The organism is Stenotrophomonas sp. OVS01A, from assembly GCF_019969775.1.
GTDB classification, from domain to species: Bacteria; Pseudomonadota; Gammaproteobacteria; order Xanthomonadales; family Xanthomonadaceae; genus Stenotrophomonas; species Stenotrophomonas indicatrix.
The window spans coordinates 1-57214 of record NZ_JAHXYV010000010.1; the positions used below are offsets into that span (position 1 = coordinate 1).

A 57214-nucleotide genomic window follows, 5' to 3' on the forward strand; every position below is an offset into this window, starting at 1 on the left:
CAACCGCCTTGACCGATGTGGAGGTCTTGCAGGCCTCTTTGGCGACCTGCAATTTGAAACAAACCTCATATCTATTCATGTAACCCTCGGGGTTGGATCAGGTGTCCAACTCCAGGGGGTCACTTCAGGGATGGGTTCACGGCGTCCCCCGCGAATCCACCCCGCCCGGCCAACCACGGCTGTTGCTTTCAGCAACCACCCACGAGGGGCTGCGCCGATGGCTGGAAACTACCCGTAACCGCCATGCACCGGATTGTGACGACGCACCGCCATCACCAACCCGAACCCCGCCAGCAGCGACACCGCCGACGTACCGCCGTAACTGATCAACGGCATCGGCACCCCCACCACCGGCAGCAGGCCGGAAATCATTCCGCCGTTCACCAGTACATAGACGAAGAACGCCAGACCCGTGGCACCGGCCAGCAGGCGTGAGTACGAATCGCGCGACTGGCTGGCGATCCACAGGCAGCGCCCGATCACCACCAGATACAACGTCAGCACCAGCGCCACGCCGATCCAGCCGAACTCCTCGCTCAGCACCGAAAACGCGAAGTCGGTGGTCTGCTCGGGAATGAAATTCAGGTGCGACTGCGAGCCTTCGCCCCAGCCCTTGCCGTCGAAACCGCCGGAACCAATGGCGATCTTCGACTGGATGATGTTCCAGCCCGCGCCCAGCGCATCCATTTCCGGGTCGAGGAACATCATGATGCGGTCCTTCTGGTACGGCCGCAGCAACCAGAACCAGGCGACCGGCGCCACCGCTGCCACGCCGCCCACGCCCAGCCCCACCCACCACCACGGCAGGCCCGCCAGCAGCAGCACGAACACACCACTGGCGGCGATCAGCACGCCGGTGCCGAAGTCCGGCTGCAGCATCACCAGCCCAGTCGGCACACCGATGATCACCATCGCCACCAGCACCGTGTTGAAGCGCGGCGGCAGCGGCATCTTGTGCAGGTACCAGGCCACCATCATCGGCAGGCTGACCTTGAGCAGTTCGGCCGGCTGCAGGTAGAAGAACTTGAGGTCCAGCCACTGCCGGCCGTATTTTCCCGTTCCCAGCGCGAACACCGCCAGCAACGGGATCATCGAGATGGCGTAGATCAGTGGCGTGGCCGAGCGGATGCGCAGGATCGGCGCCCGCGAAATGCCCCACATCGCCGCCAGACCCACGGCAAAACGCACGCCCTGCGCCATCACCAGGCCATCGCCGCCAGCACTCTTCAACGTCGCCAGGCCGATCACCATCAGCGCGCCCAGGGCCAGGCACAGCAGCCAGTCGAGGCTGCTGAAGAACCGCTGCAGCATTTCCCCGGCCCAGCGCAGGAAGGCGCTCATCGGCTGGCCTCCGCCGCGACGGTCGGGCGAGGACCGACGGGCAACGCCGCAGCAGATGGCGAACCCGGAACCGGTGCCGGCGCCGGTGGCGGTGCGGGCATGCCGATCAGCACCGGGTGCTCGCCCAGCTCGGCGGCGGCGGCGTCGCCGGCCGGACGCGCGTTCACGTCCTCATTGTCGAAGGCGGTGATGCCGATGGCGGTGGTGCCGCGTTCGCTGTCCAGCGGCTGCATGCCTTCAGGCATCTTGCCCAGCAGCCAGGCATCGAAGATCTTGCGCGCGATCGGTGCGGCCGCCGCGCCGCCGTAACCGCCGCCTTCCACGGCGATGGCCAGCGCGATCACCGGCTGCTCGGCCGGCGCGAAGCCGACGAACAGCGCACGGTGGCGCAGGTGCATCGGCAGGCTTCTGGGATTGACCGCGGCCGTGCCCTTGCGGCTGACGACCTGTGCCGTGCCTGTCTTGCCCGCCATCGTGTACGGCGCGCCGGCCGCCATGCGTGCGGCGCTGCCACCGGGAAGCATGGTGGCCATCATGCCTTCGCGCACGGCCTGAAGATTGTTCGGGTTGGGGCTGACCGGCTTGCTCGGGCCGGGCTCCGCCGCCACCCAGTCGCTGTCGAAACCAGCACGCTGCTGCATCACCAGATGCGGCGTGCGCAGCTGGCCATTGGCCAGGCCGCTGACACCACGGGCCAGCTGCAGCGGGGTGACCTTCCAGTCGCCCTGGCCGATGCTGATGTTCACCGTGTCGCCGGGATACCAGGCTTCCTTGCGGCTTTTCCGCTTGTAGGCCGGCGACGGCAGGATGCCGGAGATCTCGCCGGTCAGATCGATGCCGGTCGGCTGGCCGAAGCCGTAGTACTCCATGTAATGGTCGAACCGCTCGATGCCCAGGTCCAATGCCAAGCGGTAGTAGTAGGTATTGACCGACTGCGCGATGGACTTGCGCAGATCGGTCCAGCCGTGACCGCCACGATGCGAATCACCCCAGCCACGCGAGGTGCCCGGCAGGTAGAACATGCCGGTCGACAGCACCTTGTCCTCCGGACGGCGAACGCCCGAATCGAGGCCGGCCAGGCCGATCAGCGGCTTCAGGGTCGAACCGGGGGCAACGCCGCCGAGTACCAGGCGATTGAACTGCGGGCGCGACGGGTTGTCGTTCAGCGCCTTGAAATCGGCATGCGAGATGCCGTTGACGAACAGGTTCGGGTCGTAGGACGGCAGGCTGACCATCGCCAGCACTTCACCGGTACGCGGGTCCATCGCCACGGCCGAGCCTTCCTGATCACCGAAGGCAGCCACCATCGCCCGCTGCAGGTCGGCGTCGATCGACAGCCGCAGGTCGGCGCCGGATTGCGCAGCGACACGACCGATGGTGCGGATCGCGCGGCCCTGCACGTTGGTCTCGACCTGCTCGTAGCCGACCTTGCCGCGCAGTTCCTGCTCGTAATAGCGCTCCAGGCCGGACTTGCCGATGTGGGTCAATGCAGCATTGCCCTCGCCGAGGATCTCCAGATCCTTGTCGTCGACCCGGCCAACGTAGCCGATGATGTGCGCGAACAGGTCGCCATAGGGATAGCGACGGGTCAGGTACGGTTCCAGCTCGACGCCGGGAAAGCGCCAGCGGTCCACCGCGAAGCGCGCCATTTCCTCATCGCTCATGCGCAGCTTCAGCGTGACCGGCAGGAACTTGCGGCGCGCCTTGCGCGACTTGTTGAACGCTTCCAGCTCTTCCGGACTGATCTGGATGATCTTCGCCAGCCCTTCCAGGGTGGCGTCCATGTCCTTGACCTTGTCCGGGGTCACATCCAGCCGGAACGCCGGCACGTTCTCGGCCAGCAACCGACCATTGCGGTCATAGATCATGCCGCGCCCGGGCACCACCGGCCGCGGCTTGATGCGGTTGGCTTCGGATCGGGTGGCGTAGATGTCGTGGTCCAGCACCTGCAGCTTGAAGTACCAGCCGCCCAGGCCCAGCAGGCAGACCAGCACGCCGAAGAAGCCCAACGCCGCACGGCGCCGGAACTGTTCGGCTTCGGCGTGCGGATTCTTGACCTGGCGGCGCGGCAGCATGGCTCAGCGCCCGCGCTTGCCGAAGCGCACCGCGTCCAGCAGTACGAACACCAGCGGCCACAGGCCCATGCCCAGCAACGGTGCCCACCAGTACGACCACGGCAGGGTCGGCTCGCCCACCAGGATATGGACCAGCGCGCTGACGATGCGATCGTTGAACAGCAGGCCGCCGATGGCCAGCATCTGCTGCGACATCGGGAAGAAGCGGATGCGCGCGCGGAAGCGCTGCAGGATGAAGGCCAGCATCACCAAGCGCAGCGCCTGCTCGCCCAGCACCCCGCCATACAGCAGGTCGGCGACGACGCCGCTGGCGAAGGCGATGCCGAGGCCGACGCGCTCGGGCGCTTCGATGACCCAGTAGGCCAGCACCAGTGCGAGCCAATACGGACGCAGCGGCTGCAGCAGCGCGGGCAACGGCAGCAGGCCCAGCAGCAGGGCCACCACCAGGCTGGCCGGCAGCACCCAGCGGTTGTCGCGAAGGCGGCTCATCGCTGCGCCTCCGGCTGCGGTTGGGTGGGCTGCGGTTGAGTTTGCTGCGGTTGCCGGCCAGCGGCCGGCACTACCGGGGAGCTGGCTGGGGGAGAGCCCCCCTCTTGTTGAGGGGGGCGCGCCGAAGGCGCGGGGGTAAGGGAGGATGCGCGGGCAGCCGGGTTCGTCGCAGACGAGGACGGCTGCCGGCCAGCGGCCGGCACTACCGGGGTAGCCTGCGTTGCTGCAGGCGCGGGGCCGGTCGGCAGCGCTGTGGCATCGGCCGGGCCACCGGGAGCGGCCTGTTCCATCTGCAGGCGCAGGTTCGGCGGAATGCGGATCGCAGCGCCGGGGCGCAGCAGCAGCACGTCGCGACCGCGATCAAGCTGCGCGGCCGGTTTCAGTTCGCCCACCAGGAAGGCATGGGTATCGTCCGGGCGCAGCGCGGTGATGGTGCCGACCGGGAATCCGGCCGGGAAGCGGCCACCGAGACCGGAGGTGACGATCTCATCGCCCACTTCCACGCCGGCGCTGAGCGGGATGTCGCGCAGTTCCAGCTTGTCGCCGCGGCCGTAGACGATCAGGCGCACGCCATTGCGGGCCACGGTCACCGGCACCGCGTGGTCGGGGTCGGTCAGCAACAGCACGGTAGAGCTGCCCGCGGTCACGCTGATCACCTGGCCCATCAGGCCGCCGGAATCGATCACCGCCTGGCCAACGTGCACGCCTTCGCGGCTGCCGGCGTCCAGCACCAGGCGCTGTTTGACCGGGTCCAGGTCGATGTCCAGGATCGGCGCCAGCTGCACGTCCAGGCCACTGCGCTCGGCCACGTTCAGCAGTTCGCGCAACTGGGCGTTGTCCAGTGCGGCGGTCTGCAGGCGGGTCAGGCGGGCGTTGGCCAGCAGCAGCTGGTTGCGCAGCTCGCGGTTCTCGGTCACCAGCTGGCCGTGGCTGGCGGCGGTGTCGCGCACCTGGCCGCCGAGCTTGCCGGGCAGGCCGGCCAGGGCCCACACCGGCTGCACCAGGCTGTTGGCCTGCTCGCGCAGACGCGCCAGCCAGCCAGCCTGGTCGTCGAGGACGATCAAGGTGATTGCCAGTGCGAGATAGGCCAGCAGCCGCAGCGGGCTGGCGGCATCACCGGATCGGGAAGCGACGGGAGGTCCGGCGTAGGGCGGCACGGCAGCGATTCAACTGGCAGAAGGCGGAAGGGAAACACGCGGGCGCCCCGCCGGTGCCGACCCGCCGATGTGGCGGGCCGCACCCCGGAGGGGCGCTGCGGGCGCAGGCAGCCGGGACGGCTTATTCCGGCGCAAAGAACTCGTTGCCGTGCATGTCGACCAGTTCCAGCGCACGACCGCCACCGCGGGCCACGCAGGTCAGCGGGTCATCAGCCACCTGCACGTGCAGACCGGTTTCCTCGGAAATCAGGCGGTCCATGTCGCGCAGCAGGGCGCCACCACCGGTCAGCACGATGCCGCGCTCGGCGACGTCGGCGCACAGTTCCGGCGGGGTCTGTTCCAGTGCCAGCTTGACCGCGCTGACAATGCCAGACAGCGGCTCGTGCAGCGCTTCAAGCACTTCGTTGGAGCTGATCTTGATCATCTTCGGCACGCCCTCGGCGAGGTTGCGGCCGGAGATTTCCATCTCGATCGCTTCCGCCTGCGGGTAGGCACAGCCCAGTTCGACCTTGATGCGCTCGGCGGTGGCTTCACCGATCAGCATGCCGTGGTTGCGGCGCACGTAGTTGGTGATCGATTCGTCGAAGCGGTCGCCGCCGATACGCACCGAGGCGGAATAGACGATGCCGTTGAGCGAGATCACCGCCACTTCAGTGGTGCCGCCGCCGATATCGATGACCATCGAGCCACGGGCCTCGGTGACCGGCATGCCGGCACCGATCGCAGCCGCCATCGGCTCTTCGATCAGGAACACGTCACGGGCACCGGCCTCCTCGGCCGATTCCTTGATGGCGCGGCGCTCGACCTGGGTCGAGCCGGCCGGCACGCAGACCAGCACGCGCGGGCTCGGGCGCAGGAAGCGCGACTTGTGCACCTTCTTGATGAAGTGCTTGAGCATCGCTTCGGTGTAGGTGAAGTCGGCGATGACACCGTCCTTCATCGGGCGGATGGTGGTGATGTGGCCCGGGGTACGGCCAAGCATCTGCTTGGCCTCGGCGCCAACGGCTGCCACCGACCGGGTACCACCAATGGCGCGATCCTGGCGCACAGCGACCACGGACGGCTCGTTCAGCACGATTCCCTGCCCACGCACATAGATGAGGGTGTTGGCCGTGCCCAGGTCGATGGACAGGTCATTGGAGAACATGCCGCGCAGTTTCTTGAACATCTGGGAGTTGATCCTGAGGGGTGTCGCGCCCAACGCGGGATGGCGAAAAAATGGGCAGAAATCGAGGTCGACAAGCCTAGCAACCTGCCTGCCGCCGAGCAAGGAGAAAACTAGCTGAACCCGCGCCTTCACAGGCTTTCGGCCTGATTGGGCATCACCCGGTTCTGGCCCTGAGCGGCACCAGCGGGTAACCTTTGCGCCGTCGGGCGCCCAAGGGCGCCGTTTGCTTGCCTGCCGAAGTGGGCAGGCCCACCCCAAAATTCACCGCATAGGCTTACATCGATGTCCGCTCTGATCTGTGGTTCTCTTGCCTTCGACACCATCATGGTGTTCCCGGACCAGTTCAAGAATCACATCCTGCCGGACAAGGTGCACATCCTGAACGTGTCCTTCCTGGTGCCGCGCATGCGCCGCGAGTTCGGCGGCTGCGCCGGCAACATCGCCTACAACCTGCACCTGCTCGGTGGCGATCCGATCCCGATGGGCACGGTGGGTTCGGACTTCGGCCCGTACCGCGAGCACTTCGATGCCCTGGGCATCGACCTCACCCGCGTGCGCGTGATCGATGAGCTGTTCACCCCGCAGGCGTTCATCACCACCGACCACGACAACAACCAGATCACCGCCTTCCACCCGGGCGCGATGATGCGTTCCTACGAAAACCACGTGCGCGACGTGCCGGGCGTCAGCCTGGGCCTGGTCGGCCCGGACGGCCGCGAAGGCATGATCCAGAACGCGCTGGAATTCCACGAAGACGGCGTGCCGTTCATCTTCGACCCGGGCCAGGCCATGCCGCTGTTCAACGGCCCGGAACTGCGCGAGTTCATCGAGCAGGCCGATTACGTGGTGGTCAACGACTATGAGTCGAACCTGCTGCAGGAACGCACCGGCTGGAACGAAAAGGAGATCGTCAGCCGGGTCAAGGCCTACATCACCACCCGCGGCCCGAAGGGCGCAGTGATCCACACCCCGGAAAAGAGCTACGACATCCCGCCGGCGCACGAGCGCCGCGTGGTCGATCCGACCGGCTGTGGCGACGCGTTCCGCGCCGGCCTGATCTACGGCATCCAGAAGGGCTTCGACTGGCTGACCATCGGCCGCATGGGCAACCTGATGGGCGCGCTGAAGGTCGAGCACCCGGGCACCCAGAACCAGCGTTTCACCTTCGATGAGTTCAACGAGCAGTTCAAGCAGCAGTTCGGTTACGCGTTGAACGCGTAAACGAACTGCCCGCGCATTCCACCCGACGCGCCAGGGGGGAATGCTTGGTCGACACTGCCGGCCAGCGGCCGGCACCGCTCTGGTAGCGCCGGGCCACGCCCGGCGGCTTTCCGATCAGATACCTTCGATTCCAGATGCAGCCCGCGCTGCGCGCTCGCCGGGCATGGCCCGGCGCTACCTCCAGCTCAGGGCCTGGCCTTCGGCAACCGGCCAGCACCGCTCTGGTAGCGCCGGGCCACGCCCGGCGGCTTTCCGATCAGACACCTTCGATTCCAGATGCAGCCCGCGCTGCGCGCTCGCCGGGCATGGCCCGGCGCTACCTCCAGCTCAGGGCCTGGCCTTCTCCGGCAACCGGCCGGCACCGCTCTGGTAGCGCCGGGCCACGCCCGGCGGCTTTCCGATCAGACACCTTCGATTCCAGATGCAGCCCGCGCTGCGCGCTCGCCGGGCATGGCCCGGCGCTACCTCCAGCTCAGGGCCTGGCCTTCTCCGGCAACCGGCCGGCACCGCTCTGGTAGCGCCGGGCCACGCCCGGCGGCTTTCCGATCAGACACCTTCGATTCCAGATGCAGCCCGCGCTGCGCGCTCGCCGGGCATGGCCCGGCGCTACCTCCAGCTCAGGGCCTGGCCTTCTCCGGCAAGCGGTACAGCTCTTTCTCGTAGGCCAGCGTGCCCCACATCGCGTAGGCATGTGCGCGCCGTGCCAGTTCCGGCCGCAGCGGCTGCGGCTGCAGCTGGTCGCTGGCCGGGTCGTAGCGGAAGCCCTGCGCTGGCTTGTCCGGCTGCAGGATGGCCACGTCGTTGCCCTCCATCCACGCCAGATTGCGGTCGTACTGCATCAGCGCGCGTCCGGGCTGCAGCCGCTGCAGGTCGGTCAGGTCCTGGCCAACGGTGGGGGTGGCATCGGCAATGCCCAGCAATGACAACAGCGTCGGCGGCAGATCGATCTGGCTGACGATGCGGGCATCGCGGCGCGCCCCGATGCCGCCGCCAAGGATCAACCCGGGAATATGGAAGTTGCCGATCGGCACCATGTTCTTGCCGAACACCCGCGAATCATGGTCGGCCACCACCAGGAACACGGTGTCCTGCCAGTACGGTGAGGCCATCGCCTTGCGGAAGAACCCGCCCAGCGCGTAGTCGGCGTACTTGGCGGCGTTGTCGCGGGTCTGCTTCGGTTGCTCGTACAGGTCGATTCGGCCGTCGGGGAACTCGAAGGGATCGTGGTTGCTGGAGGTGAACACCAGGCCGAAGAACGGCGTGCCCTGCGCTTTCAGCTGCCGGAACTGCTGGTCGGCGCGAGCGAACAGATCCTCGTCCGACGCGCCCCAGGAGCCGACGAAGGCCGGCTTGCGGTAATCCTTGCGGTCCACAATGCGGGTGAAGCCATTGGCGAGAAAGAACTCGCGCATGTTGTCGAAGTGGCTTTCACCGCCGTAGTAGAAGCCGGTGTCGTAGCCATGCCGCCCCAGCACATCGGCCAGGGTGAAAAAGCGCTGGCGGCTGGCGGGCAGCTTCACCACCGATTCGGCCGGGGTCGGCGGGAACCCGGTCAGGACCGCCTCGATGCCGCGCACCGAACGCGTGCCGGTGGCATACAGCCGCTCGAACGCCCAGCCCTGCCTGCTCAGGCGGTCGTAGTTGGGCGACAACGGTCGTCCGCCGAGACTGCCGATGAACTGCGCGCCCAGGCTTTCTTCCAGCACGATCACCAGATTGCGCGGCTTGCCCTGGTACTGCGGCGGACGCAGCGCCAGGCTCGGCAACGCGTCGGAGACGTACGCCGATGCCGGCAGGCCGCTGCTGGCGCGCAGTTCGCTGACCACCTCGGCAAGCGGCAGGTCACCGTAGACGCGAGAGGTTTCGCTGCGGGTCGCCAGTTGCCGCGCGGCATAGCCGACGGTGTACAGCGAATTCAGCGGCAAGGCGTTGATGGTGGGGTCGGTGGAGAATGCCACCAGCGCCGGATTCAAGGGCCGATGACCCAGGCTGGAACGCACGCCCAGCGCCGCCAGCAGCAGCACCAGCAACGCCAATGGCAGCCGCCATAGCCATCCGGCTTCGACTGCGAGCGCCGGGCTGTTGCCGACCCAGCGCCGCGACCCGCGAAGCAATGCCCAGAACAGCACGATCACAGCGGCAACTTCGATCACCACGGCCAGCAGATGGCCGCGCAGCAGCGTCATCCCGACTTCTTCGGGATAGATCAGATACTCCAGGAACAGCCGATTGGGGCGCAGGCCGTACTCGGCCATGAAGCTCGGCGTGGCCAGTTCCATGAACACCAGCAGCACGCTCGCCAGGATCAGCCACCACCGCAACAGATGGCGCCACGCGCGGCCCACGCGTCCCTCCAGCGGCAACAGCAGCGCCAGCACCGCAGGGATGCCGTACAGCAGGCACAGGGTCGACACATCCACCCGCAGCCCCTGCAGCAACACCGTGGACCAGCCGTCGGCAGCACTCACCCGCGCGGCATGCCACAGCGACAGCCCCAGCCGGGACAACGACAGGGCGACCAGGCCAAACAGGAAGAAGGCGGCAATCGGACACAGACGCCGGTACAGCGACACCCACGCAGCTCGGAGCATGAAAGGAATCCAGAAATGGAGCAAAGGACACCCATGCCCCATCCTTGGCAGCGGGCCACACCGGACAACGTGTTACCCGACACAACCGCCAGCGCAGCGGAACTTCCCGCCGGCACCTTCAGCATCCACCTCAGCTTCAATCGGGCTGCGGCAGTGAGCGGCGGCGGTTCCGCAACCGCTTCCGCTTCAGCCCCGGCGGGTCATTCGAAGAACGTCCCGCCGACCGCGCACAATACACTGTGATGACAGTCGGCAGTTGACTGCAGGTGCGGCCCCTGGCTACCTGCCAGCGCGCGCACAGAGCGCCGCGCTAGCCTCCCCAGCGCTCCAGCACCGCCCCGCAATCGGCCAGGTGCCAACAGGCCATGCCCGGCCACGGGTTGTCCGGGGCATTGACCAGAAGCGTACGGCTGCCCGCCGCGCGGCCGCATTCGAGATCGAAGCGGTAATCGCCCACCATCACCACCTGCGCGGGCTCAACCTGCCAGCGCTGCTGGAAGTACTGCAGGCCGGCCGGTGAGGGTTTCGGCTCGGCCTCGTCGCGGCCGATGATGTCGTCTTCGGCAAAGACGTCGCCCAGCCCGATCGCCTGCAGGGTGACCTGCGCCAGGCTGCGCACGTTGCGGGTCAGAATGCCCAGCCGGCAGCCGGCGCCCTGCAGCGCGCGTACCAGCGCCACCGCTCCCGTTGCCGGCTGGGAAGCAGCGGCCAGCGCACGCTCGTGCGCCAGCAGCCAAGCGTGCTTGGCGCTGGCCTCTGCGGCCGGCAACCCGGCCAGATGGGTGAGGATGTCATCCTCCTGCGGAATCGCCAGTTCGCGCTTGATCCGCGCGAAATCATGCACCGCCACGGTCAGCGTGCCATCCATGTCGAACACCCAGTGGCGGATCGCCGACAGCGACGACGCAGCCGCCGGTGCCTGCACGGTCAACGCCACCACGCCGGCATGCGGCTGGCATCCACGCCACCGGTCTCGAACACGGCCGTGCGCGTGCCACCGGCCTTGACCGGGAACTCGATGCTGATCGACTTGCCCTTGGCTGCCAGCTTCCACAACGCCTTCTGGTCGGTGATGAACATGGCGATCGCCTCGTCGGTCTTCGGCCGCCAGGCCGCCATGGAGACCGGCTTGCCGCCGTCCACCGTGACCTTCACCGTGCACTGCGGGCAACGGAAATCGCCGGCCTGCAGCACCAGGTAGGCATGACGCTTCCATTCGGGGTGGTCGCGGAACACCAGCTGCACCGGCTTGGCGCCGCTGCCATCCACATCCACCCGCTCCTTGCTGAAGATCTGCGCCGACACCTGGTTGCCCTTGCTGCCAACCGGAATCTGGTTGTACTGCCACAGCGCCTGCATGCGGCGCAGGTCGCGCGCGGCATCGCCCTTGGCCTTGACCTCGTCGAAGCCGGCGGCGATGCGCTCGGCGGCGGCGGTGTCCTTGTACTGGTCCAGCAGCGAGGCGCCATGCAGGCGCGCACGCTCCCAGTCCTGCGCGGCCACGGCCATGTCGTACTGCTTGGCCACGTCTTCGGCCTTGGCTTCCTTCTGCGCCTGCACGGCGGCCGCGGCGGCTTCCTGCGCCTTGCGCTCTTCCTCGGGGTTGCTGCAGGCGGCCAGTGCCAGGGTGCAGGCGGTGAGCAGGATCAGTCGTTTCATGGCGGAGTCCTTTACGGGTGCATCCCGATTCTATCGGCAGCGAAAAGCGGATACAGCAACGGCGGGTTTCCCCGCCGTTGCTGGTGAAGCAGCATCAGGTTGCCGGCCGGCGGCCGGCACTACCGTTTACTTGGCTTCAGCCTTGCCCAGCATGTCCTGCACCGAGGCGGTGGTGATCGGGTGGTAGCCCGGCTTGGCCTTCTCGAACGCCTGCTTGGCCAGCTCCAGCCCCTTCGGGGTCTTCACCAGTTCAGCGTAGATCGGCAGGATCAGCTTGCGACGGCCGACACGCTCGATGAACGCGGCAGCCGCTTCATTGGCCTGCTCGTAGCCGCTGCGGATGGTCAGCGGGTACCAGCGCATGGCGATCTCGCCATTCGGAGTGCCGGTGAAGTGGAACGCCTTGTCCAGCGTGGCCAGCTTGTCCAGCGGCTGGGTGGCACCCAGGCCGTCGATGAAACGGACCCACTCCTGGGTGCTCCACTCGGCAATCACCTGGCTGCTCGGCACGGTGCCGGCGCTGGCGAAGGCGATGCGCGCGGTATCGACGCTGCTGAAATTGCGCGACTGCGCCTTGGCTGCGAACGCCGGAATGCCCGGCTCGTCCAGCCACGCCTTCAGTTCGGCCTCGGTCACCGCCGACGGATTCTTCGGCAGCAGGTTCTTCTTCAGGTACTCGACGAACTGGTCGGTGTTGGCGCTCTGGAAGGCGTGGTCATCGAACCAGCCGCGCAGGAACGGATCGAAAGTTTCGCGGCCGAAACGCTGTTCCAGGAATTCCAGGAACCACGAACCCTTGACGTAGGCCACCTGGCTCAGGGCTTCGTCCGGGTCACGTTCATTCAGCGGCGGCAGCGCCAACGCCTGGTCGGCCGGGCTCATGTCCTTCACTTCGGCCAGCAGATCGGTCTGGTCGATCTGCTTTTCCATTTCGGCCATCTCCTTGCCATACAGGGCTTCGGTGATGCGGCCCTGGACGTAGGTGGTGAAGCCTTCGTTGAGCCAGATGTCCTTCCAGCTGGCGTTGGTCACCAGGTTGCCCGACCAGCTGTGTGCCAGTTCATGGGCGACCAGCGAGACCAGCGACTTGTCGCCGACGATCACGGTCGGCGTGGCGAAGGTCAGGCGCGGGTTTTCCATGCCGCCGAACGGGAACGACGGCGGCAGCACCAGCATGTCGTAGCGGCCCCAGCGGTATTCGCCGAACAGCTTCTCGGCGGCACCGATCATCTTCTCGGTGTCTTCGAATTCCTTGGCGGCCTTGTTGACCATGGTCGGCTCGGCCCAGACGCCGGAGCGGCCGGAGATCGGCTCGAACACCAGGTCGCCGGCGGCGATGGCCAGCAGGTAGGACGGAATCGGCTGCGGCATCTTGAAGGTGTAGTCACCGTCACGCGCGGCCTTGGGATCGTTGTCGGCGCTCATCAGCACCATCACGTCCGGGCGCGAGACCACGTGCGCGCTGTAGGTGAAGCGCACGCTGGGGGTGTCCTGCAGCGGTACCCAGGAACGGGCGTGGATCGCCTGCGACTGGCTGAACATGAAGGGCAGCTTCTTGCCCTCGGTCATCGACGGCGCCAGCCACTGCAGGCCCGAAGCGGTCGGTGCGGTGTGGTAGGTCACTTCGACCTTGGCCGGCTGTTCCGGGGTTTCGATGGTCAGCTTGCTGCCGAACACCTTGTCGGCCGGGGCCAGCACGAACTGCAGCGGGCTGCGCGCACCGTCAGCGGCGATCGCTTCGACCTTGGCGATGCTCAGCTCGCGGGTGTCCAGCACCAGCTGCTTGGCGTCCTTCTGCTTCCATTCCAGGGTGTAGGTGGCGGTGCCGCCGATCTGCTTCTGGTCGAAATCCAGCTTCAGGTCCAGCGCGATGTCCTTGACGACGACCTTGTCCGGCTCGGCGTACGAGCTTTCATCGTGGCTGCGGTTTTCGGCGTTCACGGGAGCGGCGGGAGTCTTCTGGGCAGTCGGGGCGGCGGCGGGTGCGGCCGCCTCCTGGGAGCAGCCGGCGGCCAGGGCCACGGCCAGCGGAAGGAGCATCAGCGGATTGCGCATGAATCGGGACCGTTACGGGGAACAAACCCCAATGGTACCTCTCCCCCGGCCGGGAAGCGTTGCGCGGTGCGGGGTAATGGCCGGCCCCGCGATGGCCCGGTAGGTGCCAACCTTGGTTGGCACGGATCCATCATCGCTCGCGGACGGGCGTGTGCCAACCAAGGTTGGCACCTACCAGGACCGTGCCGGGACGTTGCGTGGTAGCGCCGGGCGGGCCATGCCCGGCGACCGTCAAGGCTTACAGCTTGTAGCCGGAGTGGATCGAGACGATGCCGCCGGTCAGGTTCTTGTAGTGGCAGCGCTCGAAGCCGGCCTGCCCCATCATCGCCTTCAGTTCTTCCTGCGGCGGATGCTTGCGGATGCTCTCGGCCAGGTACTGGTAGCTGTCCGAATCGTTGGCGAACAGCTTGCCCAGCTTCGGCAGGATCTTGAACGAGTGGAAGTCGTAGATCGGCTTGAACCAGTCGGCGGTGACTTCGGAGAACTCCAGCACGCGGGCCTGGCCGCCCACCTTCAGCACGCGGAACATCTCGCGCAGGCCAGCGTCCTTGTCGGTCACGTTGCGCAGACCAAAGGCGATGGTCACCAGGTCGAAGCTGTTGTCCGGGAACGGCAGGGCCTCGGCGTTGCACTGCACGTAGTCCAGGCCCAGCACCAGGCCGCGGTTGGTCAGGCGGTCACGGCCGACCGACAGCATGCCGGCGTTGATGTCGCCCAGCACCACCGAGCCCTCGGCACCGACGCGCTCCTTCAGCAGCGCGGCGATATCGCCGGTGCCACCGGCCAGGTCGAGCACGCGGTCACCCGGCTTCACCTGCGCGGTGGCGACGTAGTAGCGCTTCCATGCCCGGTGCACGCCCATGCTCATCAGGTCGTTCATCAGGTCGTAGTTGCGCGCGACCGACGTGAACACCTGGCCGACCAGCTTCTGCTTGTCCTTGGCGTCAACGTCGCGGAACCCGAAATGGGTGGTACCGGATTTGTAGGGGGATTCGCTCATGCCCCCGATTATCGCACCGCCGGGCCCCCGCGGGGAACGCTGGCCGTATCATGGCGCCCCACGACCTACCGGAGCCCCGCATGATCACCACGCCCGACTACCAGGCCCTGCTGCAGACCGCCATTGCCGAAGCCCGCCAGGGGCTGGCCGAGGGCGGTGTGCCGATCGGCGCGGCGCTGTACCACAACGACGGCCGCCTGCTCGGCTGCGGCCACAACCGCCGCGTGCAGGAAGGTGACCCGTCCGTGCATGGCGAGACCGATGCCTTCCGCAAGGCCGGCCGCCAGCGCCGCTATCAGGACACCATCATGGTCACGACCCTGGCCCCGTGCTGGTACTGCTCGGGCCTGGTGCGGCAGTTCAACATCGGCACGGTGGTGGTCGGCGAATCGCGCACTTTCCAGGGCGGCATCGACTGGCTGCGGGAAAACGGCGTCAACGTGATCGACCTGGACAGCCAGGAATGCGTGGACCTGCTTGGCGGTTTCATTGCGCAACATCCGGAAATCTGGAACGAAGACATCGGCGAATGAGCATCCGCCACGGCTGATGAGCCCGCCTTGATGAACGCTTCAGTGCCGGCACAGCCTTGTGCCGGCAGCGTCTGCACGCTTCAACGTGAACTGCTGCGCAGTCAGCTGCGTGCGGTCAACACGCGCCACTAACATCCTGCTGCGCAGCGACGTCTAGGGTGGAATGCAACCGGGCCCCCGCCCCGGATTGGAGGCGAACATGCAAGCGCATGCCGTACGTCCTCGCAGTGACCCGGCCCTCGCCGCGATCTGGAGCCGACTGCAGCAGCAATACGCACTGCACCAGCGCAGTGCCCCGTTCTGGAGCGCCTACCAGGACATGCAGCAGGATCTGCTGCACGACCATCCCGCGACCTGGTGCGCCTGTGCAATGCGATGGCCGCCATGGCCGAACGCCTGGGTGCGGTTGAACACGCACAGCTGCTGCGCCATCGCCACGCTGGCTGCACATCACGCTGACGCGGCATGCACCGCCGCCCGGGCCACACTGTAATGGGCCCCCACTCCCTTCACCTCCAACCGATTGGATCGTCATGCACGCTGAAGTTCCCGCCATTCCCCCTGTCATCAATGTCGATGCGGAGCTGGATTACTGGCGCCGCCAGCACGCCGATGGCGCACTCGCGCACACCTCGTTCGGCACCTATGTCCCGTGGATCAAGTTCGCCTGTGATTCGCTGATCACCCAGCCACGCGCCAGCAACGCCCAGCGCGATGAGCTGTTCCAGACCCAGTACGCCCTGCAGATCATGCCGCGCCTGAGTGAAGCGCAGGCCCGCGAATTCGTCGAACGCTGCTGGCAGCACGTCTACCTGGCCAGCCCGGTGCGCAGCCAGGAAGCACCGCGCCTGCGCGCCTGAGTCCACGCCTGCTGCACGGCACCTGCACGGCCATGTGCCGATGATCGTCGCCATTCCCGTGGAACGATGACGATGAGCGCAAGGAACCTGTTCAATACGATCGCCAAGAAGGCCGCGGCCGCCACCGGCTCGCCGTGGACCTTCCTGGCCGCAGTATCGATCGTCGTGCTGTGGGGCATCAGTGGCCCCATATTCAAGTTCAACGACACCTGGCAGCTGGTGATCAACACCGGCACCACCATCATCACCTTCCTGATGGTGTTCCTGATCCAGCACACGCAGAACTCGGACACCGCGGCGATGCAGATCAAGCTGGACGAGCTGATCCGCGCCACCGCCGAGGCCAACAACGAGCTGCTGGACCTGGAAGAACTGGACGAAGAGCGCCTGGAAGAGATCCGCGCCGAGTACGAAAGGATGGCGCGCGAAGCCGGCGACGCATTGACGCGGGTACGCGCCTGCCGCACCGAGCGGCGCGACGACGAAGCGGTGTAGCCCTGCTCATTGACCGGTAGCGCCGGCCGCTGGCCGGCAACTGCACGATCCCTGTTGATCCCGCGCGCTGCCGGCCAGCGGCCGGCACTACCGGTCTGCGCGCTTACCCGCGCTCGTGCCAGCCGCCGCCCAGCACCTTGTACAGCGTGATGCGGTTGGCCTGCTGCGCCAGCTGTGTCTGCAGCTGGCTCTGCTGCGCGTTGTAGGCGGTACGACGTGCATCCAGCAGGGTGACGAAGCTGTCCAGGCCCGCGTCATAGCGCGCCTGCGACAGGCGGTTGGCCTGCTCGGCCGCTTCCACCAGGCGCTGCTGCGAGGCCGCCTGTTCATCCAGGCTGACATTCAATGCCAGCGCATCGGCGGTTTCGCGGAAACCACTCTGGATCGACTTTTCGTACTGCGCCAGCGCGATATCGCGGTCGGCGTTGGCCACGGCCAGATTCGCGCGCAGCTTGCCGCCCTGGAAGATCGGCAAGGTGATCTTCGGCAGGAAGCTCCACACCCGCGTACCGCTGTCGAACAGGCCGGACAATTCACCCGAGCCACTGCCGATGCTGCCGGTCAGCGAGATGCTGGGGAAGAAGGCTGCGCGTGCGGCACCGATGTTGGCATTGGCCGCCAGCAGCTGATGTTCCGCCGCCATGATGTCCGGGCGCTGCAGCAGCACGTCGCTGGGCAGGCCAGCCGGCGGTGGTGCCAACGCAAGCACCTGCGGTGAGATGCTGTCCGGCAGCAGCGCCGGATCCAGCTGACCACCGGCCAGCAGCGCCAGCGCGTTGCGGTCCTGGGCCAGCTGTCCACGCAGGCGTGCGGCATCGGTACGCGCGGTTTCCACCAGGGTGCGGGTCTGGGTCAGTTCCAACCCTGAACTGCCACCGCGCTCATGGCGCGCTTCGGCCAGGCGCAGCGAATCCTCATAGGTCTTCACCGTGGCTTCGGCGATTTTCAACTGTTGCGCGTCGGCACCGTAGGTCAACCACGCGGTGGCGGTCTCGGCCACCAGGCTCAGCTGCGCGTTGCGGCGGTTGGCGGCTACAGCGAAGTACTGCTGCAGCGCGGCTTCGCTCAGGTTGCGCACGTGGCCGAACAGGTCCAGTTCGAACTCGGCCACGCCGACGCCCGCGCTGAACTGCTCGGTGACCGGCACGTCGCCACCGCGGCGGTCCATCTGCCCGGTCACGGCCACGCCCGGCACCCGGTCTGCGCGCTGCACGCGGTACTGGCCACGCGCCTTTTCGACGTTGAGCACGGCCACGCGCAGGTCGCGGTTGTTGTCCAGCGCCTGGCCGATCACCTGCTGCAGGCGCTCGTCGGTGAAGAAGTCACGCCAGCCGACCGCGGCCGCATCGGCCACTTCGCCCTGCGCGGCTTCGGCCGGCCACTGCGACGGAATGGCCGGGGCCACTGCGGTGTTCTTCGGCGCCAGGGTGCCGCAGCCGGCAAGCGCCAGTGCCGCAGCGATGGAGAGGAACAGAGATGCACTTTTCATTGGAATGACTTCCATCGGTACTGCCGGATGGCAGGAGGTAGTGCCGGCCGCTGGCCGGCAACCTCATTGGATTCACATCAAGCGATCAGCAGCTGCCGGCCAGCGGCCGGCACTACCGTTTCAAATCAGCTGGTGGCGTTGCGCTTCTTGAACACGCGCTGCACCACGACGAAGAACAGCGGCACGAAGAACACGCCGAGCACGGTGCCGACCACCATGCCGCCGAGCACGCCGGTGCCGATCGCCTGCTTGGCGCCGGAGCCGGCACCGCTGGAGATTGCCAGCGGCAGCACGCCCATGCCGAAGGCCAGCGAGGTCATGATGATCGGGCGCAGACGGTCGCGGACCGCGTGCATCGTCGCTTCGATCAGCCCCGCGCCCTTCTCCAGATGCTCCTTGGCGAACTCGACGATCAGGATCGCGTTCTTGCTGGTCAGGCCCACCGTGGTCAGCATCGCCACCTGGAAATAGATGTCGCGCTCCATGCCACGGAAGGTATTGGCCAGCACCGCACCGAGGATGCCCAGCGGCGCCACCAGCAGCACCGAGGTCGGCACGCTCCAGCTTTCATACAACGCGGCAAGGCACAGGAACACGATCATCAGCGACAGGGTGTACAGCAGCGGCGTCTGCGAGCCCGCCTGGCGTTCCTGGTAGGACATCGCCGTCCACTCGACGCCGAAGCCCGCCGGCAACTGCTTGGCCAGCTGTTCGATCTCGGCCATGGCATCACCGGACGCCACGCCCGGGGCCGGTTCGCCCTGGATTTCGGTAGCCGACACGCCGTTGTAGCGTTCCAGGCGCGGCGAGCCGTAGTCCCAATGCTTGCTGGCGAAGGCGCTGAACGGAACCATCTCGCCCTTGTCGTTCTTCACCGACCAGAGATCGAAGTCCTCCGGCACCATGCGGAACGGCTGGTCAGCCTGCACGAACACGCGCTTGACGCGGCCGCGATCGATGAAGTCATCGATGTACGAGCTGCCCCACGCGGTGGCCAGGGTGGTGTTGACCTGGTCGATCGACAGGCCCAGCGAGCTGGCCTTGGCCACATCGATATCGATGCGGAACTGCGGGGTGTCTTCCTGGCCGTTCGGTCGCACGTTGGCCAGCTTCTTGCTGCCGGCCGCCAGGCCCAGCAGCTGGTTGCGGGCCGCCAACAATGCCTCGTGGCCCTGGCCGCTGTTGTCCTTCAGGAAGAACGTGTAGCCGGAGGCCGTACCCAGTTCCGGAATGGCCGGCGGCGGGAAGGCAAAGATGAAGGCATCCTTGATCTGCCCCAGCGCGGCCATCGCACGTCCGGTGATCGGCATCACGCCGTTGTCGGCGTCACGATCCTTCCAGTCCTTCAGCTTGACGAAGGCCATGCCCGCGTTCTGGCCCATGCCGGCGAAGCTGAAGCCCTGCACCGAGAACACCGATTCGACCGCACCCTTCTCGTTTTCCATGAAGTGCTTTTCGAGCGCGGCGATCGATTCCAGCGTGCGCTCCTGGGTTGCGCCCACCGGCGCCTGCACCAGCGCCATCAGCACGCCCTGGTCTTCGTTGGGCAGGAACGAGCTGGGCAGGCGCACGAACAGCACGCCCATCAGCAGGAACAGCGCGGCCACGATGCCCATGAACCGCCACGGACGGTGCAGGATGCCGCGAACGCCACGCTGGTAGCTCTCGCTGGTGCGGTCGAAGCCACGGTTGAAACCGTTGAAGAAGCGACCGGCGAAACCGCGGTGGGCGACATGGTGCTCACCCTTCTTCAGCGGCTTGAGCATGGTGGCGCACAGCGCTGGCGTCAGCACGATCGCGACCAGCACCGACAACGCCATCGCCGAGACGATCGTCGCCGAGAACTGCCGGTAGATCACGCCGGTGGAGCCGCTCATGAAGGCCATCGGCACGAACACCGCCGACAGCACCAGGCCGATACCCACCAGCGCGCCGGTGATCTGGCTCATCGACTTGCGGGTGGCTTCCAGCGGCGACAGGCCCTCTTCGGACATGATGCGCTCGACGTTCTCCACCACCACGATGGCATCATCCACCAGCAGCCCGATGGCCAGCACCATCGCGAACATGGTCAGCATGTTCACCGAGAAGCCCAGCACCGACAGCACGCCGAAGGTACCCAGCAGCACCACCGGCACCGCTATGGTCGGGATCAGGGTGGCGCGGAAGTTCTGCAGGAACAGGTACATCACCACGAACACCAGCACGATCGCTTCGAGCAGGGTCTGCACCACGCCCTTGATCGACACGCGCACGAACGGGGTGGTGTCGTACGGGATCTCGGCCTTCAGGCCGGCCGGGAAGAAGCCTTCCAGTTCCTTCAGCGTTTCATCGACACCGGCAGCGGTATCCAGCGCGTTGGCGCCGGTGGCCAGGGTGACCGCCAGGCCGCTGGCCGGCTGCCCGTTGTAACGGGTGACGAAGTCGTACGACTCGGCGCCCAGCTCGACGCGGGCAACATCGCCCAGGCGCAGTTCGGCACCGTCCTGCGCACCGCGCACGATGATGTTGCGGAACTGTTCCGGGGTCTGCAGGCGCGACTGCGCGTTGATGGTGGCGTTGAGCTGCTGGCCCTTCACCGACGGCGCACCACCCAGCTGGCCGATGGCCACCTGCGCGTTCTGTGCCTTCACCGCAGCGACCACTTCCGGCACCGACATGCCGTAGGTGTGCAGCTTGTTCGGGTCCAGCCAGATGCGCATGGCGTACTTGCCACCGAACACCTGGATGTTGCCCACGCCCGGAACGCGGCTGAGACGATCCACGACGTTGGAACCGACGTAGTCGGCGATGTCGTTGGCATCCATGCTGCCGTCTTCGGACACGAACGCGATGACGTTCAGGAAGCCCGAGCTGGACTTGGCCACGTTGATGCCCTGCCGCTGCACTTCCTGCGGCAGCAGCGGCATCGCCAGCTGCAGCTTGTTCTGCACCTGCACCTGGGCGATGTCGGGGTTGGTCCCGCTCTCGAAGGTCAGGGTGATGGTGGCCTGGCCGTTGGACGAACTGTTGGAGGAGAAATAGATCAGGCCATCAAGGCCCTTCATGTTCTGCTCGATGATCTGCGTCACCGAGTCTTCGACCACCTTGGCCGAAGCACCCGGGTAGCTGGCGCTGATTTCCACCGCCGGCGGTGCGACGTTGGGGTACATCGAGATCGGCAGCTTGAACAGGGCCAGGCCGCCGGCGAGCATGATGATGATCGCGATGACCCACGCGAAGATGGGTCGATCGATGAAGAAACGTGCCATGGAGTTCTCCGCTTACTTCGCGCCTGCGGCCGCAGCTGCAGGTTGGGCGGCGGCCGGCTTGGCCGGGGCGGCGCCCTGTTCGGTGGCATTCACGGGCATGCCCGGGCCGATCTTCTGCAGGCCTTCGACGATGACCTTGTCGCCGGCCTTCAGGCCGTCCTCGACCAGCCACTTGTCGCCGACGGTGCGGCTGACCTTGACCGGGCGCACTTCGACCTTATTGTCCTTGCCGACCACCATCGCACTGGTATCGCCCTTCGGATCGCGGGCGATGCCCTGCATCGGCACCAGCACCGCATCGCTGCGCACACCGCCGCCGATCACCGCGCGCACGTACATGCCCGGCATCAGCAGGCCATCGGGGTTGTCGACCCTGACCCGCAGCGCGAAGCTGCCGGTGGCCGGATCGACGCTGACTTCGGAGAACTCCAGCGTGCCCTTGTGTTCGAAGGTGCTGCCGTCTTCCATCAGGATGCTGACCGGCGTCTGCTGGTTGTCCTGCAGGCGGCCGGCGGCCAGTTCGCGGCGCAGCTGCAGCAGCTCGGCCGAGGACTGGGTCAGGTCGACGTAGATCGGGTCCAGCTGCTGCACGGTTGCCAGCGCCGTGGCCTGGCCGGCGCTGACCAGCGCGCCCTGGGTGACGCTGGACTTGCCGATGCGGCCGCTGATCGGCGCGGTGATGCGCGCATAGCCGAGGGTCACGTTGGCGGCATCCAGTGAGGCCTTGGCGGCGCCGACATCGGCCTCTGCCTGCTTCTGCGCGGCCACGGCGTTTTCCAGATCCTGCTGGCTGACCGCGTCGACCTTGGCCAGTTCGGTGATGCGCTTGGCGCTCAGCCGCGCCGCATTGGCGGTGGCTTCGGCGCGGGCCAGCTGTGCACGCGCACTGTTGGCCTGGGCGCGGTAGCTGGCGTCCTCGATCTGGTACAGCGGCTCGCCGACCTTGACCATCCCACCCTCGGTGAACAGGCGCTTGGCGACGATGCCGTTGACCTGCGGGCGCACTTCGGCCACCAGGAAGGCGTTGGTGCGGCCCGGCAGCTCACGGGTCAGCCCGACGGTCTCGGACTTCAGCGTGACCACGCTGACCTGGCCCGGCCCCTGTTCGGGCGCCTGGGGTTGGCCGCCGCAGGCAGCGACGGTGGCAGCGATCGCCAGCGACAACGCGAAGGGTCGGATTCGGCTCAGCAACATGATGGGAATGGCTCTTGAAGGGAGGGATCTCGGCAGGTGCTGATACGACGAATCCTCCCCTTGCAGGAGTAAGTCCGCGCGAACAGCGCCCACCCGCGTGAAGTGGGAGCCAGGACAGGCCTGCCACGCACACGACGGGAATGATGGGAAGGAAATATACATACATGCGTGTTTGTTTGTAAAGCGGTACAATTCAGCCACGTTTCACCCGCACTCGTACCCGCTCATGGCCCGCAAAACCAAAGAGGACACCCAGGCAACCCGCGAAGGCATCCTGGATGCCGCCGAAGCCTGTTTCCACGAACACGGCGTGGCCCGGACCACGCTGGAGATGATCGGTGCCCGCGCCGGCTACACCCGCGGCGCCGTGTACTGGCATTTCAAGAACAAGGGCGAGGTGCTGACCGCGATCGTCGAACGGGTGCACCTGCCCTTCATGCAGGAGCTGGAGCGCACCTCCACCGACCAGCGCGACACGCCGGTGCATGACCTGCGCGCGGTGATGATCCACTCGTTCATCGAGCTGTCCGAGGACGAGCGCCTGCGCAAGACCATGGAGATCATGCTGCGCAGCGATGCCTCGGCCGACACCAGGGTGCTGACCGAACTGCAGCAGAGCGGTTTCCGCGATGCCCTGGACCGGATGGAACGCGCCCTGCGCCGTGCCCAGGACCTGGGCCAGCTGCGCGACGGCGCCGACCCGAAGATCGCCGCGCGCATGCTGCACGCCACCGTGCTCGGCGTGCTGCACGGGGCGATGGTCGAACCGGACCTGATGGACCTCAAGCGCGACGGCATGCTGGCGCTGGACATGACCCTGGCCGCCTACGTGAAGGAAGGCGTGTTCGTACCGGGTTCGGTGCCCGAGCCGCTGCCGGAGGCGTGACGGCGCCGCCGGGCATGGCCCGGCGCTACCGCAGATTCGGCCACAAAGGTAGCGCCGGGCCATGCCCGGCGAGTACGTAACGGGTCGGAGCCCTCGCCATGGCGAGGGATCCGACCCTGCATAACGAAAAAGGCCGCCTTTCGGCGGCCTTTTTGCATTCCCGGTTACAGGATGTAACGGCTCAGGTCCGGGTCCTGCACCAGTTCACCCAGGTGCGCATCGACATAGGCACTGTCGATGGCCAGGGTTTCACCATCGCGGTCCGGTGCTTCGTAGCTGAGCGAATCCAGCAGGCGCTCCAGCACGGTATGCAGGCGGCGCGCACCGATGTTCTCCTGGCGTTCGTTCACCTGGAAGGCGATCTCGGCCAGGCGGTCGATGGCATCGGTGGTGAAGCTGACCTTGACGCCTTCGGTGGCCAGCAGCGCTTCGTACTGCTTGGTCAGCGCAGCCTTCGGCTCGGTCAGGATGCGCACGAAATCAGCCTTGCTCAGTGCACCCAGCTCCACGCGGATCGGGAAGCGACCCTGCAGTTCCGGGATCAGGTCGCTGGGCTTGGCCAGGTGGAACGCACCCGATGCGATGAACAGGATGTGGTCGGTCTTGATCGTGCCGTACTTGGTGGACACGTTGGAACCTTCCACCAGCGGCAGCAGGTCGCGCTGCACGCCTTCGCGCGAGACATCGCCACCGCCCACGTTGTCACCCCGCTTGGCGACCTTGTCGATCTCGTCGATGAACACGATGCCGTGCTGCTCGCAGGCCTCGATCGCGGCAGTGCGGATGTCGTCCTCGTTGACCAGCTTGCCGGCCTCTTCCTCCTGCAGCAGCGGGCGCGCGGCCTTGATGGTCAGCGTGCGCTTGTGGGCCTTGGCGCCACCACCGAGGTTGGCGAACATCGACTTCAGCTGCTGGCCCATTTCCTCCATGCCCGGCGGGGTCATGATGTCCATGCTGACGTTGGCGGTCAGGTCGAGCTCGATCTCGCGATCGTCCAGCTCGCCGTTGCGCAGCATCTTGCGGAACTTGATGCGGGTCTCGTTGTCCTGCGCCGACGGCTCGTTGCGCGCAGCCTCCGGGTCGAAGCCGATGCCACCGCTGCGGCGCGGCAGCAGCGCATCGAGGATGCGGTCTTCGGCGCGCTCTTCGGCCTGCGTGCGCACGCGCACTTTGGCCTGCTCGCGGTACAGCTTGACGGCGGTATCGGCCAGGTCACGGATGATCTGCTCGACATCCTTGCCGACATAGCCGACTTCGGTGAAGCGGGTCGCTTCGACCTTGACGAACGGCGCGTTGGCCAGCGTGGCCAGGCGGCGCGCGATCTCGGTCTTGCCGACGCCGGTCGGGCCGATCATCAGGATGTTCTTGGGCATGACCTCGTTGCGCAGCTCGGGCTGCAGCTGCATGCGGCGCCAGCGGTTGCGCAGGGCGATGGCGACCGCGCGCTTGGCGTCGTGCTGGCCGACGATGTGCCGGTCCAGCTCCTGCACGATCTCGCGCGGGGTCATGGTGGCGGAGGAAACTTCGATCTTGTGCGGCATGGGTGTGCTCACGAATGCGTTGTCGGTAGCGCCGGGCCATGCCCGGCGGATCAGGAATGCGTGTGACGGTTCCCCGTCACAACTCCTCGACCACCACGTTGCGGTTGGTGTAGATGCAGATGTCACCGGCGATGTTGATCGCTTCGCTGGCGATGGTGCGTGCATCCAGTTCGGTGTGCGCCATCAGCGCGCGTGCAGCGGACAGCGCATACGAACCACCAGAACCGATGGCGATGATGCCGTCCTCCGGCTCGATCACGTCGCCGGTGCCGCTGATGATCAGCGAGGTTTCCTTGTCGGCCACCGCCAGCAGGGCTTCGAGCTTGCCGAGGCGGCGCTCGGTGCGCCAATCCTTGGCCAGTTCCACCGCGGCACGCTGCAGCTGGCCATGCTTTTCCAGCTTGGCTTCGAACAGCTCGAACAGGGTGAAGGCATCGGCGGCGGCACCGGCAAAGCCGGCCAGTACCTGGCCATCGCGGCCAAGGCGGCGGACCTTGCGTGCGTTGCCCTTCATCACCGTGTGGCCGAGGGTGACCTGGCCGTCGCCGGCAATGGCCACGTGCTCGCCGCGACGAACGCAGACGATGGTGGTGGCGTGGAAAACGGTGGGATTCTGACTGGGGTCCATGCGGCCTCCGATAGCTGTTCACGGGACATGGGGACAGCCGCCGAAGCGATCAAGCCCGCACCGATAGCTGCCGTTCAGCGCTTGGCATGCGATGGCCGGTCCGGATTGGGTTCAATGCCCCACGCCACGTACCAGTCTTCACCCTGGGTTTCGATCGGGTGCTGGGTGCGGCCCGAGCCGTTGCCACAGGCCAGTGCGTCGGCAGCGCAGTAACGGTCGCAGCCCCAGCAGATGCGCTCGGGGTGCTTGGGACGCAGCGGAATGGGCTTTGCCATGGTCGGCATCTCGTCGTGGCCTGCGGCCACGATGCACCGGCGACCACTGCCCTGCCCTGATCCAGATCAAGCGGCGGCCGTTCCGGTAGCGCCGGGCCATGCCCGGCGAGCGCGCAGCGCGGGCGGCGTCGCATACACGCCACATGGATCGCACAGCCGCCGGGCATGGCCCAGCGCTACCCCACCGTGTCGGGCGGATCTTTGCGACGTTTCGCGCGCGGATGCGCCGCATCGTAGACCTTGGCCAGATGCTGGAAATCCAGGTGGGTGTAGATCTGCGTGGTGGCGATGTCGGCATGGCCGAGCAGTTCCTGCACACCGCGCAGGTCACCGGAGGATTCCAGGATGTGGCTGGCGAAACTGTGCCGCAGCATGTGCGGGTGCACGTGCTTGAACAGGCCCTGGCGCTGCGCCAGCTGGCGGATGCGGATCTGCACCGCGCGCTGGCTGATCGGCCCGTTGCGGCCGGGGAAAACCGGTGTGGCGCCACTACCACCGCTTTCGCTGCGCCAGGTCAGCAGCGCTTCGCGTGCCGGCTTTCCGAAGGGGACGCGACGTTGCCGGTTGCCCTTGCCCATCACGTTGACCAGGCCACTGGCGAAATCCAGATCGCGCCAGGTCAGCGCACAGACTTCGCTCAAGCGCAGGCCGGAGGAATAGAACAGTTCCAGCAGCGCGCGGTCACGACGACCCAGCTCGCCTTCCGGTTCCAGTTCAACCAGCTGCACGGCTTCGTCCGCATCGAGCACCTGCGGCAGCCGTCGCGGCGCACGCGGCGCCTTCAGTGTCGCTGCAGGGCTGGCCTCGATGCGGCCATGTTTGAGCAGCCAGGCATAGAAGCTGCGGCATGCCGACAGCCGGCGTTGCAGGCTCTTGGCCGACAGGCCACGGCGGTGTTCATCGGCAACGAACTGGCGCACCGCGTCGGTATCCAGCGCCTCCACGGCCACCCCGCGGGGTTCGGCCCACACCGACAACGCATCCAGGTCGCGGCGGTAGGCGTCGAGCGTATGCGCCGACATCCGCCGCTCCACCTGCAGGTGCTGCAGGAACGCCTGCACCGCGCTCATCGTCGTCGTTTCCCGCTCAATCCGCGAAGCGCTTGAGCCCGGTCACCAGGGCCTCGCCCATCATCCGCAGGAACAGCGTGCCCATGCCGGGATAGAAGCGGTTCGGATCATGGCTGCCCACTGCGATCAGGCCAACACCCGGCAGCGGCAGCAGCGCGGTGGTCTGCACCTCCTCGCTGCGCGCGCCGTACAGCACCGCGTTCTTGTCGCTGTGCAGGCGGCCGCAGATCGGCTCACCATCCTTCAGGCAGTCGCGGAACGGGCCCAGCTGCGCGTCATCGGCAGCCAGCACCTGCAGCCACTCGGCCTGCTCCAGCCCGGCCACCGGCGCATGCACGACCAGCCGTACCAGATCGCCGGCGAAATCTTCCTGCAGTGACGCCGCCATCGCGCGCAGCGTATCGGCGGCGTTGTCCTGCTTCATCAGGGCCAGGGTGAGCTGATGCGTGCGCACCGCCAACCGCTCGTTGACCTGCGCGGTCGCGCCCAGGTCGGCCAACCGTCGCGCCAGCTCGCGGTTCTTCTCGCGCAGCACTTCCAGCTGGTAGCTGGCCAGCGATGCGGTCGGGCCGTCATCGCGTGGCACCACCAGGGTCAGCGCCAGGTCCGGGAACTGCTTGAGGAAACCCGGATGGCGCCGCAACCAGGCGGCGACTTCATGGGCACCGAGCTTGTCGACGGTCTCAGTCATGCGATCCACTCCCCTTCGAAGACGAATGCGGTCGGGCCCGCCATCACCACCGGCTGGCCATCGCCCGGCCACTGGATGCGCAGGTCGCCACCAGGCAGGCTGATGCGCGCATCGCGCTGCAGGCGGCCGCGATGCATCAGGGTCACTGCCGCCGCGCAGGCGCCACTGCCGCAGGCCAGGGTTTCACCCACGCCGCGCTCGAACACGCGCAGGCGCACATGTTCCGGGCCCATTACCTGGGCGAAGCCCACGTTCACCGACTTCGGGAACGAGGCATGCTGCTGCAGCAGTCCGCCCACGCGCTCGACCGGTGCGGCGTCGACCAGGCCCACTTCGATCACCGCGTGCGGATTGCCCATCGACACCGCCGCGAAGCGCACGGTCTCACCCTGCAGTGGCAGCAGGTACTCCTCGCGCGGGTGGGCGAAGCCGATCAGCGGCACCTGCGCCGGATCGAACAGCGGCACGCCCATCGCCACCGCGTACTGGCCATCGCCGAGGACATCCACGGCATGGCTGGCCAGCGGGCTGTCGATGACGAAGCGGTCGCCCTGCGCACTGCCCTCGCGCACCAGCCAGGCAGCGATGCAGCGCGCGCCGTTGCCGCACTGCTCGGAATTGGAACCATCGGCGTTCCAGATGCGGTAAGAGGCGACGGAGCCTTCGGCGCGCGGCGGCTCGATGGTCAGGATCTGGTCGCAGCCGACGCCGGTATGGCGGTCGGCCAGGCGCGCGGCCAGTTCCGGAGTGGGCGGCGGGGTGCCGTCGCGCAGGTCGATCACTACGAAATCGTTGCCCGCGCCGTGCATCTTGCTGAAGCGCAGGCCGTTGGTACCGGCCTTACTCATTCCCGTCGTCCACCTTCTTGGCCGGATCAGGAGTGACGGACGGACTGCCGTCGCGCGGGGCCTGGGTGGCAGCAGGCGTGGCGTCGGCATCAGCGGCCGGTTCGACGGTTTCTTCCACCGGCACCGGCTTCTGCGGCAGCACCAGCGGGCCCTTGTTGCCGCATGCGGCGAGGAACAGCAGCGAGGCCGCTGCCAGCGGAATCAGGATGACATTGCGATGGGGGATGTTCATGCCCCGAGTATAGCCACTGGCGGCTGAGCGGTTGGTGCAGGGTGCCGCGCCACGCATCCGCCGGGCATGGCCCGGCGCTGCCGCAACCCGGCACCGTGGCAACGCCGGGCCATGCCCGGCGGGAGAGATCAATCGGCCGGCGGCAGCGGCCGGGTCCACAGCCAGATCGCCACCACGGTCATGCTGCCGATCGAGAACCACTTCACCCAGGCCACCGGCACGCACCACAGCATGATGCCGGCGCACACCGCCATGGTGATCGTGGCCATCCATTTGCCGTAGCGGCTCACCGCACCATGTGCCTGCCAGTTGGCGATGGCCGGGCCGAAGCGCGGGTGCTGCAGCAGCCAGCCGTGCAGGCGCTCGGAGCCGCGCGAGGCGGCCCAGGCCGAGATCAGGATGAATACGGTGGTAGGCAGCCCCGGCACGAAGATGCCGACGATGCCGGTGCCCAGGCTGGCATAGGCCAGCAGCCACCACGCCCAACGGAACCGCACCGGCCGGGCGGGCGTTGGCAGGTCCTTGGTGGCGGGCGGTCCGGGCGGGCGCATCGCGCAAGGATACCGAGCGCAGGTGGCGGCGGCGATATCACCGCCGCCACGATGCGTCATTCCGTCGCAGCACCGGCCGCGGGCGTTTCGATGCCCAGCTGCTGCAGCACGAATGCATACGACTCGGACAGTTCGCGGTAACGCTGGAAGCGCCCGGACTTGCCGCCGTGGCCGGCTTCCATGTTGGTGCGGAACAGGATCGGGAAGGTGCTGGTGTTGTCATCACGCAGCTTGGCCACCCACTTGGCCGGTTCCCAGTACTGCACCTGCGAATCCCACAGGCCGGTACCCACGAACAGCGACGGATAGGCCTGCTTTTTCACGTTGTCGTAGGGCGAGTAGGACAGCATGTACTCGTAGTACGGCTTCTGCTCGGGGTTGCCCCACTCGTCGTACTCGTTGGTGGTCAGCGGGATGGTCGGGTCGAGCATGGTGGTGACCACGTCCACGAACGGCACCTGCGCCACCAGCACGCGGTAGTCCTGCGGCGCCTGGTTGGCGATGGCGCCCATCAGCAGGCCACCGGCGCTGCCACCGGACGCGGCGACACGGTCCTTCGCCGCCCAGCCCTGTGCCACCAGGCCACGGGTGACGTCGATGAAGTCGTTGAAGGTGTTCTGCTTGTGCAGCAGCTTGCCGTTCTCGTACCAGTCGCGACCCATTTCCTGGCCACCGCGGATGTGGGCGATGGCGTACACCACACCACGGTCGAGCAGGCTCACCGCCGTCTGGTTGAAGTAGGGGTCCATCGACATGCCGTAGCTGCCGTAGGCGTACTGGAACAGCGCGCCGGTGCCATCCTTCCTGTAGCCCTTGCGATAGACCAGCGACACCGGCACCTTCACCCCGTCGCGCGCGGTGATCCACACCCGGTCGGTCTCGTACTTCGAGGCGTCATAGCCGATCACCGGCTGCTGCTTGAGCTGGCGACGCTCGCCGGTGGCGGTGTTCAGTTCGTACACCGTGGTCGGCGTGGTCATCGAGGTGTACACGTAGCGCAGCCACGTGGTGTCAGCCTCGGTGTTGTCGCCCAGGCCCATCGAATAGGCCGGTTCGTCGGCCTTCACGTAGTCGTTGCGACCGTCCTTGAACAGCAGGCGGATGCGCTCCAGGCCTTCGGAACGTTCGGCGATGGCGGTGTAGGTATCAAACAGTTCGAAGCCTTCGATGAACACCGCATCGTCATGGGCGATCCAGTCCTTCCACTGCGCACGCGAGGTGGCATCGGTCGGTGCGGTCACCAGCTTGAAGTTCTTCGCGCCATCGTTGGTGCGGATCACCCAGCGGCCATCATAGTGGTCGGCGTCGTACTCCACGTCGCGCTGGCGCGGGGCGAGCACGGTGAACGTGGTCGGGTCGCTGGCCGGCGCGTAGCGCTCTTCGGAGGACACGGTGCTGTGCACGCCGATGGTGATGAAGCGATCGTCGCGGGTGCGGCCGATGCCCATGTAGAAGCTGTCGTCCTTCTCTTCGTAGACGACGGTGTCGGCGCTGGCCGGGGTGCCCAGCACGTGCTTCTTCACCCGCACGGTCAGCAGGGTTTCCGGATCGTTCTCGACATACAGCACGGTGCGGTTGTCGTCGGCCCAGACCAGGTCGCCGGAGGTGCCGGTGATCGTGTCCGGCAGCACCGCGCCGGTGCGCAGGTCCTTGAAGCGGATGACGTACTGGCGGCGGCCCACGTCATCGTCGGCCCAGGCCAGCAGCTGGTTGTCCTGGCTGACCTCCATCGAGCCGACGCTGAAATAGCCCTTGCCGGCGGCCATCGTGTTGACGTTGAGCAGGACCTCTTCCGGCGCGTCCATGCTGGCCTTGCGGCGCGCATGGATGGGATAGTCCTGGCCGGTCTCGTAGCGGCTGTAGTACCAGTAGCCGCGCTCGCGCGCCGGCACGCTGGCATCGTCCTGCTTGATGCGGCCGACGATCTCGCCGTACAGCGCATCCTCCAGCGGCTTCAGCGGTGCCAGCAGCTGGTCGGCGTAGGCGTTCTCGGCCTGCAGGTAGGCCAGCATGGCCTTGTCCTCGCGCTTGTCGTCGCGCAGCCAGTAATAGTCATCGTTGCGGGTCGCGCCGAACGGCGCCTTGACCACGTGCGGACGCTTCTCAACATCCGGCGGAACGGGCGGGGTGGCGGCGGTAGCGGTGCTGGTCATCAGGCTCGCAAGCAACAGGCAGAGAGTGGATTTCATGAAATAAGGCTCCTTGATCGGCAATGCAATGGCGTCCTTGCGCCTGAGTCTGGGTGGCAGGGGGGGCTGCGGGCAACCCTGCGGATCGTCATGGACGCGCGGAGGTAGTGACGGCCGCTGGCCGGCAACGGCAGCAGACTGTTCATCCCGAGGTTGCCGGCCAGCGGCCGGCACTACCGGGACACCCGGCGTACCATGTGGGGCATGAGTACCCTGCCCCACACGCCGGGCTACAGCCGGCGCAGCCACGAAATCGCTCCCTTCCATGTGATGTCCCTGCTGGCCCGCGCACAGGCGCTGGAACAGGCCGGTCACGATGTGATCCATTTGGAGATCGGCGAACCGGACTTCACCACCGCCGAGCCGGTCGTGCATGCCGGCCAGGCGGCGTTGGCCGCCGGCCACACCCGCTACACCGCCGCACGCGGCCTGCCCGCCCTGCGCCAGGCGATCAGCGGTTTCTATCGCAGTCATTACGGCCTGGATATCGACCCCGAACGCATCCTGGTCACGCCGGGCGGCTCCGGCGCGCTGCTGCTGGCCAGCAGCCTGCTGGTCGACCCCGGCCGCCACTGGCTGCTGGCCGATCCCGGTTATCCGTGCAACCGCCACTTCCTGCGGCTGGTGGAAGGCGGCGCGCAGCTCGTTCCGGTCGGCCCCGAAACGGCCTACCAGTTGACCCCTTCGCTGGTGCAGCAGCACTGGAACGCCGACAGCGTCGGCGCGTTGGTGGCGTCGCCGGCCAATCCCACCGGCACCGTGCTGTCAGCCGATGAACTTGCGGCCCTCTCGGCTTCGCTGCACGCGCGCGGCGGCCACCTGGTGGTCGACGAGATCTATCACGGCCTGACCTACGGCCTGGATGCAGCGAGCGTGCTGCAGGTGGATGACAGTGCCTTCGTGCTGAACAGTTTCTCCAAGTACTTCGGCATGACCGGCTGGCGACTGGGCTGGCTGGTGGCGCCACCGGCGGCGGTACCCGACCTGGAGAAGCTGGCGCAGAACCTGTACATCAGCGCTTCGAGCATCGCCCAGCACGCGGCCCTTGCCTGTTTCAGCGACGAGGCGATGGCGATCTTCGAGCAGCGCCGCCAGGCCTTCCAGCAGCGCCGCGACTTCCTGCTGCCGGCCCTGCGCGAACTGGGCTTCCGCATCGAAGTGGAGCCGCAGGGGGCGTTCTACCTGTACGCCGACGTCAGCGCGTTCACCGATGACGCGCAGGCGTTCTGCGCACACTTCCTGGAAACCGAGCATGTGGCGTTCACCCCGGGCCTGGATTTCGGCTTCCATCGATCGAACCAGCACGTACGCCTGGCCTATACCCAGGAAGTGCCGCGGCTGCAGGAAGCGGTGGAGCGTATCGCGCGCGGGTTGAAACGATTCCGGTAGTGCCGGGCCGAGCCCGGCGGAATTTTGCCGCGCGACGCGGCAAAGGAGCCGCCGGGCATGGCCCGGCGCTACCGTTCAACGAATACCCAACGAAAAACGCCGCCCGAGGGCGGCGTTTTTCATTTCATCATTTACCGCCCAACCGCTCCCACAGGAAGCTGTAGGCCAGTGCGGACATGTGCGCGGCCTGCGCGTTGTTGGCTGCACCGCCATGACCGCCTTCGATGTTCTCGTAGTAGGTCACGTCCTTGCCGGCATCGATCATCTTCGCGGCCATCTTGCGGGCGTGGCCCGGATGCACGCGGTCATCGCGGGTGGAGGTGGTGAACAGCACCGGCGGGTAGCTCTTCTTCGCGTCGAACAGGTGGTACGGCGAGAAGGTCTTGATGAACTCCCAGTCGCTGGTGTCCGGGTTGCCGTACTCGGCCATCCACGAGGCGCCGGCCAGCAGGTGGCTGTAACGCTTCATGTCCAGCAGCGGAACCTGCACCACCACCGCACCAAACAGCTCGGGGTACTGGGTCAGCATGTTGCCGGTGAGCAGGCCACCGTTGCTGCCGCCCTGCACGCCCAGGTGCTTGGCAGAAGTGATCTTGCGGGTGACCAGGTCCTGGGCAACCGCGGCCATGTCTTCATAGGCCTTGTGACGGTTCTGCTTCAGCGCCGCCTGGTGCCAGCGCGGGCCGTACTCGCCACCACCACGGATGTTGGCGACCACGTACACGCCGCCCTTTTCCAGCCAGGCGCGGCCCATGCCGCCCGAGTACGACGGGGTCAGCGAAATCTCGAAACCACCGTAGCCGTACAGCAGGGTCGGGTTGGAACCGTCGAGCTTCATCGCCTTGTCGTGCACCACGAAGTACGGCACGCGGGTACCGTCCTTGCTGGTGGCGAAATGCTGCTCGATCACCTTGCCGTCGGCATCGAAGAACGCCGGCATGGTCTTGAGCACTTCCGGTGCCTTGCCGATGTCGGCGATCGCCAGGGTGGTCGGGGTCAGGTAGTCGGTGGCGGTCAGCCACACCGCATCGCTGTCATTGCTGTCGACCGCACTGACGCCCAGGGTGCCGAAGGCCGGCGCGCCGACGAAATCGCTCTTCTGCCAGCCCTTGGCGGTTGGGGTCAGCACCGACAGGCGGTTCTTGACGTCGTCAAGCACGTTCAGCACCAGGTGGTTCTTGGTCCACGAGGCACTGGCCAGCGAGGTGGTCGCGGTCGGGGTGAACAGCACCTCGAAGTCACGCTTGCCGGCCAGGAAATCATCCAGCTTGGTCACCAGCAGTGCGCCGGAGGCGTAGGTCTTGCCACCCACGGTCCACGGATCGCGCAGTTCCAGGGTCAGCCACTGCTTGTGCAGGCCCTTCTCGGCCGAGTTCGGCGCATCGATCCTGGTCAGCTTGCCATCGTCGCCGCGCAGGTAGATCTCGTTGTTGTAGAAGGCCAGCGTACGGCTGACCAGGTTGCGCTCGAAGCCCGGGGTGTCATCGTGCATCGCCGCGATGTACATGTCTTCCGGCTTGCCTTCGTAGACCAGGCTGGCGGCGGACATCGGCGTGCCACGCTTCCACAGCTTGGCCACGCGCGGGTAACCGGAGGTGGTCATCGAGCCGCTGCCGAAATCGGTGTAGACGAACACGGTGTCGCGGTCGATCCAGCTCAGGCCGCCCTTCGATTCGGGACGGAAGAAGCCGTCCTTGATCCAGCTCTTGCTGGCCAGGTCGAACTCGCGGGTGACATCGGCGTCGGCACCGCCGCGCGACAGCGCGATCAGGCAGCGGCTGTAATCCGGACGCAGGCAGTCAGCGCCGTGCCAGACCCAGTTTTCGTTCTCGGCCTTGTTCAGCGCATCCAGGTCGAGCACGGTTTCCCAGGTCGGCGAGGCCTTGCGGTACTCGGCCAGGGTGGTGCGACGCCACAGGCCGCGCTCGTGCTGCTTGTCCTTCCAGAAGTTGTAGTAGTAATCGCCGATCTTCTGCACGCCGGGAATCTTGGCGTCCGAGTCGAGCACCTCGCGGATGCTGCTCTCCATCTGCTTGAAGGCCGGGGTCTGCGCCAGGCGCGCCTCGGACTTGGCGTTCTGTTCCTTGACCCAGGACAACGGCTTGTCGCCGGTGACGTCCTCCAGCCAGGCGTAACGGTCGGTGTCTTCAGCGGCCACGGCGGTACCCACCGAGGCAGCGGTCATCATGCCGGCCAGCAGGCAGGCGGAAGCGAATCGTGACATTGCAGCTCCAGGCAGTCATTAGCCGTGGAACGCTAGCATGGATCACCGGGGCCGCCCCCGTGTCGAAGGTCAGGCCGTGGCGGTGTGCGCCTTGCGCGTACGTGTGGGGGAGCGCCGCCGGGCCTGCCCATGGTCGCGTCGCACCGAGCGGAGCGCGGTCAGCGTTGGCAACGGGCAGCGCAGCAGTGCCCACCAGGCCGCCAACGGCATGCCGACCAGCCACAGCGGCAACCAGCCCAGCCAGGCACTGCTGCCGCGCGCGGCCGGCCACACCAGCACCACGGCCAGGCCAGCGAGGGCGAGCTGCGGCACCACCCGCAACAGGCGCGGATCGGCGCGTTCGCTGACGCGTTCAGTTGGCGGGCGGTGGCGGGGACGTGTGCGCATGCGGATTCTCCGGTGTTCGATGGCGGTCAGCTTGGCTGCGGGGCTTCTCACCGGCTGCGACACCATTGACGGATGGCGTGCACACAGTGACCATGCGCGGGCAAGCCCACTGGAGCCCGCTCCCGCATGACCTCGATCCGCCCGCTCTGCGCTGTGTTGCTGGCCCTGTCCCTGGGCGGTCCGGCAGTGGCTGCCAATTCCCCACCGTCGTCCCGCAACAGCGCCGCGGAAGCCTCTGCAGATGGGGTGATCGACCTGCAGCGCTTCATGGGGACCTGGTACGTGATCGGCCGCGTGCCGAACTTCATCGAGCGCGGCCACGTCGCCAGCGTCAACCAGTACGAGCTGCGCGAGGACCACAAGGTCGCCATCACCTATCGCTACCGCGATGGTTTCGGTGAACCGCTGCAGGAAATCCGTGCGCGCGCCAGCGTCGATCCCGACAGTGGCAACCACGGCTGGCGCACCTGGTTCTACCGGGTCGTGCCGACCCATTCGCGGGTACTGGAAGTCGCGCCGGACTATTCCTGGGCGCTGATCGGCTACCCGGGCCGCGAGATGGCCTGGATCTTCGCCCGCACGCCTGACATGGACAAGGCCCTGTACAAGGACCTGGCCGAACGCCTGCGCGACGAGTACGGGGTCAACACCGACAAGCTCAAGCGCGTGCCGCAGCACGCCGAGCAGGTCGGCAAGCTGGGCTACGAAGTACCGAACGTGCGTTGACTGCACACGGTGGTAGTGCCGGCCGCTGGCCGGCAACTGCACGGTGCTTCCCGCGTTCATGAGGTTGCCGGCCAGCGGCCGGCACTACCAGACATGAAGTTGCCGGCCAGCGGCCGGCACTACCAGACATGAAGTTGCCGGCCAGCGGCCGGCACCACCCTGAACGATGCCGGGCGCCGCCCGGCATTCTGTTATCTGCGGCTGTAATGCGCGACCAGGCGGTCGCCGAGCATCTGCAGCAGCTGCACCAGCACCAGCAGCAGGACCACGGTGACCAGCGCCACGTCGGTGTGCGAGCGCTGGTAGCCATCGCGGAAGGCCAGGTCGCCCAGGCCACCGGAACCGATCGCACCGCCCATCGCGGTGAAGCCGATCAGGGCCACGGTGGTCACCGTGGCACCGGCAATCAGGCCCGGCCGTGCTTCGGGCAGCAGCACGCGGGTGACCAGCTGCCAAGTGGTGGCACCCATTGCCTGGGTCGCCTCGATCACCCCGCGGTCCACTTCACGCAGCGCGGTTTCCACCAGCCGCGCATAGAACGGCGCAGCGCCGATGACCAGCGGCACGATCGCGCCACGCACGCCCAGCGAGGTGCCCATCATGAACAGGGTCACCGGGATCAGGACGATCATCAGGATGATGAAGGGCACCGAGCGCAGCAGGTTCACCACCAGCGCCAGCACGCCGTAGGCAACCGGCCGGCGCTTCAGCTGTGGCGCACCGAACAGGTACAGCAGCACGCCCAGCGGCAGGCCGATGGCCAGGGTCAGCGGCAGCGAACCGGCAAGCATCAGCAGGGTGTCGATGGTGGCCTGGCCGATGTCGGCCCACTTGCCTGCATCCAGGTGACGGAAGAAGCCGCCGGCGGTGGCGATGATCATCGACGCAGTTCCTCAACATGCACGCCGGCAGCCACGAATGCGGCCTGCGCGGCGGACTGGTCACCGCCCACCAAGGCGACGATCAGCTGGCCATACGGGGTGTCCTTGATCCGGTCGATACGCCCGGACAGGATGTTGTAGTCGACCCCGGTCTGCCGCGCGACGCTGCCGAGCAGGGGTTCGTAGGTGTCGGCGCCGAGGAAGGTCAGGCGCACGACACGGCCACCGACCGCGTCGAAGTCGCGGTGCAGGGTGCCCTCGTCCACCTGCTCCGATTCGCTGACGAAACGGCGGGTGGTCGGGTGCTGCGGGTGCAGGAACACCTTCGTTACCGGGCCGGTCTCGACCAGCTGGCCGGCATCAAGCACGGCCACGCGGTCGCAGACGCGACGGATCACGTCCATCTCGTGGGTGATCAGCACGATGGTCAGGCCCAGTTCGCGGTTGATCTTCGACAGCAGCGCCAGCACCGACGCGGTGGTCTGCGGATCGAGCGCGCTGGTGGCCTCATCGCACAGCAGGATCTGCGGGCGGGTGGCCAGTGCGCGGGCGATGCCCACACGCTGCTTCTGGCCGCCCGACAACTGCGCCGGGTACTTGTCCGCATGCGCCTGCAGGCCCACGGTCTGCAGCAGCTCGGCGACGCGCGCATCGATCTCGGCCTTCGGCGTACCGGCCAGCTCCAGCGGGAAGGCGACATTGCCGGCCACCGTGCGCGAGGACAGCAGGTTGAAGTGCTGGAAGATCATGCCGATCCGGCGGCGCAGCGCGCGCAGGCCTTCCGGATCCAGCGCGGTGACATCTTCGCCGGCGATCAGCAGGCGGCCACCACTGGGCTCCTCCAGGCGGTTGATCATGCGGATCAGCGTCGATTTGCCCGCACCGGAATGGCCGATGATGCCGAACACCTCGCCGGCCTCGATGGTCAGGTCCAGCGGCTGCAGCGCGCTGACCGCGCGGCCGGCAACGGCATAGGATTTGTGCAGGCGCTGGAACTCGATCACGGGATCAGCTCACCGGGAGGGCGATGGAAGGGGCGTGCAGCCTACCAGCGCTGGCGCTCGCGCGCCCGCGCCATGGGCCAGAATGTTATTCCTTTTGGTTCTAAGCCGCCCGCATCGGTACACCCCTTCCCCAGCCAGATCGGTTCAGGGATGGTCCAACGGTTTCGGCGGCTCCTGCCGGTTCACCCGTTCGCGGTGCAGCAGGTACAGGCCCGAGGCGACGATGATTGCCGCGCCCGCCCAGGTGTAGCCATCCGGCAGCTGCCCCCAGAAGGCCAGGTCCCAGCCGATCACCCAGACCAGGCCGCTGTATTCGAGCGGTGCGATCATCGAGGCCTCACCCAGCTGGAAGGCCTTGGTCAGCGCGATCTGGCCCAGCGCCCCGGCCAGGCCCATGCCGGCGATCAACGGCGCATGCGCCATCTGCAGCGGCACCCAGCCGGGGATAGCCAGCAGCCCGGCGCCGATGGCCATGATGACCAGGAACCAGACCACCATCGACTGCGAGGTATCGGTGCGGGTCAGCAGGCTGACGGTGATCGCGGCGATGGCATAGGCGGTGGCGGCGGCCAGCACCATCAGGCCCGGCACCGAGATGAAACCGCCCACGCCCGGCCGCAGCACCACCAGCACGCCGACCAGGCCGATGCCGATGGCGACCCAGCGCCGCGGCCCGACCCGCTCGCCCAGCAGCGGCACCGACAGTGCGGCAATCAGCAGCGGCGCGACGAAATAAATGGTGTAGGCGGTGGACAGCGGCAGGTCGCGCAGGGCGAACACGAAGCAGCCGATCATCGCCATGCCCAGCCCGCCGCGCAGCAGGTGCAGCCCCCAGCGGCGCGGGATCAGCGAGCGTGGCCCGGCACTGGCCAGCACCCAGACCAGCACGAAGGGCAGCGACGCCGCGCCACGCAGGAAGGTGACCTGCAGCGAGGGATAGCCGGCCGAGAGCTGCTTCATGCCGGCGTCCATCAGCGAGAAACAGGCGACAGCAGCGACCATCCAGGCCACGGCGCGCGAAGGGGAGCGTTGCACGTTCATGGCCCATTATCGCCGACCACGGGCGTTGCCGCCGCGACCGGCGCGATAGAATGGCCGCCACTGATTTCTGCGGAGTAACGCCCATGCCTTCCTTCGACGTTGTGTCCGAAGTCGACACCCACGAACTGACCAATGCGCTCGACCAGGCCAACCGTGAGCTTGCCACCCGTTTCGACTTCAAGGGCGTGGACGCCAAGTTCGAGCGCGACGGCGAAGTGATCACCCAGTCCGCACCGAGCGAGTTCCAGCTCAAGCAGATGAACGACATCCTGCGCGCTCGCCTGGCCGCCCGCAGCATCGACGTGCTCAGCCTGGAATATGGCGACGTGGAAACCAACCTTGCGCAGGCCCGGCAGAAGATCACCGTCAAGCAGGGCATCGAGCAGAAGATCGCCAAGAAGATCGCTGCGGCGCTGAAGGAAGCCAAGCTGAAGGTGGAAACCCAGATCAACGGCGACAAGCTGCGGGTGATGGGCAAGAAGCGCGACGACCTGCAGGACGCCATCGCCGTGCTGAAGGCCGGCAAGTTCGAACTGCCGCTGCAGTTCAACAACTTCCGCGATTGATCGACACCGCGATGTAGGGCCGGCCTACATGGCCGGCCTCACTCGCGCAGCAGTTTGTACAGCGTTGTCCGCGAGATGCCGAGCTGGCGTGCGGCGAGGCTGAGGTTGCCTTCGGCGGTATGGGCGGCTCGCCGTGCCGCATCGCGCTGCTGGTCACGCAATGGTGCCGCCTGCACGGGCGCTGCGGCCGTAGCCGGTGAACGTGTCCGTGCGGCGCGCGGTGCCTGCAGGTGCTGCAGATGGACCGCACTGCCCTCGCCCAGTCGCACCCGATGCGCAGGGCCGGGCTGCAGCAGTCGACGTCGCTGTGCTGCGCTGGCGCCGGCAAACAGCGTGTCCAGCGAAAGCAGCGGCAGCGGCCCACGCCGCGGCAGGCCGAGCAGGCGCCGAGCGACGCGGTTGGCGCAAAGCAACTGGCCGTCTTCCTGCACCGCCAACAGGCCCTGCAGCGGTGATGCCAGCCAGCGCGGATCATGCTGCACCGCCAGCAGATGCACATCGCTGAGCGTGTGCATCAAGCGGTTCTCGATGGCCAGCGCTGCCTGCCGGAAATAGCCCTGCAGCAACGCCGGATCGCGTTCCCCCAGCCCAGTGATGTCGATCGCACCGCAGACCTGCCCCTGCAGGTCATGCAGCGGCTCACTCAGGCAGAACACGGGGGCGAACCGCTGCAGATAGTGTTCATTGCCGCGTACCAATGCGGGAAGGTCGTCGGCCAGGCTGACCGCAGGCGCGGTGGTGCCGATCTCGGCCTCGCCCAGCCGCCGGCCCACCTGGATCGGCCGCAGCAGCGCTGCATCTTCCAGGCCATGGGCGCGATGCACGATCACCATGCCCTCACGGTTGGCGCAGAACATCGTCCACCCACGCGCACCGAACGCGGCCCACAACTGCTCCAGTTCCGGCTGCACGCAACGCGCCAGGCGGCGGTCATCGCGGGACTCCAAGCGGTGTCCGTTGCCCTGCAACGGCGGGTAATACGGCTCCTGCCCGGGGCGCACACCCGCCGCATGCGAGCGCTGCCAGGACTGCTGCAACGGCAGGGGCAGCATCGCCAGCGACTGCACGTCGCCCTCGGCGAAGGCGGCCCGAGCCGCCACCAGCTGCTGTTGCCCGACTGTCGTGGCCATCATGCATGCAGCGTACACCCACACACGCCATGCCCGCGTTACATGCCAACAACGGAGCGTTTCCATTTCGTCGGGCATTCATCCACGCATGGTGTGGATCTACGTGTCGACCAAGGTCGACACCCACCAACAGCCGCATGGTCGCCACCCACCAAGAGCAGCCCATGCCGTTCCGACAGATCGCGGGAACCCACGATCACCCCAGCACAGCGCCAAGCCGGGAAATGCGTTTCCATTTTCGCCCGGCATTCATCCACGCATGGCGTGGATCCACGTGTCGACCAAGGTCGACACCCACCAACAGCCGCATGGTCGACACCCACCAAGAGCAGCCCATGCCGTTCCGACAGATCGCGGGAACCCACGATCACCCCAGCACAGCGCCAAGCCGGGAAATGCGTTTCCATTCTCGTCCGGCATTCATCCACGCATGGCGTGGATCTACGTGTCGACCAAGGTCGACACCCACCAACAGCAGCGTGGTCGACACCCACCAACAGCAGCGGGAACCTGTCGAAGGCGGGGTGGGTCCGGTTGCGGGGGCGTGAGCCGCATGGATGCGGCGACCGAGCTTACATGGACGTACTTGCAGCGTCCCCCGCAACCGGACCCACCCCGCCATCCCACGGAATGCCCGCTTTTGCCGTTGCCGTTGCCGTTGCCGTTGCCGTTGATTCGGCAGGTGCAGGGCGCAGCCCTGCAAACCCACCCCACCCTCACCTCACGCCGCGATCCGCAGAATCGGCTTCAGCGTAATCCCCCGCGTGCTGTCCTCGGCCGCCTGGTTGATCTGCTCCAGCGGATAGAACTTCACCAGCCTGTCGAACGGGAAGCGCCCCTGCTGGTACAGCGTCACCAGCTGCGGAATGAACACCTGCGGCACGCTGTCGCCCTCGACAATCCCACGGATGCTGCGGCCACCCAACAGCAGGTTGTTCACATCGAAACTGGCAGTGGTGCCCAGCTTCGGCGCACCGACCACGCCCATCATGCCAAGCCCGCCGAGCGCTTCGATGCCGGCCGACAGCACTTCCGGGCGCCCTGTCGATTCCAGCGCGAAATCGGCGCCACCACCGGTGATCGCGCGCACCGCCTCGATCACATCGGTCTCGCGGCTGTTGACCACATGGGTGGCGCCCAGCTCCATGGCCAGCTGCAACCGCGAGGGCACCACGTCGATGGCGATGATGGTGGTGGCCCCGGCGACCTTGGCCGCCATCACCGCACTCAGGCCGACCGCACCGGCGCCATAGCTGGCGAAGCTGCTGCCCGATCGCACCTGCAGCGAGTTGAGCACCGCACCGGCACCGGTCTGGATGCCGCAGCCCAGCGGACCGAGCAGCTCCAGCGGCGCATCGTCAGGCACCTTGATCGCATTGATCTCGCGCGCCAGCGCAAACGTGGCGAACGACGACTGTGCAAAGAAGTGATCGTGCAGCGGTTGGCCCTGTGCATCGGTGATGGCGGTATGGCCGTGGCCATCATCACCACCGAAATTCAGCGCGAAGAAATCGCGGCAGTACGCACCGTGGCCACCACGACAGGGATTGCAGTGGCCGCATTGGCCGTAGGTCAGCACGACATGGTCGCCGGCCTTCAGCTCGCGCACGTTGGGGCCGACCGCCTCGACGATGCCCGCACCCTCATGGCCCAGCACCGCCGGCAGCGGCACCGGATAGTACTGGTCACGCACGATCAGGTCGGTATGGCACAGGCCGGTCGCTACGATCTTCACCAGCACTTCGTCGTCCTGCGGGCCGCGCAGGCGCGCCTGCTCGATGACAAAGGGCTGTTCCTTGCCGCGCACCACCGCTGCTGTGATGTCACGCGATCCACTGTTGCTGCTCATCGTTGCGTTCTCCTCGATCAGATGGGATAGGCCGGGGCTTCGCCCTTGACCGTCATCCATTGCCACTGGGTGAATTCCTCCACGTTGGACGGGCCGCCGATGCTGGTGCCGTTGCCGGACGCCCCTACCCCGCCGAAGGGATTGATGACCTCGTCGTTCACGGTCTGGTCGTTGATGTGCAGCAGACCGGTGCGCAGGCGCTCGCCCAGCTTCAGCGCGCGGCCGACATTGCGGGAGACGATCGCCATCGACAGGCCGTACTCGCTGTCATTGGCCAGGCGCACGGCTTCGTCGTCGTCATCGAACGGCACCACCACCGCTACTGGCGCGAAGATCTCTTCGTTGAACGCCGGATTGTCGACACTGACGTTGCCGAGCACGGTGGGTGCGAAGAACAGGTCCTGGTGGGTGCCGCCGGTTTCAAGCGTGGCACCCGCCTTCACCGCGTCGTCGACCACACGCGCTGCATGGTCGCGTTGCGCGGCATTGATCAGTGGGCCCAGCGCAACATCCTCGCGTGCCGGGTCACCCACCTTCAGCGACTTCGCCTTGGCCACCAGCTTCTGCAGGAAGGCCTGGTGGATGCTGCGCTGTACCAGCACACGGCCGGTGGCCATGCAGATCTGGCCCTGGTGCAGGTACACGCCCCAGGCGGTGTTGGCCACGGCCAGGTCGAGATCCGCATCGTCAAGGATGATCAGCGCGTTCTTGCCGCCCAGCTCCAGCGACACCTTTTTCAGGTGCTTGCCGGCGGCTTCGCCAACCTTGCGTCCGGCCGCCGTCGAGCCGGTGAACTGGATCATCGCCACATGCGGGTCGCTGGTCAGCGCGGCACCGGCGGCGCCGTCGCCGGGCAACATCTGCAGCACACCCTGCGGAAGACCAGCCTGCTCGAACAGGCGTGCGATCACCGCACCACCACACACCGCCGTGCGCGGGTCCGGCTTGAGCACCACGGCATTGCCGAGCGCGATCGCCGGCGCCACCGCGCGCATCGCCAGGTACAGCGGGAAATTGAACGGAGAGATCACCCCCACCACACCCAGCGGACGGCGCCGCGCCAGGTTCAGCCGCCCAGGTTCGGACGGCAGGATCTCACCCACGCTGCGCGAAGGCAGCGCGGCGGCCTCATGCAGCGCCTTGATGGTCACCTTGGCTTCGAAACCGGCCTTCAGGCGGGTGGAGCCACTTTCACGGACCAGCCAGTCGACCAGCGTATCGATGTTTTCTTCGGCCAGGCGTGCAGCCTTGCGCAGCACCTCGGCGCGCTGTTCGTACGGCGCTGCCGCCCATGCCTGTTGCGCCTGCGCCGCAGCGGCCGCCGAACGTGCGACCTGCGCCGCATCGGCCAGGCCGATTTCGCCAAGCGAGTGCCCGGTGGCGGGCTCGATCACCGGCTGGCGCTGTGCAGCGGCGCTCCATTGACCGTCGAAGAAGGCGCCTGACCAGAGTGCGTCCGGCAGCCATGGGGAAGATGCAGTCATGAAAAGTCCTCCTGTGTCGTGCCGCCATTGCACGCCTGGCCCGCAGCGTCGGCAATCGGCCATTGGCGTGATGTCGGCAAGGGATTGAATCGACGGGAATTTCCAGCATCGCCGTTGTCCAGTTCCTGCACAGTGAACGGCGCCCCTGCAGCGGCCCGCCTACAATGGCCACCCCCGCCAGCCGATGCGCCCGCCATGACCGACACCCCCCTGCCCACCGATGACCCGATCGCCGCCACCCGCCTGTGGCTGGAGCGCATCGTCATCGGCCTGAACCTGTGCCCGTTCGCCAAGGCGGTGTACGTGAAGGACCAGGTCCGCATCGTGCTGAGCGACGCGACCACACCCGAAGCCCTGGTGGAAGAACTGGCCGAGGAACTGGTGCTGCTGCGCGACACGCCGGCCGAGCAGATCGATACCACCCTGATCGTGCATCCGCAGGTACTCACCGACTTCCTCGACTACAACGACTTCCTCGACAACGCCGATGCGGCGATCGAGGCGCTGGACCTGCAGGGCATCCTGCAGGTGGCCAGCTTCCATCCGGACTACCAGTTCGATGGCGTCGCCGCCGATGACGCCAGCAACTACACCAACCGCGCGCCCTACCCCACCCTGCACCTGCTGCGCGAAGACAGCGTGGCACGCGCGGTGGATGTCTACCCGGACCCGGACGTGATCGTCGAGCGCAACATCCAGACCCTGGACCGGATCGGTGTCGAGGGCTGGCACCGTCGCCTGCGCGGCGACGACCTGTCATGAGCACGGTGCCGCCGATTGCCACCTGGCCGGCTGCGCCGCTGCACGGCAGGGTGGTGCTGGTCACCGGCGGTGCCAACGGCATCGGCCGCGGCATCGCCCAGGCGGTGCTCGGGGCCGGCGGCCGTGTGCTGATCGGCGATCTGGACGTAGAGGCGGGCCAGGCCTGCCTGGCCGAATGGCAGCGCGGCGATGATGCCGCGTTCCAGCGGCTGGACATCACCGACGAAAGCAGCGTGCGCGACTTCATCGCAGTTGCCCTGCAACGCTTCGGGCGCATCGACGGCCTGGTCAACAATGCCGGCATCGCCGGGCCGCACGGCACCCTGCTGCAGGACATGGACTGGGAAGAATGGCAGCGCCGGCTGTCATCGCTGCATGGCGCGTTCCTGTGCAGCAAGCACGCATTGCCGGCGTTGTCGGCCGACGCAGGCGCGATCATCAACATCGCATCGACGCGCGCCTGGCAGTCCGAGGCGCACAGCGAAGCCTACGCTGCGGCCAAGGGCGGGCTGGTGGCCTTCACCCATGCACTGGCCATCAGTGCGGGACCGGCGGTGCGGGTGAACAGCATCAGCCCCGGCTGGATCAGCACCGATGCCTGGCAGGCGCCGTCACGCCGGCACGTGCCGCAGTACTCGGCCACCGCCCACGCCCAGCATCCGGTTGGCCGCGTCGGCGAACCCGAGGACATCGGCGCACTGGCGGTGTACCTGCTGTCCTCGTTGTCCGGCTTCAGCACCGGCCAGGACTTCATCGTCGACGGCGGCATGACCCGGAAGATGATCTACGCCGATTGAAAGCGGGACGCCGCGGTAGCGCCGGGCCATGCCCGGCGGCTTTCCTACGCCGCGCTACGTGCTCGCCGGGCATGGCCCGGCGCTACCGGAGCGCTGCCCTTTTTTGCGTTTACGCCATGCCGGAGCATTCCGGTAGATCCACGCCATGCGTGGATGGCGGCAACCTGCTTACGCCATGCCCGAATGGCGCAGCAGTGCGTCGATCTGCGGCGCACGGCCGCGGAAGGCCTTGAAGTTCTCGGCGGCCGGGCGGCTGCCGCCGCGCGACAGCACCTCGTCGCGGAAACGCGCGCCGGTTGCGGCCAGCGCCTGCGGCGCTTCCTCGAACGCGGCGTAGGCATCGGCGCTCAGTACTTCGGCCCACTTGTAGCTGTAGTAACCGGCGGCATAGCCACCGGCGAAGATATGGCTGAACTGGTGCGGGAAGCGATTCCAGCTCGGCGGATGGTTCACCGCCACTTCCGCACGCACCCGCTCAAGCAGTGCCAGCACGCTGTCCTGCGCCGCCTCGAACTGGCTGTGCAGCAGCATGTCGAACAGACCGAATTCCAACTGGCGCACGGTGGCCATGCCGCTGTGGAAGTTGCGTGCAGCCAGCATGCGCTCGTACAGCGCGCGCGGCAGCGGCTCGCCGGTTTCCACATGCGCGGTCATGCCCTGCAGGTGGTCCCATTCCCAGCAGAAGTTCTCCATGAACTGGCTGGGCAGCTCCACCGCGTCCCACTCCACGCCGTTGATGCCGGCCACGCCCAGTTCGCCGATGCGGGTCAGCAGCTGATGCAGGCCATGGCCCATTTCATGGAACAGCGTGGTCACTTCATTGTGGCTGAAGGTTGCCGGCTTGCCATCGGCACCACGGCCGAAGTTGCACACCAGGTACACCAGCGGCGTCTGTACGCTGCCATCGGCGCGCTCGCGGCGGTTGCGGCAGTCATCCATCCACGCGCCGCCACGCTTGCCCTCGCGGGCGTACAGGTCCAGGTAGAACTGGCCCACCAGGGCGCCCTGCGCATCCACCAGGCGGAAGAAGCGCACGTCCTCATGCCAGACCGGCGCGCTGTCTTCCTGCACGCGCAGGCCGTACAGCTGCTCGATCACCGAGAACAGGCCGCCGAGTACCTTCGGTTCGGTGAAATACTGCTTCACTTCCTGCTCGGAGTAGCTGTAACGCGCCTGCTTCAGGCGGTCGGCGGCGAACGCCAGATCCCAGGCCTGCAGGCTGTCGATACCGAGATGCTCGCGGGCGAACTGCTCCAGCTCGGCGCGGTCCTTGGCGGCGAACGGCTTGGCGCGCGCGGCCAGGTCACGCAGGAAGCCCAGCACTTCGGCGGGGTCGCTGGCCATTTTGGTGGCCACCGAATAGTCGGCGTAGGAATCAAAGCCCAGCAGCGCGGCCAGCTCGGCACGCAGTGCAAGGATGCGATCGATGTTGCCGCCGTTGTCCAGCGCATCGTCGCCGAACTCGGAGGCGCGTTGCGCGCTGGCGCGGTACAGGATCTCGCGCAGGTCGCGGTCCTCGCCCCAGGTCTGCACCGGCAGGTAGCACGGCATCTGCAGGGTCAGCTTCCAGCCTGTCTTGCCGTCTTTTTCCGCAGCGGCGCGTGCAGCAGCCTTCACGTCGTCCGGCACGCCGGCCAGGCGCGCCGGGTCTTCGACGATCAGCGACCACGCATCGGTGGCGTCGAGCACGTTCTGCGAGAACTTCGCCGACAGCGCCGACAGTTCCTCCTTGATGGCGGAAAAACGCTGCTGCGCGTCCGCATCCAGTTCAGCACCGCCGAGGCGGAAATCACGCAGGGTGTTGTCCAGCACCTTGCGGCGCGCCTCATCAAAACCGGCCGCTTCGGTGCTGGCCGCCAGCGCCTGGTACTGGCGGTACAGCGCCAGGTTCTGGCCCAGCGCACTGGCAAAGCGGGTCACCCGCGGCAGGTTGCTGTTGTAGGCCTCACGCAGTTCCGGCGTGTTGACCACGCCCTGCAGGTGGCCCACCAGGCCCCAGGCGCGCCACAGGCGTTCGGTGGCGTCGTCCAGCGGGGTGACGAAGGTCTGCCAGGTTACCGGCTGCACCTGCTCGGCAGCGCTGACCGCCGCTTCGGCCTGCGCCAGCAGCACGTCCAGCGCCGGCGCCACATGCTCGGGGCGGATCGCCTCGAAGCGCGGCAGGCCGGAAAAATCGAGCAGGGGGTTGGCAACGGTCACGGCAGGTCTCCAGAGTACGGGCCCGGCAGCGCGGGCAGCCAGATCGATATGGCGCTGGCCGGGCCGGCAGACAAGGGGCGGCGGGCCATTGTTCACGTCGGCCTTACGGCCGCCGGCTGAAGCTTGCAGCGCGGGGGAGACCGCAGCGGAACGTGTCGAGGAGGCCCCACATGGAAGGTCTGGCTCCAGCTCCATCCGCAGTACGTTCGTCATCGCTGGCGCTGTCGGCCAGCCCGACTGAACTGGCCTGGATCGCCGCGCTGTGCGATGCGGGCGATGATGCGCCGCGCCACCTGCAGCAGTTGCAGGCACTGCAGCGCCAGGGCGGAAGGTTCAGCGACGAGCAGGAATGGTATCCCTTCGAAGTGATCGAGCGCGGTGCCAGCCAGGTGCGGCTGGGCCACGAGCGCGAATTCGTCATCTGCGTGCTGCTGTGGCTGCAGGCCCTGGCCCAGGGCCGGGCCAGCAGCCTGGACCCACGTCTGCACCTGGACGACCGCGCCGTGGAGATCGAGGCCCTGCCCGACGCGCTGCGCGATGCGGTACTGGAGGCCTTCATGGCCGCGGGGTATTGAGCGCGATCCAATGCGCCGCTGCGCTCGCCGGGCATGGCCCGGCGCTGCCGACCTGTCCTGGTAGCGCCGGGCCATGCCCGGCGGATGCCTGACGGGCTTACAGCGCTTCCAGACTGCACCACGGCAATCCAGGCAGGCCCTGCCCGGCCACCGCCGTCGCTACCTGCGCGTCGGCAGCGTCCACATCGATTCCCTGCCGCACATACCAGGCCGGGTCGTAATAGCTGTGCGCGTAGCGATCGCCGCTGTCGCACAGGATGCTGACGATGCTGCCCTGGCGGCCGGCCTCGCGCATCCACTGCGCGGCCTGCAGCACGCCGATGAAGTTGGTGCCGGTGGAGCCACCGACGCGGCGCCCCAGCTGGCGGCTGACATGACGCATCGCAGCCAGGCTCAAGGCGTCGGGCACCTTCACCATGGCATCGACACTGGTCGGGATGAAGCTGGACTCCACCCGCGGCCGGCCGATGCCTTCCACCCGCGAGCCGCCGTTGCAGGTCATGCCGCGCCACTCGTTGCCGCCGGCCAGGGCAGCCTGGTATCCATCGTAGAACACCGAGACTTCCGGGTCCGCACACAGGATGCGGGTGTCATGCCGGCGATAGCTGACGTAGCGCCCGAGCGTTGCTGCGGTACCGCCGGTGCCGGGGCTGCACACGATCCAGTCCGGAATCGGGCTGGGCTCCTCGGCCATCTGCTTGAAGATCGATTCGGCGATGTTGTTGTTGGCACGCCAGTCGGTGGCGCGCTCGGCATAGGTGAACTGGTCCATGAAGTGGCCGCCGGTTTCGCGGGCCAGCTTTTCCGAATCGCAGTTGAGGTCGCAGGCGCGCTCGACCAGATGGCAGCGGCCACCGTGGAACTCGATCGCGGCAATCTTCTCCGGCGACGTCGTGGCCGGCATCACTGCGATGAACGGCAGGCCGAGCAGGCGCGCGAAGTAGGCCTCGGAAACGGCGGTGGAGCCGCTGGAGGCCTCGATCACCGGCCGTCCTTCACGCAGCCAGCCGTTGGCCAGCGCATACAGGAACAGCGAACGCGCCAGCCGGTGCTTGAGGCTGCCGGTGGGATGGCTCGATTCATCCTTCAGGTACACCTCGATGCCCTCGAACCCGGGCAGCGCCAGCGGGATCAGGTGGGTATCGGCGGAACGGTTGAAATCGGCTTCGATCTTGCGGATGGCGGCGGCCACCCATTCACGCTGCGACATGGCGGGCAATGGTCATCAGGACGGAACGGTGCGATCCGGCCATTGTACGTCGCGGTGCCGTCAGCTGCCGGCCCGTAGAATGACACCCATCCGGCCGGCAACGGCCCTGTCTGAAGGACCTCCCCCATGACCATTCCCGCCCTGCGCGATGTCCCCGGCGTCGCCGCCCAGGCCCCGGCCGAGACCACCGGCTTCGTCTTCAACCACACCATGCTGCGGGTCAAGGACGCCACCGCCTCGCTGGACTTCTACACCCGCGTGCTGGGCTACCAGCTGATCGACAAGCGCGACTTCGCCGAAGCCCAGTTCAGCCTGTACTTCCTGGCCTACGTACCGGCCGGCACCGTGGTGCCGGAAGATGACAACACCCGCCGCCTGTGGATGGCCGGCCTGCCGGGCGTGCTGGAACTGACCCACAACCATGGCACCGAGAACCAGGAAGGCGCCGTCTACCACGACGGCAACAGCGACCCGCGCGGCTTCGGCCACATCTGCGTGTCCGTGCCGGACATCGAAGCGGCCTGCCAGCGTTTCGAAGACCTGGGCGTCACCTTCCAGAAGCGCCTGACCGACGGCCGCATGAAGAACCTGGCCTTCATCAAGGACCCGGACGGCTACTGGGTCGAGATCATCGCCAACGCCTGACCGGCAGAAAGGGCCCGTTCCGGTAGCGCCGGGCCATGCCCGGCGGCATTGCTCCGACATTCATGGCACGATGGGGCCGCGAGCGACTTGATCCCCTCCGTCCCCTTTTTTGTGAGGTTGGCATGGAAACGATGGAACTGCACCGTGGGCGATTGATCGACCACATCCAGCTGGTCGTACGCGATCTGGCCGCCAGCCGCCGCTTCTACCAGGCGGTGTTCGACACGATCGGCATCCCGGTGGCCGGCGAAGGCGATGACTACTTCTGGGCCGACGAACTGTTCATTTCCAGCGCCAGCAGCGAGGCCGCTGCCGGCCAGTTGACCGGTCGCCATCACCTGGCCTTCCAGGCCCGCGATACCGCCACCGTCGATGCTTTCCACAGCGCTGCGCTGGCGGCTGGCGGCAAGGACAACGGCGCGCCCGGCGAGCGCCCGTACCATCCCGGCTACTACGGCGCCTTCGTGCTCGATCCGGATGGCAACAACATCGAGGTCGTCTACCACGGCCCGGCGAACTACAGCGCCGATTCGGTGAAGGTCAGCTTCTGATTCCTGCGCTACGCGCTCGCCGGGCATGGCCCGGCGCTACCAACGAATGAAGCCGGGCATGGCCCGGCGCTACCAACGAAGAAGCCGGGCAATGCCCGGCTTCGTTTCATCACACAGCGCAGGCCTCAGTGGGCCGCCATGTAGATGTCCTGCAACACGGCCTTTTCCAGCTCCAGCTCGCCCAGCAGGTTCTTCACGATGTCACCCAGGCTGAGGATGCCGACCAGCTTGCTGCCGTCTGTGACCATCAGGTGGCGACGACGCGAGTAGGTCATCAGGGACATGGCCTGCTTCAACGTGGCGTCCGGCGCAATGCCTTCCAGGCCGGTGGACGGCAGGCTGGAAATCACCCGGCGACCGGCCTGCGGGCCATCATCGGCCAGGCTGCGGACGATGTCCTTTTCGGAAATGATGCCGACCGGCGCATCATCCTTCATCACTACCAGTGCGGCGATTTTATTCGCGCTCATCTTGTGCGCAGCGGCACCGATCGTGTCTTCCGTGTCGATGGTGATGACAGCTTCTTTCTTGGATTGCAGGAGCTCGCGGACGTTCATTCTTGTTTCCTGGTGCAGGTCACTCAAGTCAAAAAAGTGTGCTCTGCCGATTCGCCCCCTCCCCGGGAACAGACCTTTCAGTGCACGTCTGGCGCACCCACCTGCCGCTTGGAATGGATCGGCAGACGTCGTGCTGCAACACGAACGAGGGGGTTCAACGGCTCAACCCGGATCTCGGTCAACTCGATTCTACGACTGCGACCATCGGTCACTAGCGGCATCGATGGGACAGTTCGTCGTAGGAACCAACTGACGATCCAGAGAATGGCACCGCGGCTGAAACCGCCGCTGAATACAGGCGATGTCGCGCATTAAAGATTGATTGCCTGCTGCCGACTGCGGACAGAAAACCCGGCAGCTGTCCCACTTGGCAGCGCCAGCGTCGTAAACGAAAGGGGCCACGTGGGCCCCTTTCGCATGCAGCATCCAATGGATCCGAGTGTTACTCCACCGTAACGCTCTTGGCCAGGTTGCGCGGCTTGTCCACGTCGGTGCCGCGCGCCAGCGCGGTGTGGTACGCCAGCAGCTGCACCGGGATGGTGTGCACCACCGGGCTGAGCACGCCGGCATGGCGCGGGGTGCGGATCACGTGCACGCCTTCGGACGCGTTGAAGTTGCTGTCCTGGTCGGCGAACACGAACAGCTCGCCGCCACGCGCGCGCACTTCCTGCATGTTGGATTTGACCTTCTCCAGCAGGCTGTCGTTGGGTGCGATCACCACCACCGGCATGTCCTCGTCCACCAGCGCCAGCGGCCCGTGCTTGAGCTCGCCGGCCGGGTAGGCCTCGGCATGGATGTACGAGATTTCCTTCAACTTGAGCGCGCCTTCCAGGGCGATCGGATAGTGCAGGCCACGGCCGAGGAACAGCGCACTGCTCTTGCGTGCGAAGCGCTCGGCCCATGCGGCGATCTGCGGTTCCATGTTCAACGCATGCTGCACGCTGCCCGGCAGGAAACGCAGCTGCTCCAGGTAGTCCGCTTCCTGTGCGGCATCAACGCGGCCATGCAGCTTGCCCAGCACCACGGTCAGCTGGAACAGCGCGGCCAGCTGGGTGGTGAACGCCTTGGTCGAGGCCACGCCGATCTCGGCGCCGGCACGGGTGTAGCAGACCAGTTCGCTGGCGCGCGGAATCGCGCTTTCCGGCACGTTGCAGATCGACAGCGTGTGCGTGTGTCCCAGCGATTTGGCGTACTTCAGCGCTTCCATCGTGTCCAGCGTTTCGCCGGACTGGGAGATGGTCACGATCAGGTGCTTGGGATTGGCATACGCGGCGCGATAGCGGTATTCGCTGGCGATCTCCACGCTGCACGGCAGGCCGGCGATGGCCTCGATCCAGTAGCGCGCGGTCAGGCCCGAGTAGTAACTGGTACCACAGGCCAGGATCTGCACGCCCTCGATTCCCGACAGCACCGCTTCGGCATTCTTGCCGAACAGTTCGGCCGGGAAGCCACCAGCGTCGATCGCCGCTTCGATGGTGTCGCCCAGCGCACGCGGCTGCTCGTGGATCTCCTTCTGCATGAAGTGGCGGTACGGGCCCAGCTCCAGGGAGGCCAGCGAGACATCGGAGAGATGCACATCGCGCTCGATCGGCTGATCGTTGCCATCGAAGATGCTCACGCCATCCCGGCGGATCTCGGCGGTGTCGCCCTCTTCCAGGAAGATCACCTTGCGCGTGGCCGACAGCACGGCCGACACATCGGACGCCACGAAGTTCTCGCCCTCGCCCAGCCCGACCAGCAGCGGGCAGCCCATGCGGGCACAGACGAAGCGTTCCGGCTCGGCACGGCTGACCACGGCCAGCGCATAGGCACCGGTCAGTTCCTTCACCGTGTGCTGCAGCGCGACCAGCAGGTCATCGCCCTTCTTCAGATGGCGGTGGATCAGGTGGGCGATCACTTCGGTGTCGGTCTGCGACTCGAAGGTATAGCCCAGCGCGCGCAGCTTCTCGCGCTGCTCCTCATGGTTCTCGATGATGCCGTTGTGCACCAGCGCCACGCCATGGCTGATGTGCGGATGCGCGTTCGCCTCGGTGACACCACCATGGGTGGCCCAGCGGGTGTGGCCGATACCCAGGCTGGCGTTGAAGCCTTCAGCCTCGGCAGCAGTGGCCATCTCCGAGACACGACCGGTGCGGCGTACGCGGCGCACCTCGGGCCGTTCGGCCTGATCGATCACGGCGATGCCGGAGGAATCGTAGCCGCGGTATTCCAGTCGCTTCAGTCCTTCGATCAGCAGCGGCACCACGTCGCGCCCGGCGATCGCACCCACGATTCCACACATGTCACGCATTTCCTTGAAGACGGTCGCCGCATTCTAGCCTGCGCGTCCGCCAGCCCCCTCCTGTCCGCTTAATGAAAGTGTCCGGAAAGGTGTCCGCGGACACCCGGACAGTAGCGACACATGTTCAACTCATTGATGGAAAAGGAAATAAAGTTGGCACGCTGTGTGCTTTGTCCATAGCACCACTCTGGCACCACCGACAGGCACGAACCCGATGATCCGCGACACCTCCGCCCAGGACCAGATCGTTTCCTCCGCTTCAGCCAGTGCCCCCAAGGCCGCATGGCACCGTTACCGCTGGCCGGCCCTGGCGGGTATCGCGCTGCTGGCCGGCATCGGCTGGGCCGTGCATGCCTGGTCCAATGCCAGCAGCTCGTTCGACAGCAGCCGGGTGCGCATCGCCGAAGTGCAGCGCGGCGACCTGGTGCGCGACATCGCCGCCGACGGCCGCGTGATCGCCGCCAACAGCCCGGTGCTGTACGCCATCTCCGCCGGCACGGTGGACCTGAAGGTGGTCGCCGGTGACGTGGTCAAGAAGGGCCAGGAGCTGGCGATCATCGACAGCCCCGAGCTGCGCAGCAAGCTCGCCCAGGAGGAGGCCACCCTGGCCGGCCTGGAGGCCGAGGCCAGCCGCGCCAACCTGGATGCCACCCTGGCCCGGGCCAAATCGCGCAAGGAAACCGACCAGGCCAGCATCGAGCGACAGGCCGCCGACCGCGACCTGCAGCGCTACCAGCGCGGCTTCGATGGCGGCGCGGTGCCGCAGATCGATCTGGCCAAGGCCCAGGACACCCTGAAGAAGGCCGACATCAGTCTGGTCAATGCCACCACCGATGCACGCCTGCAGAGCCAGGGCGCGGACCTGGACGCACGCAACAAGCGTTTGCTGGCCGACCGCCAGAAGGCCGTAGTGGCCGAAGTGCGGCGCCAGGTCGACGCACTGACCCTGCGTGCACCGTTCGATGGCCAGGTCGGCCAGGTGCAGGCCACCCAGGCCACCAACCTTGCCGCCAACGCGCCGGTGCTGGGCGTGGTCGACCTGTCCAAGTTCGAAGTCGAGATCAAGGTGCCGGAGAGCTTCGCGCGCGATCTGGCGATCGGCATGCCGGCGCAGCTGACCGGCGGCAATGGCCAGCCGTTCCCGGGCGAGATCAGTGCGGTGTCGCCGGAAGTGGTCAATGGCGAAGTCAACGCACGCGTCCGCTTTGCCGCAGCCCAGCCGGAAGGCCTGCGCCAGAGCCAGCGGATGTCGGTGCGGGTGCTGCTGGATACCCGCAGGAACGTCATGAAGGTCGAGCGCGGCCCGTTCGTGGAACAGGGCAACGGCGTGGCTTACGTAATGGATGGCCGCACCGCGGTGCGTCGTCCGATCGAACTGGGCGTCAGCAGCCTGGGCGAAGTGGAAATCAAGTCGGGTGTGCAGCCGGGGGACCGCATCGTGGTCTCGGGCAGCGACCTGTTCAAGGACGCCGAACGCGTCTCCGTCAACTGACAACTTATTCATCCTGGAGAGAGGACACCCCATGTACATGCTCGAAATGCGTTCGGTCGCCAAGGTCTTCCGTACCGAACAGGTGGAAACCCACGCACTGCGTTCACTGGAACTGCAGGTCAAGGAAGGCGAGTTCGTCGCCGTCACCGGTCCATCCGGCTCCGGCAAGACCACCTTCCTCAACATCGCCGGCCTGCTGGAAACCTTCACCAGCGGCACCTACATGCTTGATGGCCAGGACGTCAGCAAGCTCGGCGATGATGCCCGCAGCCGCCTGCGCAACCAGAAGATCGGCTTCATCTTCCAGGGCTTCAACCTGATTCCGGACCTCAACCTGTTCGACAACGTGGACGTGCCGCTGCGCTACCGCAAGATGAGCGCCGGCGAGCGCCGCGAGCGCATCGAGAAGGCGCTGAGCCAGGTTGGCCTGGGTTCGCGCATGAAGCACTACCCGAACGAACTCTCCGGCGGCCAGCAGCAGCGCGCGGCGATTGCCCGTGCCCTGGCCGGCAGCCCGCGCCTGCTGCTGGCCGACGAACCGACCGGCAACCTGGACACGCAGATGGCGCGCGGAGTGATGGAACTGCTGGAGGAGATCAACGCCGCCGGCACCACCATCGTGATGGTCACCCACGACCCGGAACTGGCCGCACGCGCGCAGCGCAACGTGCACATCGTCGACGGCCAGGTCACCGACCTGGTGCGCGAGCCGGTGCTGGCCACCCCGCGTCGCATCGTCGCCGTCAACGAGTGAGGGCACGACCATGTTCGCCTACTACGCCCGACTGGCCGTGCGCAGCTTCCGCCGCAACAAGGTACTGACCGCGCTGATGGTGGTCGCCATCGCGCTGGGCATCGGTGCTTCGATGACCACCCTGACCGTGTTCCACGTGCTGTCCGGCGACCCGATCCCTGACAAGAGCGACCGCCTGTTCTACGTGCAGGTCGATCCGCGCCCGCGCTCGGGTTACCTGACCGGCGAAGAGCCGGAGACCCAGATGACCCGCTTCGATGCCGAGACGCTGCTGCGCGAGAAGCGTGGCGAGCGCCAGGCGATGATGAGTGCCGGTGACGCGACCATCGAGCCGGAGGGCAGCACGTTGAAGCCGTTCAACATCGATACCCGCTGGACCTCGGCTGACTTCTTCCCGATGTTCAACGTGCCGATGCTGTATGGCCGTGCCTGGACGGCCAGCGACGATGACGGTCGCTCCCGCGTGGTGGTGCTGTCCAAGGTGATCAACGACAAGCTGTTCCAGGGAGCGGACAGTGTCGGCCGTGAGATCCGTGCCGATGGTCATTCGCTGCGGGTGATCGGGGTGATGGACACCTGGAATCCGGAACCGCACTTCTTCGACCTGACCGTCGGCAACTACGGCCGCGAAGAGGACCTGATGATGCCGTTGTCCACCGCGATGGACCTCAAGCTCGGCAGCAACGGCAACATGAACTGCTTCCGCGACGGCGCACCCGATGACGACAGCAATTCGATCAACGCGCCGTGCACCTGGATCCAGTACTGGGTGGAGCTTGACCCGTCCAAGGCAGAGGACTACCGCCGCTACCTGGTGAACTACTCGGACCAGCAGCGGGCTGCTGGCCGTTTCGAGCGCCCGGCCAACGTGCGCCTGCGCACCGTGATGGAGTGGCTGACCTTCAACAACGCGGTACCAAGCGACGTGCGCCTGCAGATGTGGCTGGCCCTGGGTTTCCTCGGTGTCTGCCTGGTCAACACGGTCGGCCTGCTGCTGGCCAAGTTCCTGCGCCGCAGCGGTGAGATCGGCGTGCGTCGCGCACTGGGCGCCAGCCGCGGGCAGATCTTCCTGCAGTGCCTGGTCGAGGCGGGCGCGGTGGGCGTGGTCGGTGGCGTGCTCGGCATCGGCCTGGCACTGCTGGGCCTGTATGCAGTGCGCCAGCAGCCGGTGGACTACGCCAAGCTGGCCCACCTCGACGGCAGCATGCTGCTGCTCGCCCT

At 66.7% G+C, this 57214-nt stretch carries 50 protein-coding genes and 1 pseudogene (1 of these 51 cut by a window edge); 17 read left to right on the forward strand and 34 right to left on the reverse strand.

Annotation, left to right across the window (positions count from 1 at the left end):
- Positions 1-228 precede the first annotated feature (228 nt).
- The 5 genes from rodA to LC407_RS20385 form a co-directional block, all read right to left on the reverse strand.
- A complete protein-coding gene (rodA, locus tag LC407_RS20365; protein ID WP_025877247.1) occupies positions 229-1341 on the reverse strand; it encodes a rod shape-determining protein RodA in 1113 nt (370 codons plus the stop codon).
- A complete protein-coding gene (gene mrdA, locus LC407_RS20370; RefSeq protein ID WP_032976538.1) occupies positions 1338-3416 on the reverse strand; it encodes a penicillin-binding protein 2 in 2079 nt (692 codons plus the stop codon). Before mrdA ends, rodA begins: the two co-directional genes overlap by 4 nt.
- 3 nt (positions 3417-3419) lie before the next feature.
- Positions 3420-3905, reverse strand: coding sequence for a rod shape-determining protein MreD (mreD, locus tag LC407_RS20375; protein ID WP_025877251.1), 486 nt, complete (start codon positions 3903-3905; stop codon positions 3420-3422).
- Positions 3902-5062 (reverse strand): rod shape-determining protein MreC, encoded by a 1161-nt coding sequence (gene mreC, locus LC407_RS20380; protein ID WP_223483506.1) that lies wholly within the window; start codon positions 5060-5062, stop codon positions 3902-3904. The genes mreD and mreC overlap by 4 nt, the downstream gene beginning before the upstream one ends.
- 121 nt (positions 5063-5183) lie before the next feature.
- Positions 5184-6230, reverse strand: coding sequence for a rod shape-determining protein (locus LC407_RS20385; protein WP_025877255.1), 1047 nt, complete (start codon positions 6228-6230; stop codon positions 5184-5186).
- Positions 6231-6512: 282 nt separating this feature from the next.
- Between LC407_RS20385 and LC407_RS20390 the strand changes: the two genes are divergently transcribed.
- The gene (locus LC407_RS20390) at positions 6513-7451 is read left to right on the forward strand and encodes a carbohydrate kinase family protein (RefSeq protein WP_059065157.1); all 939 of its coding nucleotides are present in this window, start codon (positions 6513-6515) and stop codon (positions 7449-7451) included.
- A 617-nt stretch (positions 7452-8068) separates the two neighbouring features.
- Here the strand turns inward: LC407_RS20390 and LC407_RS20395 are convergent.
- The 5 genes from LC407_RS20395 to ubiE form a co-directional block, all read right to left on the reverse strand.
- The gene (locus tag LC407_RS20395; protein WP_223483507.1) at positions 8069-10042 is read right to left on the reverse strand and encodes an LTA synthase family protein; all 1974 of its coding nucleotides are present in this window, start codon (positions 10040-10042) and stop codon (positions 8069-8071) included.
- 310 nt (positions 10043-10352) lie between these two features.
- Positions 10353-10982 carry an HAD family hydrolase gene (locus tag LC407_RS20400; RefSeq protein ID WP_088101948.1) on the reverse strand — a complete coding sequence of 210 codons (630 nt, stop codon included), beginning with the start codon at positions 10980-10982 and terminating at the stop codon, positions 10353-10355.
- Positions 10970-11701, reverse strand: a complete 732-nt coding sequence (locus tag LC407_RS20405) for a lipoprotein (RefSeq protein ID WP_032976539.1) — start codon at positions 11699-11701, stop codon at positions 10970-10972. Before LC407_RS20405 ends, LC407_RS20400 begins: the two co-directional genes overlap by 13 nt.
- A 126-nt stretch (positions 11702-11827) precedes the next feature.
- Positions 11828-13756: a M1 family metallopeptidase gene (locus LC407_RS20410; RefSeq protein ID WP_223483508.1), complete on the reverse strand. Its 1929-nt coding sequence runs from the start codon at positions 13754-13756 to the stop codon at positions 11828-11830.
- Positions 13757-13994: 238 nt separating this feature from the next.
- On the reverse strand, positions 13995-14756 hold the full coding sequence (gene ubiE / locus LC407_RS20415) for a bifunctional demethylmenaquinone methyltransferase/2-methoxy-6-polyprenyl-1,4-benzoquinol methylase UbiE (protein ID WP_025877269.1): 762 nt from the start codon (positions 14754-14756) through the stop codon (positions 13995-13997).
- A gap of 80 nt (positions 14757-14836) precedes the next feature.
- Between ubiE and LC407_RS20420 the strand changes: the two genes are divergently transcribed.
- The 4 genes and pseudogenes from LC407_RS20420 to LC407_RS20435 all read left to right on the forward strand — a co-directional run bounded on the left by LC407_RS20420 (position 14837) and on the right by LC407_RS20435 (position 16644).
- A complete protein-coding gene (locus LC407_RS20420; RefSeq protein ID WP_005411083.1) occupies positions 14837-15289 on the forward strand; it encodes a nucleoside deaminase in 453 nt (150 codons plus the stop codon).
- 199 nt (positions 15290-15488) lie between these two features.
- A pseudogene (locus LC407_RS20425) lies at positions 15489-15748 on the forward strand (hypothetical protein).
- Between the two features lie 74 nt (positions 15749-15822).
- The gene (locus LC407_RS20430; RefSeq protein ID WP_025877273.1) at positions 15823-16149 is read left to right on the forward strand and encodes a hypothetical protein; all 327 of its coding nucleotides are present in this window, start codon (positions 15823-15825) and stop codon (positions 16147-16149) included.
- A gap of 72 nt (positions 16150-16221) precedes the next feature.
- On the forward strand, positions 16222-16644 hold the full coding sequence (locus tag LC407_RS20435; protein ID WP_025877275.1) for a low affinity iron permease family protein: 423 nt from the start codon (positions 16222-16224) through the stop codon (positions 16642-16644).
- A 103-nt stretch (positions 16645-16747) separates the two neighbouring features.
- On the opposite strand, the gene smeF is transcribed toward LC407_RS20435, so the two are convergent.
- The 3 genes from smeF to smeD form a co-directional block, all read right to left on the reverse strand.
- Complete coding sequence (smeF, locus tag LC407_RS20440; RefSeq protein ID WP_223483509.1) at positions 16748-18148, reverse strand: multidrug efflux RND transporter outer membrane subunit SmeF; 1401 nt, start codon at positions 18146-18148, stop codon at positions 16748-16750.
- A gap of 110 nt (positions 18149-18258) precedes the next feature.
- Positions 18259-21384 (reverse strand): multidrug efflux RND transporter permease subunit SmeE, encoded by a 3126-nt coding sequence (smeE, locus tag LC407_RS20445; RefSeq protein ID WP_080149814.1) that lies wholly within the window; start codon positions 21382-21384, stop codon positions 18259-18261.
- A 12-nt stretch (positions 21385-21396) separates the two neighbouring features.
- A complete protein-coding gene (smeD, locus tag LC407_RS20450) occupies positions 21397-22578 on the reverse strand; it encodes a multidrug efflux RND transporter periplasmic adaptor subunit SmeD (protein WP_223483510.1) in 1182 nt (393 codons plus the stop codon).
- A 226-nt stretch (positions 22579-22804) separates the two neighbouring features.
- Between smeD and smeT the strand changes: the two genes are divergently transcribed.
- The gene (gene smeT, locus LC407_RS20455) at positions 22805-23464 is read left to right on the forward strand and encodes an efflux transporter SmeDEF transcriptional repressor SmeT (protein WP_025877280.1); all 660 of its coding nucleotides are present in this window, start codon (positions 22805-22807) and stop codon (positions 23462-23464) included.
- A gap of 164 nt (positions 23465-23628) precedes the next feature.
- Here the strand turns inward: smeT and hslU are convergent, their stop codons facing one another.
- The 9 genes from hslU to LC407_RS20500 all read right to left on the reverse strand — a co-directional run bounded on the left by hslU (position 23629) and on the right by LC407_RS20500 (position 31489).
- Complete coding sequence (hslU, locus tag LC407_RS20460) at positions 23629-25005, reverse strand: ATP-dependent protease ATPase subunit HslU (protein ID WP_025877282.1); 1377 nt, start codon at positions 25003-25005, stop codon at positions 23629-23631.
- Between the two features lie 76 nt (positions 25006-25081).
- Entirely contained in the window at positions 25082-25633 is a 552-nt protein-coding gene (gene hslV, locus LC407_RS20465) for an ATP-dependent protease subunit HslV (RefSeq protein WP_025877284.1), read from the reverse strand.
- 74 nt (positions 25634-25707) lie between these two features.
- On the reverse strand, positions 25708-25908 hold the full coding sequence (locus LC407_RS20470; protein ID WP_025877286.1) for a DUF3079 domain-containing protein: 201 nt from the start codon (positions 25906-25908) through the stop codon (positions 25708-25710).
- Positions 25909-26084: 176 nt separating this feature from the next.
- The gene (gene xerC, locus LC407_RS20475; protein ID WP_032976548.1) at positions 26085-26978 is read right to left on the reverse strand and encodes a tyrosine recombinase XerC; all 894 of its coding nucleotides are present in this window, start codon (positions 26976-26978) and stop codon (positions 26085-26087) included.
- A gap of 16 nt (positions 26979-26994) precedes the next feature.
- Complete coding sequence (locus LC407_RS20480) at positions 26995-27669, reverse strand: DUF484 family protein (RefSeq protein WP_025877290.1); 675 nt, start codon at positions 27667-27669, stop codon at positions 26995-26997.
- The gene (gene dapF, locus LC407_RS20485; protein WP_033832253.1) at positions 27666-28517 is read right to left on the reverse strand and encodes a diaminopimelate epimerase; all 852 of its coding nucleotides are present in this window, start codon (positions 28515-28517) and stop codon (positions 27666-27668) included. Before dapF ends, LC407_RS20480 begins: the two co-directional genes overlap by 4 nt.
- Positions 28510-28749: a lipoprotein gene (locus LC407_RS20490; RefSeq protein WP_025877294.1), complete on the reverse strand. Its 240-nt coding sequence runs from the start codon at positions 28747-28749 to the stop codon at positions 28510-28512. The genes dapF and LC407_RS20490 overlap by 8 nt, the downstream gene beginning before the upstream one ends.
- Positions 28750-28877: 128 nt before the next feature.
- Positions 28878-29300: a YbaN family protein gene (locus LC407_RS20495; protein WP_223483511.1), complete on the reverse strand. Its 423-nt coding sequence runs from the start codon at positions 29298-29300 to the stop codon at positions 28878-28880.
- A 56-nt stretch (positions 29301-29356) separates the two neighbouring features.
- Complete coding sequence (locus tag LC407_RS20500; protein WP_099843713.1) at positions 29357-31489, reverse strand: S9 family peptidase; 2133 nt, start codon at positions 31487-31489, stop codon at positions 29357-29359.
- Between the two features lie 204 nt (positions 31490-31693).
- On the opposite strand from LC407_RS20500, the gene LC407_RS20505 reads away from it, so the two are divergent.
- Positions 31694-32878, forward strand: a complete 1185-nt coding sequence (locus LC407_RS20505) for a pyridoxal phosphate-dependent aminotransferase (RefSeq protein WP_223483512.1) — start codon at positions 31694-31696, stop codon at positions 32876-32878.
- Positions 32879-33005: 127 nt separating this feature from the next.
- On the opposite strand, the gene LC407_RS20510 is transcribed toward LC407_RS20505, so the two are convergent.
- On the reverse strand, positions 33006-35102 hold the full coding sequence (locus LC407_RS20510) for a prolyl oligopeptidase family serine peptidase (protein ID WP_099785457.1): 2097 nt from the start codon (positions 35100-35102) through the stop codon (positions 33006-33008).
- A 69-nt stretch (positions 35103-35171) separates the two neighbouring features.
- Positions 35172-35489, reverse strand: a complete 318-nt coding sequence (locus LC407_RS20515; protein ID WP_223483513.1) for a hypothetical protein — start codon at positions 35487-35489, stop codon at positions 35172-35174.
- A 126-nt stretch (positions 35490-35615) separates the two neighbouring features.
- Between LC407_RS20515 and LC407_RS20520 the strand changes: the two genes are divergently transcribed.
- Entirely contained in the window at positions 35616-36215 is a 600-nt protein-coding gene (locus tag LC407_RS20520) for a lipocalin family protein (RefSeq protein ID WP_025877305.1), read from the forward strand.
- 191 nt (positions 36216-36406) lie between these two features.
- On the opposite strand, the gene LC407_RS20525 is transcribed toward LC407_RS20520, so the two are convergent.
- The 3 genes from LC407_RS20525 to LC407_RS20535 all read right to left on the reverse strand — a co-directional run bounded on the left by LC407_RS20525 (position 36407) and on the right by LC407_RS20535 (position 39141).
- The gene (locus LC407_RS20525) at positions 36407-37096 is read right to left on the reverse strand and encodes a methionine ABC transporter permease (protein ID WP_025877307.1); all 690 of its coding nucleotides are present in this window, start codon (positions 37094-37096) and stop codon (positions 36407-36409) included.
- A complete protein-coding gene (locus LC407_RS20530; protein ID WP_025877309.1) occupies positions 37093-38100 on the reverse strand; it encodes a methionine ABC transporter ATP-binding protein in 1008 nt (335 codons plus the stop codon). Before LC407_RS20530 ends, LC407_RS20525 begins: the two co-directional genes overlap by 4 nt.
- 144 nt (positions 38101-38244) lie before the next feature.
- On the reverse strand, positions 38245-39141 hold the full coding sequence (locus LC407_RS20535) for a DMT family transporter (protein WP_025877311.1): 897 nt from the start codon (positions 39139-39141) through the stop codon (positions 38245-38247).
- A gap of 83 nt (positions 39142-39224) precedes the next feature.
- Between LC407_RS20535 and LC407_RS20540 the strand changes: the two genes are divergently transcribed.
- Positions 39225-39707, forward strand: a complete 483-nt coding sequence (locus tag LC407_RS20540; protein ID WP_025877313.1) for a YajQ family cyclic di-GMP-binding protein — start codon at positions 39225-39227, stop codon at positions 39705-39707.
- A gap of 38 nt (positions 39708-39745) precedes the next feature.
- Here LC407_RS20540 and LC407_RS20545 read toward each other — a convergent pair whose 3' ends face one another.
- From LC407_RS20545 to LC407_RS20555, 3 genes are all read right to left on the reverse strand, one after another.
- The gene (locus LC407_RS20545) at positions 39746-40837 is read right to left on the reverse strand and encodes a helix-turn-helix domain-containing protein (RefSeq protein WP_223483514.1); all 1092 of its coding nucleotides are present in this window, start codon (positions 40835-40837) and stop codon (positions 39746-39748) included.
- Positions 40838-41558: 721 nt separating this feature from the next.
- Positions 41559-42686, reverse strand: coding sequence for an NAD(P)-dependent alcohol dehydrogenase (locus LC407_RS20550; RefSeq protein ID WP_025877316.1), 1128 nt, complete (start codon positions 42684-42686; stop codon positions 41559-41561).
- A gap of 17 nt (positions 42687-42703) precedes the next feature.
- Entirely contained in the window at positions 42704-44170 is a 1467-nt protein-coding gene (locus LC407_RS20555; protein ID WP_032976556.1) for a benzaldehyde dehydrogenase, read from the reverse strand.
- Between the two features lie 195 nt (positions 44171-44365).
- On the opposite strand from LC407_RS20555, the gene LC407_RS20560 reads away from it, so the two are divergent.
- Both LC407_RS20560 and LC407_RS20565 read left to right on the forward strand, forming a co-directional pair.
- Positions 44366-44932, forward strand: coding sequence for a DUF1415 domain-containing protein (locus LC407_RS20560; protein WP_025877318.1), 567 nt, complete (start codon positions 44366-44368; stop codon positions 44930-44932).
- Positions 44929-45729 (forward strand): SDR family oxidoreductase, encoded by an 801-nt coding sequence (locus LC407_RS20565; protein ID WP_223483515.1) that lies wholly within the window; start codon positions 44929-44931, stop codon positions 45727-45729. Before LC407_RS20560 ends, LC407_RS20565 begins: the two co-directional genes overlap by 4 nt.
- A gap of 168 nt (positions 45730-45897) precedes the next feature.
- On the opposite strand, the gene LC407_RS20570 is transcribed toward LC407_RS20565, so the two are convergent.
- Entirely contained in the window at positions 45898-47928 is a 2031-nt protein-coding gene (locus tag LC407_RS20570; protein ID WP_032976559.1) for a M3 family metallopeptidase, read from the reverse strand.
- 170 nt (positions 47929-48098) lie between these two features.
- Here LC407_RS20570 and LC407_RS20575 point away from each other — a divergent pair, with 170 nt between their 5' ends.
- Positions 48099-48503 (forward strand): hypothetical protein, encoded by a 405-nt coding sequence (locus LC407_RS20575; RefSeq protein ID WP_117311434.1) that lies wholly within the window; start codon positions 48099-48101, stop codon positions 48501-48503.
- Between the two features lie 97 nt (positions 48504-48600).
- On the opposite strand, the gene LC407_RS20580 is transcribed toward LC407_RS20575, so the two are convergent.
- On the reverse strand, positions 48601-49713 hold the full coding sequence (locus LC407_RS20580) for a PLP-dependent cysteine synthase family protein (protein ID WP_223483516.1): 1113 nt from the start codon (positions 49711-49713) through the stop codon (positions 48601-48603).
- 126 nt (positions 49714-49839) lie between these two features.
- Here LC407_RS20580 and gloA point away from each other — a divergent pair, with 126 nt between their 5' ends.
- Positions 49840-50358, forward strand: coding sequence for a lactoylglutathione lyase (gene gloA, locus LC407_RS20585; protein ID WP_088101934.1), 519 nt, complete (start codon positions 49840-49842; stop codon positions 50356-50358).
- A gap of 122 nt (positions 50359-50480) precedes the next feature.
- Positions 50481-50909: a VOC family protein gene (locus LC407_RS20590; protein ID WP_025877330.1), complete on the forward strand. Its 429-nt coding sequence runs from the start codon at positions 50481-50483 to the stop codon at positions 50907-50909.
- Between the two features lie 125 nt (positions 50910-51034).
- Here LC407_RS20590 and LC407_RS20595 read toward each other — a convergent pair whose 3' ends face one another.
- Entirely contained in the window at positions 51035-51466 is a 432-nt protein-coding gene (locus tag LC407_RS20595; RefSeq protein WP_025877332.1) for a CBS domain-containing protein, read from the reverse strand.
- A 442-nt stretch (positions 51467-51908) separates the two neighbouring features.
- The gene (gene glmS, locus LC407_RS20600) at positions 51909-53747 is read right to left on the reverse strand and encodes a glutamine--fructose-6-phosphate transaminase (isomerizing) (protein ID WP_223483517.1); all 1839 of its coding nucleotides are present in this window, start codon (positions 53745-53747) and stop codon (positions 51909-51911) included.
- Positions 53748-53961: 214 nt separating this feature from the next.
- Here glmS and LC407_RS20605 point away from each other — a divergent pair, with 214 nt between their 5' ends.
- The 3 genes in view from LC407_RS20605 to LC407_RS20615 are tightly spaced (at most 31 nt apart) and all read left to right on the forward strand, a layout consistent with a single transcriptional unit that may run on beyond the window.
- On the forward strand, positions 53962-55239 hold the full coding sequence (locus LC407_RS20605) for an efflux RND transporter periplasmic adaptor subunit (RefSeq protein WP_025877336.1): 1278 nt from the start codon (positions 53962-53964) through the stop codon (positions 55237-55239).
- A 31-nt stretch (positions 55240-55270) separates the two neighbouring features.
- Positions 55271-55993 carry an ABC transporter ATP-binding protein gene (locus LC407_RS20610; RefSeq protein ID WP_032976565.1) on the forward strand — a complete coding sequence of 241 codons (723 nt, stop codon included), beginning with the start codon at positions 55271-55273 and terminating at the stop codon, positions 55991-55993.
- Between the two features lie 10 nt (positions 55994-56003).
- Positions 56004-57214: the 5' portion of an ABC transporter permease gene (locus LC407_RS20615; RefSeq protein WP_025877340.1), read on the forward strand. It continues 94 nt past the right edge of the window; only the first 1211 of its 1305 coding nucleotides appear in the window; its start codon is at positions 56004-56006; the stop codon falls past the right edge of the window.

Coding starts and splice junctions, on each gene's coding strand:
- LC407_RS20490 (WP_025877294.1), bottom strand. CDS start 28,749: ATGAACATCCCCCATCGCAATGTCATCCTGATTCCGCTGGCAGCGGCC.
- dapF (WP_033832253.1), bottom strand. CDS start 28,517: ATGAGTAAGGCCGGTACCAACGGCCTGCGCTTCAGCAAGATGCACGGC.
- LC407_RS20545 (WP_223483514.1), bottom strand. CDS start 40,837: ATGGCCACGACAGTCGGGCAACAGCAGCTGGTGGCGGCTCGGGCCGCC.
- LC407_RS20590 (WP_025877330.1), top strand. CDS start 50,481: ATGGAAACGATGGAACTGCACCGTGGGCGATTGATCGACCACATCCAG.
- xerC (WP_032976548.1), bottom strand. CDS start 26,978: ATGAGCGCGGTGCAGGCGTTCCTGCAGCACCTGCAGGTGGAGCGGCGG.
- smeF (WP_223483509.1), bottom strand. CDS start 18,148: ATGGAAGTCATTCCAATGAAAAGTGCATCTCTGTTCCTCTCCATCGCT.
- LC407_RS20410 (WP_223483508.1), bottom strand. CDS start 13,756: ATGCGCAATCCGCTGATGCTCCTTCCGCTGGCCGTGGCCCTGGCCGCC.
- LC407_RS20500 (WP_099843713.1), bottom strand. CDS start 31,489: ATGAAATCCACTCTCTGCCTGTTGCTTGCGAGCCTGATGACCAGCACC.
- hslV (WP_025877284.1), bottom strand. CDS start 25,633: ATGGACCCCAGTCAGAATCCCACCGTTTTCCACGCCACCACCATCGTC.
- smeT (WP_025877280.1), top strand. CDS start 22,805: ATGGCCCGCAAAACCAAAGAGGACACCCAGGCAACCCGCGAAGGCATC.
- LC407_RS20480 (WP_025877290.1), bottom strand. CDS start 27,669: ATGACTGAGACCGTCGACAAGCTCGGTGCCCATGAAGTCGCCGCCTGG.
- LC407_RS20565 (WP_223483515.1), top strand. CDS start 44,929: ATGAGCACGGTGCCGCCGATTGCCACCTGGCCGGCTGCGCCGCTGCAC.
- LC407_RS20385 (WP_025877255.1), bottom strand. CDS start 6,230: ATGTTCAAGAAACTGCGCGGCATGTTCTCCAATGACCTGTCCATCGAC.
- LC407_RS20610 (WP_032976565.1), top strand. CDS start 55,271: ATGTACATGCTCGAAATGCGTTCGGTCGCCAAGGTCTTCCGTACCGAA.
- LC407_RS20505 (WP_223483512.1), top strand. CDS start 31,694: ATGAGTACCCTGCCCCACACGCCGGGCTACAGCCGGCGCAGCCACGAA.
- LC407_RS20430 (WP_025877273.1), top strand. CDS start 15,823: ATGCACGCTGAAGTTCCCGCCATTCCCCCTGTCATCAATGTCGATGCG.
- LC407_RS20575 (WP_117311434.1), top strand. CDS start 48,099: ATGGAAGGTCTGGCTCCAGCTCCATCCGCAGTACGTTCGTCATCGCTG.
- glmS (WP_223483517.1), bottom strand. CDS start 53,747: ATGTGTGGAATCGTGGGTGCGATCGCCGGGCGCGACGTGGTGCCGCTG.
- mreD (WP_025877251.1), bottom strand. CDS start 3,905: ATGAGCCGCCTTCGCGACAACCGCTGGGTGCTGCCGGCCAGCCTGGTG.
- LC407_RS20515 (WP_223483513.1), bottom strand. CDS start 35,489: ATGCGCACACGTCCCCGCCACCGCCCGCCAACTGAACGCGTCAGCGAA.
- LC407_RS20395 (WP_223483507.1), bottom strand. CDS start 10,042: ATGCTCCGAGCTGCGTGGGTGTCGCTGTACCGGCGTCTGTGTCCGATT.
- LC407_RS20535 (WP_025877311.1), bottom strand. CDS start 39,141: ATGAACGTGCAACGCTCCCCTTCGCGCGCCGTGGCCTGGATGGTCGCT.
- ubiE (WP_025877269.1), bottom strand. CDS start 14,756: ATGAGCGAATCCCCCTACAAATCCGGTACCACCCATTTCGGGTTCCGC.
- smeE (WP_080149814.1), bottom strand. CDS start 21,384: ATGGCACGTTTCTTCATCGATCGACCCATCTTCGCGTGGGTCATCGCG.
- rodA (WP_025877247.1), bottom strand. CDS start 1,341: ATGAGCGCCTTCCTGCGCTGGGCCGGGGAAATGCTGCAGCGGTTCTTC.
- LC407_RS20595 (WP_025877332.1), bottom strand. CDS start 51,466: ATGAACGTCCGCGAGCTCCTGCAATCCAAGAAAGAAGCTGTCATCACC.
- LC407_RS20555 (WP_032976556.1), bottom strand. CDS start 44,170: ATGACTGCATCTTCCCCATGGCTGCCGGACGCACTCTGGTCAGGCGCC.
- LC407_RS20510 (WP_099785457.1), bottom strand. CDS start 35,102: ATGTCACGATTCGCTTCCGCCTGCCTGCTGGCCGGCATGATGACCGCT.
- LC407_RS20470 (WP_025877286.1), bottom strand. CDS start 25,908: ATGGCAAAGCCCATTCCGCTGCGTCCCAAGCACCCCGAGCGCATCTGC.
- smeD (WP_223483510.1), bottom strand. CDS start 22,578: ATGTTGCTGAGCCGAATCCGACCCTTCGCGTTGTCGCTGGCGATCGCT.
- LC407_RS20435 (WP_025877275.1), top strand. CDS start 16,222: ATGAGCGCAAGGAACCTGTTCAATACGATCGCCAAGAAGGCCGCGGCC.
- LC407_RS20580 (WP_223483516.1), bottom strand. CDS start 49,713: ATGTCGCAGCGTGAATGGGTGGCCGCCGCCATCCGCAAGATCGAAGCC.
- LC407_RS20560 (WP_025877318.1), top strand. CDS start 44,366: ATGACCGACACCCCCCTGCCCACCGATGACCCGATCGCCGCCACCCGC.
- LC407_RS20550 (WP_025877316.1), bottom strand. CDS start 42,686: ATGAGCAGCAACAGTGGATCGCGTGACATCACAGCAGCGGTGGTGCGC.
- LC407_RS20405 (WP_032976539.1), bottom strand. CDS start 11,701: ATGAAACGACTGATCCTGCTCACCGCCTGCACCCTGGCACTGGCCGCC.
- LC407_RS20540 (WP_025877313.1), top strand. CDS start 39,225: ATGCCTTCCTTCGACGTTGTGTCCGAAGTCGACACCCACGAACTGACC.
- hslU (WP_025877282.1), bottom strand. CDS start 25,005: ATGCCGCACAAGATCGAAGTTTCCTCCGCCACCATGACCCCGCGCGAG.
- LC407_RS20525 (WP_025877307.1), bottom strand. CDS start 37,096: ATGATCATCGCCACCGCCGGCGGCTTCTTCCGTCACCTGGATGCAGGC.
- gloA (WP_088101934.1), top strand. CDS start 49,840: ATGACCATTCCCGCCCTGCGCGATGTCCCCGGCGTCGCCGCCCAGGCC.
- LC407_RS20605 (WP_025877336.1), top strand. CDS start 53,962: ATGATCCGCGACACCTCCGCCCAGGACCAGATCGTTTCCTCCGCTTCA.
- LC407_RS20495 (WP_223483511.1), bottom strand. CDS start 29,300: ATGCGCCCGCCCGGACCGCCCGCCACCAAGGACCTGCCAACGCCCGCC.
- LC407_RS20520 (WP_025877305.1), top strand. CDS start 35,616: ATGACCTCGATCCGCCCGCTCTGCGCTGTGTTGCTGGCCCTGTCCCTG.
- mrdA (WP_032976538.1), bottom strand. CDS start 3,416: ATGCTGCCGCGCCGCCAGGTCAAGAATCCGCACGCCGAAGCCGAACAG.
- LC407_RS20420 (WP_005411083.1), top strand. CDS start 14,837: ATGATCACCACGCCCGACTACCAGGCCCTGCTGCAGACCGCCATTGCC.
- LC407_RS20390 (WP_059065157.1), top strand. CDS start 6,513: ATGTCCGCTCTGATCTGTGGTTCTCTTGCCTTCGACACCATCATGGTG.